This window comes from Paenibacillus sp. 2TAB23 (assembly GCF_052115165.1).
Taxonomy (GTDB): Bacteria; Bacillota; Bacilli; order Paenibacillales; family Paenibacillaceae; genus Pristimantibacillus.
In genome coordinates this window covers 288,357-333,180 of sequence record NZ_JBFRGD010000005.1, presented here as the reverse complement: position 1 = coordinate 333,180, position 44,824 = coordinate 288,357, and the positions used below count along the sequence as shown (strand labels likewise).

The following is a 44,824-nucleotide window of genomic DNA, read 5'->3' as shown; positions in this document are numbered from 1 at the left end:
CCGCGCGCCAGTCGGCTGCGGCGGCTGCAAGCACGCCCGCGGCCAGCCGCGCGGGCGCAGAGCTGCCGCTCGCGAGCGTGCTGCGCAGCGCTGCGCGGCAAGCCTGCGGTGCGCGAATAACCGCGCACCATTGCAGCGGCGGCAAAGCCGCACCGCTGTCGCTCGCAGCGCGGAACGCGCTCCATGCTCGCCAAGCGCCGACGCGCAGCAGGGCTTGCTCCGTTGCAGGCGCCCATACCTCAGGCGCTGCCGCTCCGCGAAGCTCCAGCGCTTTCAAATAAACGGCGCGCCGCTCGTCATCCTCCGGCAGCTGCTCCCACAGCAGGCGGCCTTCCTCCAATTGGCCTCGCTGCACGCAAAACAAGCCCCGCCAAAAAAAAGCATGACTATCGGTTCCCATATTAGAAGCAGCAAGCACAAGCCCGCTGACAACCGAGTCCGCTCGCTCGTCATCTTTTCCGTCATTCGTCTGCATAAAGCCTGCATCCGCCATCCGCTCAAGGAGCGCCGAGCTTATTCGCTGAAACGATTGTTTTCCTGATTCCTCGGCAATTGCCAACTCGACAGCAGCCCTCAAGAATCGCTGCCTATATCGCCCATCGACTGTACTTAGCAGCAGCATCCGTTCCCACGCCGGCATATAGGTTGGTCGCACTGAAACGGAACACGCATAATATTGCCACGCAGCCTCCCATTCATATATCCGCTCGCTAGCAAGTCCTGAGGTATACAGCGTCCGGTAGCTGCCCGCTCCAGGAGCCGTCGAATAATGGGCTGGCGTTAATCCAAGCTCCAAAGCTTGCTGCAGCACATGCAGCGCAGCGGCGTTTTTATCCTGATCCAGCAGCGCCAACGCCAACGCCTCATACAAATCCGGGAAATCCGCGAATCCCAGCCTCTCAATTCCCCTTCTTGCCCATTCTTCCGCTTCGTCAATTCTGCCTAATAAGCGCAGCGCATGGCTCAGCTTCAACAAAAGGTCGGATGCATAGCCTTGTTCAGGCTTTAACGACGGGGCAAGCGGCGCAAGCCAAGCAGCCGCGCCACTCCAATTGCTGTAAGTGAAGCATTCTGTACCCATCGCATATTGGAGCATAGCATCTTCCGGATTTCGCTCAATCGCTTGCATGAGAATCCTGCCGTTTCGCTCCCGCTTGCCCTTTGCCTCCACTACCTCAGGCCGATAGCCCTCATGCCATACAGTAATCGGGGCATAACCAAGCCTTTGCCCCTCAAGCTCGGACACGCTCGTCGCCACCTCTTCATGCAGTGCGCCTGTAAAACGGATGCGTGGATCATTGCGAAACAAGCGGCATACCGCATCGCTTATATAGGTTTCGGCTGGCTCAAGCTGCTGCTCACTCGTTATCGCTGCCCCAATCCAGCTGCACAACCTCACGTAGTAACCCGCAATCGCTTGATTCGCAAGCAAGTCTTCCCATAAATGAAGCGGGGATTCATCCAAACGCTCATCGGCATCGAGGACCAACACCCAAGGCTGCGCAGCCAGCATCAATCCTTCGTTGCGGGCAGCCGCGAAGTCATCTCTCCACTCTGTACGAACAACGATCGCTCCGAAGCGCTCAGCAATTTGTATCGTGTCGTCGCTTGAGCCCGTATCCACCACAATGATTTCCGATACATAGTTTTTGGCCGAAGCCAGACAAGCCCGCAAAAACGACTCCTCATTCCTCACGATCATACACAGCGATACAGGCAGTTGATTCCTTCCAGGAACGCTAAGCTTTGAGCTTCCTTCCTGATTCTCTCCAGACTTCATCCGCGACTCCCCCAACCTTCCTCGCAAGGCAGAAGCAAGCGGATCATTGCGATCGCTTTAACAGGGATGGATCCCGCGCGAGGTGCTGCAAGAGATGCATCGTTTTGCAGCATGCCTGTGCCAGGGTTTCGAATGTGCTGCAGCTGCTCCAAATGCCGGTCCACTCGCCCACACAAGCTCGCATATCGTTCGCCGGCATCTTCCTGTTGGTCTTCATCACCTTTCAACACCCTGTGCTCCGCCTGTTCGACTTCGACCCATTGTGCAAGAACCTCTGCAGCATCGCGGCCAAACTGAGCGGCATGCCAACCAACCCAAGCGTTAGCTGCTTGAGAGGAGCCGCTTTCCAACATAATCTCAGCCACCTTAATGACCGCCTCTTCGCTGCGGCAGACAAGCTGCGCCGCAAGAATTGACGCGATGCGGGACTCCTCGCCGGCTATGCGCAAATATCTGCACAGCCTGTATAAAGGAGGCGTAAGGGTAGGATGGAAACGGAGCGCGGCAATATAAGCCTGTACGACGCCCTGCGTATCCAGCTGTACTTCTTTAAAACGGCCTAACATATAGGACGTGCGGTATGTGCCAATACCATCCTCCGTATGATATTGAGGAGGCGCCGCTCCGATTTCGAGCGCAGCTGACGCGGAGCAAACGGCTGATTGCAGCTGTCCGCATTGAGCCAACGCCAAGGCATGATAGTGATGAAGATCTGGATAGTCAGCGAATTGTCCAGCGCCCAACCTCGCAATCTCTGCCGCTTCCCCCCACTGGTTTAAAGACAACAGGCTCCGAACCTCATACTTTACGACCAAATGCGCATAGCTAAGCTGTTCAAACCCTTGCTGCTGCCGTGCGGTGCGGAAGGCTTCCAGCGCCTTGCTCGGCATGCCCGCCCGCAAATATTCAACGCCGATATTGTATTGGTGGAAGCTGTTATCCGGTTCCTTCTGCACCGCACGCTCAAGCAGCTCCATATTGCGCTGAAGCTTGTTCTTCTGGGCTACGATATCCTGCCTATAGCCGTAATGGATAATTTTTGTATCTGTTAATTGAAACACAGCCTTTGGCCATCTCCGCAATAACGAAGCCGCGATTTGCTCATGGATGCTCCCCTCGAAACGAACCGCTGGGTCATTTCGAAACATGCGAAGCACGGGATGAACCGTCCCCCCGCGCTCATCGTCACTTGCTCCGGTTACGTTCCATATTTGCAAAAAAAGCCCTTGGACAGGCTGATGCGCCTCTGCCAACAGCTGTTTGCCGGTATGGGCATCAAGCTCCTCGTCAGCATCAAGAAATAAGATCCAGTCTCCCTGCGCCAAGGCGAGACCCGTATTTCGCGCTTTCGCAAAATCATGCTCCCACTCCGCAAGCACAACACGCGCACCGTAACGCTCCGCAATGGCAACCGTCTGATCCGCAGAGCCTGTATCAACCACAATCATTTCATCAACGATGCCTTGCACGCTTGCGAGGCATCGCGGAAGGTGAAGCTCTTCGTCTTTAACGATCATGCATAAGGAAATTAGCTTCCGCGGCTTGACCATTTGCCCGCCTCCTTTGCACGCCATTCCATTTCGTACGCCAGCCCAAGCCGTCAATGCGCTGCAGTGCAGCAAGCAGCTTGACAGCATCAGTTTCAGCCCAGCTTCCATCCCACGTCCGGCTGTCTTGTGGTCCGGCCAAACTCAGTGCCTCCAGAGCAAGACGCAAGCTTGCAGCAGCCGCTCCAAGCCGCAGCCGCCTTGTGGTTTGGAGCGGCTCTTTCTCTGCGAGCTCCGACACAGCTATGCCTTGCTCAAACATTCCGAGCGCTTCACTATATAGCCCTTTTATATAGAGCAGCTCTCCGAGCCGCAGCCATTGTCCGCCCGCCAATTCACCGGTCGCAGCATAACTGCGCAGCATCCTCTCTGCCGCTGCATCCTTGTAGCCCTCATCATAAAGCGTTTGCTCAAAAATCAAGTCCAACCGCTCATCCGCTTGAACCATTTGATCGGCCAAATGAAGCATGCCCAGCGCCACAGCCCGCTCCAGTAATTTTCTGCCCCATGCCGCCTTGCTCTCTTGCCATGGAGCTTGCGGCTTTTCCTGAGCAGAAAGCTTCAGCACCGCAGCCTCGATGCTTACTAAGACAAGATGATCATCATCCTTTAACTTCAGGAAAAGGATTCCCTCATCCTTTAGATTGAGCTTAAGCCCTTCATTCCAGCTGCACAAAACAATATCCATTATCGCGGTCTCCATCAACCGCGATTCATTTTCATTTGCGGGCCATATTTGCAAGTCATTCATTTTCGCTGCCGCCTCTGCCAAATACCCCTCGCCAATTAATACCCTTGCATAAAGACATACATTCTCGGACAGCCATTCGCCAGCGTTCAATGACGAATCCAACTTTCTCCACAATGGCAGCGCTGTACCGAAAGCACCGACTCTCGTCATGGATCGGGCTATTAGAAGTTCTCCTTTTGGCTGCTTGCCCGCTGCCGATAATAGCGTTTCGTAAATTTCCGAATCGGATTTGCCCGCTGCATGATGGCATGCCGCTAAGCCATTGTAGCCACGCTCCATGAACGGTTTCTCCAGCAGCACTCGTTCGAACAAAAGCTGTGCTTTATCCAGCTGTTCAAGCTCAAGCCAAATTTCCGCCAGCGCGATATGCGCAAGCACGTTTCCCGCACCAGCTTCCGCTAAATATCTGCTGCCGCGTCCAATCGACTCCGCATTGATCGCTGCCTCATATGCATGAATCGCCTCAAGCAGTCTGCCTCCTGCGCGCAAAGCGTCGCCTTGCAGTAGGAACAAATCCGGATAATCGCTATATTGTAGGGTCTCCTCTTCCAGAAGAGCCTCCGCCTGCCCGATTCGCCGAAGCACCAAAAGCACCTTCGCATAGTCCCTTATGATCGCAGGGCGGAAGGGTGCCTCCAGCCGCACCTCGACAAGCGAGCGTCCAAAAGCTTGGCAGGCCTCATCCAGCTTTCCAAGCTGACATAACGCTACTCCGTAATTGTACAGGCAAAAAGGATCATTGGGACGCTTGGACAGCTGCCTCGCAATGATCCTTTCATTTCTAATCGCCTTTTCCTTGCGCGCCATCGCGGCTGGCAAATAACCATCATGCCGAATGACGATGCCGCTTTGGGAAAGCGGTCCGTCCACATCCACCTTACGGCTTGCCTCAGTCCCGCGTCCAGCAATGCGGACGAGCTGCTCATGTATTTCTCCTACATATACAAAGCCCCGATCAGCCCGAAATATCCTGATCGCTTCATTCAGGATCTTGCCTCCTGCGTCATCCGTATCCAACATATGCTCCATCTTTATCCGCAAAGCCGCTTCCGGCGTGCGCTTCAGCTCTTCTCTCAACTGAATGCCGATCTGGGCAGGGCAGTCCACCCACTCATCGGCGTCAAGAACTAGCACCCACAGGGTTCGAGCATTCAGGAGTGCTTTATTTCGAGCTTCGGCGAAATCTTCTTCCCACTCAATCTCGAGAACCCGGGCACCAAAACGCAGCGCAATCTGTTTCGTTTCATCCGATGATCCTGTATCCGCCACTATGATTTCGTCCGCGAATGCCTTCACGCTTTTTAAACAGCGCTCCAGCACATCAGCCTCGTTACGTACAATTAAATGTACCCCGAGCAGCATGCGATACCCTCCCACATTTTAAAGCATTGATTAAGTCAGCGGCTTAAGTCCCTTGTCCATTGAAATAAGCATCAATCGTTGTCGGCAATCCCGTTGCGCTCGAACGGTACGCAAGCCTTGTATATTTCAAAAACCGCTGCGGAACAAGTACATCCACAGAACCGACAGCTACCCCTGTCACCGTATCCACATCGGCATACCAGTTCGTTCCATTCGCACTGATTTCCACTCGTGCATCGGCAGCGTTCGCACCCGGACCTCTGTTGTAAACGAAGAATGAATACGTACCGAAAACACTCGTTGTTACAGTCGGCAAAGCCGTAAAAGCGTCTGTCGTAACGATGTCCAAGCTGCTCGTTTCCTGGAAGCTCTTCTGCGATATTGACGTGACACTGCTAAGCGTTCCTGCAGTGATTGTTGCTCCGAGCACGCTGTTGATCGTTCCCGCTGTAATCGTTGTGCCCAGCACGCTCGTAATCGTACCGGCTGTAATTGTCGCTCCAAGCACACTATTAACCGCATCCAGCGTTCCTGCCGTAATCGTTGCACCGAGCACGCTGTTGATCGTTCCCGCTGTAATCGTTGTGCCTAGCACGCTCGTGATCGTACCGGCTGTAATTGTCGCTCCAAGCACACTATTGACCGCATCCAGCGTTCCTGCCGTAATCGTTGCACCGAGTACACTGTTGATCGTTCCTGCTGTGATCGTCGTGCCTAATACACTTGTGATCGTACCGGCTGTAATTGTTGCTCCAAGCACACTATTAACCGCATCCAGCGTTCCTGCCGTGATCGTTGCACCGAGTACACTGTTGATCGTTCCCGCTGTGATCGTCGTGCCTAATACACTTGTGATCGTACCGGCTGTAATTGTCGCACCAAGTACACTATTAACCGCATCCAGCGTTCCTGCCGTAATCGTTGCACCGAGCACACTGTTGATCGTTCCCGCTGTTATCGTCGTGCCTAGCACGCTCGTGATCGTACCGGCTGTGATTGTCGCTCCAAGCACACTATTGACCGCATCCAGCGTTCCTGCCGTAATCGTTGCACCGAGTACACTGTTGATCGTTCCTGCTGTAATCGTTGCACCGAGCAAGCTGTTAATCGTCCCTGCTGTGATCGTCGCTCCCAGCAAGCTCGTTATCGTTCCTGCCGTGATCGTTGCGCCCATTACGCTATTGATGGTGCTGAGGGTTCCCGCCGTAATCGTAACGCCCATAAGATTGCTGATCGTTCCGTCTAACATAATATTCACGATGCGGCCAGCGGTGTCCGTCGCTAAGGCCTGTGTGGTATCCGTACTGTCCTTCCCGAATATGAGCGTGCGCAGATTATCCGGATTGGGGTTAAACGATGAGAAGTTTGGCATTTTTCTTCACCTTTTTCTTATTGGAATAGGAACGGTCACGAGGGAGAACAGGTCACCTAGCCAACTGTGCTTGAAAATAAACTTGCAGCTTTGTCGGCTGCCCCTTCTGCTTTGATTTCAATGCAAGTCTGGAGTAGCGCATAAATTTTGAAGGGACGACGATCTCCGTTACCCCCTTTTCAACTACCCCCTCCATATCAATCGCATAATCAGAGCCGTTGGGACCCACTTCAAGCCTAAGTACAGCCGGATTTTCTCCACGGTTTACAATGGCATACGAATACATCGTCTTGTTGGAGGTATCTTGCATGGGGAGCGGCTTGAATTGATCACTTGTCTGCAAATCCTTATAAACCGTTTCACAAAAACCGCTGGGTACACATTTCTCCCCATGCTTACGATGACTGCATCTTGATTTGCATTTTGCTTTGCACTTCGGTTTTCCCGGCTTCGCTGAGGTTTCCTTGTTACGTCCCTTGCTGCGGGCCCTTTTCCTACCAGTCCTTTCACACCGATTCGCCGATTTTGGCATCTGCATTTCTTCCCCTCGTGTCCATGCTTCGATAATCTATGTCGACTCTACGAAATTCGAAACGGCGATTGTTCCGCCACCCATACACCCAAATCAAGTTTCCTCCGTATTCCCCCATACAATCAAGCAAGAAACACCATATACTACTAGAAATACAGGCATGTCAGTAGATAACGAGGTGATTCATGGTGACAAACAATTCCGTATTCAACACCGAAAATAAACCGCTTTATACGTTCATTAATAACCCTTACAGCTCCTCTGCCTCTATAGCCCCGCCAGAAGCAGACGCATCAAGCAATGGTCGGCTGTTTATGGTTACTACCGCAAACGCCGCTATAGCTGGAGGCTCCAATCAGTTGGTCCAAATTACAAATCCCAACTTAAGCGGCCGCTCCCTCTACGTTTCAAGAATTTCCGGCGGGACCACCGCTGCGGCTACTCTTATTTTGTATGCCGGGGGAACCGTTACCGGGGGAACAACCCCTGCTCCCTTCAACTGTCAATTCGGCAACACGACAACGAGTATCGCTACGGCCAGAACCTCTGCAGGCACGGTTACGGGTACCCCTACTCAGTTCATGTCACTACCAATGGCTGCCGGCATGTTCAACCTAGATTTCACAGGCGGTATTATAGTCCCTCCCAACCGCTCCATTACGTTGTCGCTCGGACCCGGCGCTATAACCGCTGCGACAAACATCGCTTGGTGGGAGGTCTAATATGCCGAACTACAATCCCTTGGACAATCCCGGCAACGAGCTGTACGGTCAAGTCGTGAATGGCTATCAGGAGCCCGGAGCTGCCGCACCTCCCTCAACGGGCGCCGCACGCGCAGCACGGTATTTCTCAACGGATGCCTCTACCAGCGCAAGCTTGGGGATATTAGGCGGTACCGTGAATACGACTATAAGGCTCAATAATCCCGCGGGCAGCGGAACAAATATTCACATGGCAAGCATAGGAGGCACAATCGATGTATCACTTAGCCTGTTATCGGGCTTTAGCGGACAGGTCACTATGTTAAGCGGTGGAAGTCTAACAAGCCCTTCTTCGATTACGGCCTCGAATCTTTATTTAACCAGCCCCGTAGCGAGCATCGCGGCAGCAACCTCGTCTACAAGCGCGCCAACTGGCGGGAACACTTTTATGATTTATCCGGCTTACCCTACTCCCTTTCGATTTGCTTACACGGGCGGGATTGTCATTCCTCCAGGGCAATGGCTTATCGTCAACGTAAGAGGTTCCTTAACCTTGCTTGGTGTGCTTGGAACGAGGGCGAATTTAACCTGGTGGGAAGCATAACACCACTTAAAATAAACCTAAATAAAATAACTTTTTTCACACATGAAAAATTCTCAAAAACCACTTTAAATTCAGACATAGGTAAATCATATTTCGATTTTCTTTTTTATCTATTTACAACTAAATTAATTTTACAAACACGAGTAAATCCCCTAATTACAAAAAAGATTATGTGGATATACTTCTCATTTAAATTGCATATTTACAACGTTAATTTATTAGATGTCACCTTAATTCCATTCCCTCCATTTTGCACGGAAGGCCGGAACTATAATTTCGATTTTTCTGTTAAAATACAACCTCTCTGCCTACCGTCTTATCAGATTGATATGAATTGAAAATGAGGGAGCACAGCTAGTAAACAATAGTCACAAGAGAGACATTGGAAGCGCGGTTCAGTAAGATAGTCTTACGATGGATATAAAGGAAGCATGGCTTATTACCATTAGCCTTATGATGGATATAGAGGAAGTGCGATTCGACAATGATAGCTATACGAGGGAACAAAAGGAGCACAGTACATTAGGTTAAACTTACGGTGAATATAGAGGAAGTATGGCTCGTTACCATTAACCTTATGATGAATACAGAGGAAGAACGGTTCATTAATGAATAGCTCTGCGGTGGTTAAAGAGAATGTACGTGTTCATGAACGATTGTCATACGGTGACACCGAGAATGTACGGCGTCGCGAACGATTATCTTATGGTAGATAAAGAGGAAATGCGGTTCATTAACGTTATTCTTGCAAGGTACATAGAGAGCACATGATTCGCTTATGATAATCGTGCGAGGTGTACAGCGGGAACTTCATTCCAATTGTTACGAAGATTCTGAGGTATGACAGATGAAATAGTAAACCAAAAGGCGATTGTCCGAAGACAATCGCCTCTTTGGCATGCTCACAAAACCGAATTCGTTCGTATATTCCGCACCGCTGGCATCGTTGGAACGAGCTTTTGTCGAAATGACAGGCATGCCGTTCAGAGAATTTGGCCCGAAACGTCATTTCTCTGCTCAAAACGACCTAAAAAGCCATTATATGGGCTTTTTTTCGCCGGGAAGCCGCATGTATTTCATTTTTAACTGAGGGAGCATTAAAGCAAGGCTTCGATTTCGGCCTTCATCGCGAGTGGTTCATCGGTCGATTCGAACCGTTTAATGACGTTTCCTTCACGGTCTATTAGAAATTTAGTGAAATTCCATTTTACAGAATTTCCCTCTAGGTAATGAGGCAGCTTCTCCTCAAGAAAGGCATTCAGCATTTTCCCGCTCGGCTCGTTCGTATTGAATCCTGCGAAAGGAGCCTCCTCGGTTAAATAGCTGAACAATGGATGAGCCGTTTCGTCCCGAACATCCGTCTTATCGAAGAGCGGGAATGTGACGCCGTAATTCAGCTGGCAGAAGCTTTGCACATCGGAGTTCGTTCCTGGCTCCTGCTCAGCAAACTGGTTGCTTGGAAAACCGAGTATTTCAAGACCTTGATCTTTATATTCTTCATATAGCTTTTGCAAATCCGAATATTGCGGGGTGAAGCCGCATTTGCTTGCCGTATTGACGACTATCAGCACCTTGCCTTTATATTGCTCCATACTTTGTTGTTCGCCTTTTATTGTTTCTACGTCATACGAATAAATGCTCATTATTTGTTGCCTCCTCTAGCGAATTAAATTTAAATAAATTAAATTGTATACAACTGATTATAGAAATAGAATACCATGTCTGAATAGACAAGTCAAATGTTAGTCCAATAGAAAGGACCGCGTAACTAGCGAGTGTCTTGTAACTATAAAGTTTAAGACTGAGAGGCTCGATTTAAGCGCACACCCGATCTTGTACGTATCCGTAATCGGTTGGGGTATCTTACTCCGTAACTTTAATATTCTTCTGCCCCCATGCAACAACAGATTCAATTAATGGTACTAGCTCTTTCCCAGTAGTAGTGAGTGAATATTCAACACGGGGAGGGACTTCATTGTATTGCTCCCTATGAATGATCCCGTAGTCGCTGAGATCTTTCAGACAGTTGGTTAACGTCGTTCCGGTGATACCGTGAAGACGTCTTTTTAATTCGTTGTATCTGATATTGTTATTTTCACTCAAAATCGCTACTATCGGTAAATTCCATTTTCCTCCTATCACTGAAAAGGCGAAGGTCGCTGGGCACAATTCATTAAGTTTAAAGTCGTATTTCATGATGATTCTCCTAATAGTATATTTTTTGATACTTAGTAAGAAAAATGATCGTACTTGTTCAAATTTATCTAAGTATTATAATCATACCATGCACAGTGCATTAATTAATGTTACTTACAAAATTTTTAGAAATGTGAGAAAATCGTTAAAATCGAAATGGTTACAGGAAGTACAAGGCAAGAGAGAGTAACTATTGGGTGAAAAAAACCCTGAAAGGTGATGTAAATAATGAACAACCAAAATATGATGTGTGACCTTGAAACGGGCGTCTGCGGTGTTGCCGACGAAGATCCAATTCAACGATTCGACTTGAATCAGCAAATTAAAAAAATAACGTTATATTACGTGACGGATCCGATCTGTTCTCATTGTTGGGCGCTCGAACCTGTACTAAATCGATTCCTTCAGCAGTATGGCCAGTACTTCAACGTAAATATTATAATGGGGGGATTATTGGCTAGCTGGCATGGGTTCGGGGATTCTGCAAACGGGATTCAGAAACCTTCTGACGTTGAAGAACATTGGAAGGAAGTGGGCAAACATTCACGCATGCCAATTGACGGAACATTGTGGCGTGAAAATCCAGTACGCTCTTCTTACCCGCCTTCCAGAGTTTATAAAGTGATTCAAAATAAGTATAAGGGAAAAGAAAATGAATTTTTGCGGAGAGCTAGAGAGGCTGTTTTTGCTTTCAATCAAAATATTGGCGAAGAGCAGGTGCTCATTGAAATCGTCAACCAAATCGGACTTAATGGAAGCCAAGTTTTTGAAGAATCCGAACTCGAAGAGGCACAAAATCGGTTAGAACAAGATTTTGATTTAGTAGCTAGACTCGGCGTTACGGGATTTCCAACCGTCATCATGGTGGATGAAGAAGGTAAAGGCGTTAAGATTGTTGGAGCGCGGACTTTGGAAACCTACGTCGACGCTCTTGTGCAAATCTTGAATGATCCAGTTAAACCTAAACAGGTAAAGCCACTCGCGAAATGGATAAAGGAAAGCCCACTTTTGTTTTCGAAGGAAATTGAAGTGATGTACGGAGTAGAGTCCAGCAAAGTTGAACCATTTATTGCTTCAGAGCTTAGTGAGGGTTCCTATCATATCAAGCACATTTTAGGCGAATTATACGTTGAAGCTTAAAAGAACAGGGATGCAAATGACCTAACCAGGTAATTCTATATGGAAAATGGAGCAGAGCGCCGCATGCTCCAATTTCCATTGAAGTATATCTCTCTATTGATGTGCGGATGATAGGATAACACAACAATATGCTCAACAAATGAAAAGAAGAAGCCAGATTTCCTATGAACTGTGACCCCTAAGAAGGACACTTTGAAAAAAGTGACCCTCTTAGGGGTCACAGTTCACCTACGCTAATCTGCGGTCCTTTTCAATAACTTATTTATGATTGCAACGGTTTCTTTCTTCCGCTTAGCCACTCTGTAAACAAAGCATAATCCTGCTCCACTTGATCGGCATACGATACAGCCCAATTGGCAATCGAGGTACAGAATGCATCCTCGTCATTGCCCATCGCTTTGACAATCTCAACCTCACTGTGATACGCCAATATGCCTTGCGCGACATCGGTATCCGCTCTCGCATGCATTTTGGCCGTTAATTTCCCCATCGTATCCGTTACTGATAACATATCTCCTGCTGTCTCTAGGGATTCCAGCTTTAATCTTTTTTTGTACGGCGAACGCTCACGGACATAGAAATGCCGTTCTCCGATTGACAGCCAGCCAAGATAAGGGTCCGCCTCGTGATGCATCGCTTTCTGCGTCATCGTTACCCGTTTACCTTGGTGCTCGAACATCGACCAGAACGATTCGCTATAAGGCATGAAGTAAGCCGGTACCGGTACACGCACCTCTTTCACCTCAAGCACGATATCATCTTCACCATCTGAGCCCTCGCCGGCCTCGATTAATACATAATAGCGGTCAAGTCCAATCGAGGCTGTTCCCGAACCGTGTTTGACTGCAATATCCTTCACTTTGAAGTGGCGCAATTCCTCTGCGTCATCTGCGGCGACAGTTGCCAAATAATCAGGCCATGCTTCAAGCAAAGCCGCCCGCTCCTCCTCGGTAGGAGACACAATTTCATCCGTTACAGCAAACTGGCGATGCTCCTGCACAAGCGCGGTCACTTTTTCGAGGAAATGCTGATCCTTGCGCTTTTGCAGCTTTTTGAGCAGCTTCTTAACAGGACCTTCCGCCCGCTCCAAATCAACGGCAAAGATGCCTGGGTCATCCTTTCCTTTCGTGAAGCGCCGCATCTGTTTGGAATACGCCTGCAGATACGCCTCAATTCCGCTTATCTGATTGCTATAAGTCTGCCCTTTAAGCCGGCCAACAAGCGCAATGCTGACCGACATACGCATCAGGTCATAGAGATACGAACCCAAGTAACCCTCGTCGAAATCATTCACATCATAGACAAGCGCGCCGCGCTCATTGCGGAACGCCCCGAAATTCTCGAAATGCAGGTCCCCTTGAATCCAAGTAGGCCGACTTACCGGTGTGTGATAAGGAAACCATTCCCGTGATACGTCGAAATAAAACAAATAGGCGCTGCCTCTAAAAAAAGAAAAAGCCGTTTCCGACATTTTCGCATATTTCTCCTCACGCTTAACGCGCGTCAGCTTCATCAGCTTCTGGTCAAATTCTTGAAAAATCGTGGATAATGTCCGCCTTCGTAATTTGTTCTGGGTTAACTTTACTTGCTCGGTCAACTTCTGATCCATACGGTTTCCCCCTTATTGCGGTTACAAGTCCAATTGCGGTTTACGATTCTAACTTTTGCAGCCTTAAATAGTCGCTAAGCATGGCAAGGCGCCAAGGCACAATCATACCAAACGCAAGCAAGTAGAAGATTGCCCCCGTTTGCGGAATCGACATATACTCTTCCACAACCCCATGCAAAGACAGCCTTATGACGAATAATGTCATCATAATAAATACAAAAGCCTTTGAACGCCTGACATAAATGTCAGATTCCACGCGTTCTAGACGTGTGGTTACGATTAATGGGAATGCGAATATGAGCAGGCCAGTAAGAAAAGCAGCAATCCCCCATATCCAAGGAATATGAGTGGCTGAGAATACGAACATCATAAATCCCGTTGCCATGCCAAGCGGAGGTATTGCGATTTTTCGCAGCGAAACAGGCTGTTTTCCTGCACGGATACGAAGTATGATTAATGCGAGGCCAGCGAGCGCCGATACAATGATCGAGCCGATTTGGATCAAGTGCGTAGACAACAACACTGCGTCCTCCCCCTGTTGAACTTGGAAACTTGTTCAATTATTCCTTTCATCGTACTGCAAAATCAGGAGCACTGCAAATAGAGAACAGATTACCCTTTTGTCGATTTCCATTGCCTTATTTACATCGACTGGCTGGCTCGATAGGCCTTGGGTGAGACACCCTCTTGCTTCTTAAATACTTTGCTGAAATATTTCTCGTCATGGAAACCGACCATCTCGGCTATTTTGGCTACCCGCAGATTAGGATTAACCATCAACAGCTTTGCTTTATCGATACGAATGCCAGTTATGTAATCAGTGATGTTAATGCCGTACTCCTGTTTGAACCTTCGCGATACATATTCACGGCTGACAAAAAATCGCTTCGCAATGTCCTGTAGGGACAGCTCGGTTTGGTAGTGCTGCTCGATAAAAGCAGCAATGTCGCTCATCTTCGCTTTCTCCTGTGCTTGCCGCTGTACGATTGCTTGCGACAAGCGCTGCAGAACCTCATAAGACCAATCTCGCCATGCTTGAATCGAGAGCGCGCTCGCATGTGCATAAGGTGAGTGTTCCAACAGCTCTTCCGTACTGAGAAGTCCGTTCTCCTCTACAGCTTGTCGTCCCGGGGCATCGCGCAGAAGCCGTACGCAGAACTGCAGCACGTCTCCCTTATATTCCTCCAGCATTTGTGGTGACAAATAACCGGATAATCGTGCAGCCTCCAACCATCTTCCCGATGCTGCAGTCAGCTGCCCCTCGATTCCGCTTAGTGCTGCTACCTTCCACTCCTCCTCGCAATCCGTGAACGTCATGCGCTTCACGGCTGCTGTCTCCGTGCTGCTGTGCGTAAAATCATTGGCATCCAGCGCGTTGCGCCTATGCAAAGCAGATAGCGCCTCCTCGTATTGCATCGGCATCGCATCAGGGAAATGATCTGGACTGCTCATTCCCATATGCATGCGCCGCTGCAGCGTCACAAACAAGCCATCATTGATTTCCTGAAGAATGCCGAGCAGCTTCTCGCCATTTCCCCATACCACGATCACGATTTCAGTCGCTGCTCCCCAATGACGGAACGCAACGCCATTCTGTCTGACCACTAGAAACTCATTGCAAATGTTAATAATCGCATAATGCAGCAGGTCACTATCCCAAGCAAACCGCTCATGAAGCTGCTTGTCGCTTGCATCAACCTGAAGTAAAGCCAATCGTGCCGTTCGCGTCCCTTCAGGGACTAGTCCCTCCTCATGCAGCCGGCGCAAAACGATTGATGCCGTGCTCGGCTCATTGATGAGCCCCGTCAGCAGCTTCTCACCGTAAACGGGCTTAAACTCATTAAGGCGCATGCTCTGCTTCTGCCGGTCATTGCGCTCCTGCTCCTCCAGCAGCCACTGCTGCGCAGCCTTTGCAACAGCCGCATTAATGGCCTCCGGCTCGATTGGCTTCAACAAATAATCGATTCCCCCATGGCGCACAGCTTCCCTGACAAAATCAAAATCGCCGCGTCCGCTTACGACAATGAACTTGACACTACCGGCAAATTCGTTAACCGCCGCCATGAGATCAACGCCGCTGCCTTCCGGCATCATCATGTCCATAATCACGATTGCCGGTCTTCCCTGGCGCATCAGCTGAATAGCTTCGAAACCTCCGCCAGCTTCCTCAATCTCGTCGATACCGTGCAGTTCCCAATCTACGAGCAGCCTAACCGCTTTGCGAACACGCGCTTCATCATCAACGATCAATGCTTTCATTTGTATTCCCTCCCTTCTCATGCAGTCTCTTAAGAATCAGCGTAATCTTTACACCCTTCCCCGTCTTATTCTCAACATGCAGCTGCGCGGCTTCGCCATATATCATCCGCATACGGGCGAGTACGTTGTTAAGCCCTATCTTAGGCTCCGCGCCTGCCTGTGCCAGCTTGACGGAATAGTCGGCGCTTTCAGAAGGCTGGCCAGATGATTCAGTTGAAGGATTCGTTTCCATATCGGCATGCGGCATATCGCCAAGGATATCATCCTTGAACGGAGCTGAAGCCAGCTCGCGCTGCAGCTCCGCCAGCCGTACCGGTGGAATAGAGGCGCCATTATTTTCGATCACGATCTCCAATAGCTGACCCTCGCGCAGACGGGCGTGAAGCAGGAGCAATCCGTCCTCCGCGGTTTTATCCATACCGTGCTTGAAATAATTTTCAATAACGGGCTGGAGCAGCATTTTGGGCATTTCTGCATCCAGCAGGGAGTCATCTACTTCAACTTGGAAGGAGAATCGGTTCTCATACCGCTCCTTCTGCAGCTCAACGTATGCCTTCAAATGAGCAAGTTCGTCCCTCAGCGTAATTGTTTTTGCCTCGTTATCCATGCTGTAGCGCATCATCCGGGCTAGCGCGGACAGCAGTGCATATATGCGTGGCACGCCCAGCTCAAGCGCCAGCGTGCCGATAATCTGAATCGTGTTATTTAAGAAATGCGGATTGATTTGCGCCTGCAGCGCCCGCAGCTGATTCGTTTTATTCGCCAGCTCCAGCTTGTATTCACGCAATATCAAGTTGTTAATCGTGTCCATCATACTGCGGAAGCGTACGAGAACCAGTCCAATCTCATCTTTGCCGGCATTCTGGATCGGCACCTGCAGGTTACCGGCCTGTACCTGATTCATATACCGGACCAACTGCTTCACAGGAGCTGTTATACGAAGAGAAACAATAACGGTTGCGGTTACGATTACAATTAGCGATAAAGCGAGCACAAGCAAATTGATAGCCACTGCTCGATTGGCTTCGCGAATCAAATAGGAAGTAGGAATGCGCTTCACGATTACCCAATCCGCAATTGCTGTTTGAACGCGGTCATACACAAACAGCGCTCCGTTCTTCTCGAAATGTCCGCTATTATATTCTCCACTTGCAAGCGCACCCATGTACCAAGAGGCTGCCACAGGCTTTCCTAGGAGCGCGTCATCATCCGCAAATATAAAGTATCCGTTCTCATCTACGACGTATAGCTCTTCTTCGCTGCGGTCGTAGAGCTGGCCGACGATATCAGTGAGCAGGGACAGCTTCACGTCCATGGCGACGAAGCCCAGCTCCTCATTAGAAGGAACGCGTTCAATCCGCCGATGCAGCGTGAACACCTTCTCGCTTGGCTGCTGCGGCTGCAGGGAGGTGAAGCCATAGGTATGGCTCATATGCGTCGGCTGCATAGCTGCACTCTTCCCGCTGCCAACATAGGAGACAAGCTCCGGGAATGGCTCAACCTCATTCGCACGCTTTGCGCCTGCCACATTCGTAACAATCGTGGCCCTTTGTCCCAAGCTTGCGTACAAATAAACCTGATGCACATCGGGTACCGACGATTTCATATAGGACATGGCAGCAAAAACGCTGCTATCCGTCTGGAAATCGGCCAGCCCCGTTTGCAGCTGCCGATACAGCTCGGGGTCGGAATATACATTCAATGAGCCCAAGTTAAGCTCCTCAAGAACAGCAGTTACGTTGCGCTGCCCTTGGTAGAGCAGGTTTTCCGTATCCTCAAGCGCCCTTTCCTTCATGGAATGCGATGTATAGCTGTAGGTAACGATCATCGTCGTCACGATGGGTACAATCGTTGCCAACAGCATGAAAACAATTAATTTCGTGCGTATACTATTGAACCTCAAGTGAACCTTCCTCCGCTCCCGATCAATATATTGCACCTGACCGGTCACATCCGTCGGTGTTTATCGCGCTCTCTGGCTTGCATAATTAAACATACAATAGTTTTCTGGTGAAAAGAAAGGGGAGTTCCTAAGATGGGCAGCAAGAGAATGTCCGGATGGTGGCCTCAGCTCGTATTCGTAGGCCCGGTAACCATCTTTTTTCTACTTATTATGATTATCCCGTTTCTGCTTGGCATGTACTACTCGTTTACCGATTGGAACGGCGTTGCAGGAACCGTAAATTGGGTTGGCTTCGATAACTTCAAACAAATCTTTACGAATGATTCCGATTTCTGGTCATCCTTCTGGTTCACCATTCGCTTCACGATCGTTGGCGTGCTGCTAACCAATTTGGTCGGCTTTTTCCTAGCGTATCTGTTGACGAAGAAGCTGAAAGCAAGGAACGTCCTGCGTACGATCTTCTTTATGCCGAACGTTATCGGCGGGCTTCTGCTCGGGTTTATCTGGCAGTTCATATTCGTAAAAGGCTTCTCCACCGTTGGCGACATGACCGGCTGGTCCTTCTTCAACCTTCCTTGGCTCGGCGACGAAACGACCGGCTTCTGGGGTATTACGATGGTATTCGTATGGCAGTCTGCCGGGTATCTGATGGTTGTCTACATTGCCTCGCTGACTAACGTTTCGAAAGAAGTGCTTGAAGCTGCCGAGATCGACGGAGCTACAAGATTCCAAGTGCTTCGCGGCATTATTTTACCGCTTATCATGCCTGCAATTACCGTTTGTTTGTTCCTCGCGATCTCATGGTCGTTCAAAATGTTCGATCTAAACTTGTCGCTTACCAAAGGCGGACCGTTCAAATCGACAGAATCGGTCGCACTCAACATTTATGCTGAAGCGTTCCAGAACAACCGTTATGGGCTAGGCACAGCGAAATCGCTTATCTTCTTTATCGTCGTCGCTATTATTACGCTTATACAGGTTCGCGTTACCAAGAGCAAGGAGGTTGAAGCTTAATGGGTACCAAAAAATATACCGGAAAGCTGTTCATAACCGAAGCGGTTATGATCATTGTCGGCCTTCTGTTTCTTGCACCGTTCTATTTCCTGCTTGTGAACTCGGTCAAGCCCTTCGGCGAGATCATGTCGAACTCGGCGAGCTGGCCGCAAATTTTCAAATGGGAAAATTATTCCCGCGCTTGGGAGCTGACTCGCTTCCCGCAGGCTTTCCGCAATTCTATGATCATTACTGTCGTCACAGTTATTCTGACAGCTCTGATCAGCGCCATGGGCGCCTACCGGATGGTTCGCGCCAATACGCGTTTTAACCGCATTTTATTCATGCTTTTCGTAGCGGCTATGGTTATTCCGTTCCAATCGATCATGATTCCGCTTCTTAAAGTCGTGAACGTAATGGGCGTCAACAATAGTATGGTCGGTCTGATCATGTGTTATCTCGGACTGGGTGCTCCGCTTTCTTTGTTCCTGTTCCACGGCTTCATCAAAGCAATTCCGCTCGAGATTGAAGAAGCGGCAACGGTGGATGGCTGCAATCCGATCACGGTATTCTTCCGTATCGTGCTTCCGCTGCTTAAACCGATGCTTATGACCGTCATTATTTTGAACTGCCTATGGGTGTGGAACGACTATTTGCTCCCATCGCTTATTTTGCAAAAACCCGATATGCGGACGATTCCGCTCGCGACCTTCGCGTTCTTCGGGCAATATACGAAGCAATGGGATCTTGCGCTTCCGGCGCTCGTGCTCGGCATTGCTCCAATCGTAGCTTTCTTCCTTCTTTTGCAGCGTTACATCGTTGAGGGAGTAGCGGCCGGTTCGGTTAAAGGCTAACGCTTGTAATCGGACGGTCGATTCCATATAATAAACCATTAATCAAGGGGGATTTGCATCATGAATAAAAAGCTGACTATGCTGTCACTTAGCCTCGTACTTGCAATGAGCATCGTGCTGTCTGCATGCGGCGGCAGCAACAACAACGAAGGCGGAAACAGTGTAAAAGACGAAGTGAAAACAGTAACCATTTTCCAATTCAAGACCGAAATCGTTGAGGGCCTGAATGAATTGGCGGTGGAATTCAATAAAGAATACCCGAACATTAAGCTTGATATCCAAACGGTAGGCGGCGGTGCTGACTACGGCGCTTCCTTGAAAACGAAGTTCGCCGCTGGCGATGCTCCTGATATCTTCTCCAACGGCGGCTACGCTGAGATGGAAATGTGGCTGGACAAGCTCGAGGATCTCTCTGACCAAGCTTGGGTGAAGGACCTTGTGCCTCTAGCTGCTGAACCAATGACTAAAGACGGCAAAGTATACGGTATGGCCATGAACCTTGAAGGCTTTGGTTATATTTACAACAAGGACATCTTTGCAAAAGCAGGCATTACCGAGCTTCCAAAAACGTACTCCCAGCTGGAAGCAGCAGCAAAAACACTCAAAGCAGCGGGCATTACGCCATTCGCTAACGCATACCAAGAGTGGTGGCTGATGGGGAACCAAGGGATCAACCCTGCATTCGCGCAACAGCCCGACGTAAATGCTTTTATCGCAGGCTTGAACGACGGATCGGTTAAAATCCCAGGCAACGAGAAATTCGCCGATTGGGCGAAGCTTATGAAGCTTACCGTGGACTACGGCAACAAAAACCCGCTTACAACCGACTACAACACGCAGGTATCGCTGTTCGCAAGCGGCGAAGCGGCTATGATGCAAGAAGGAAACTGGGCGCAAGTACAAATCGACAGCATCAATCCAGACTTGAACATCGGCGTTCTTCCTATGCCGCTTGGCGAAGATGCAGAAGCGAACGACAAGCTGAATGTCGGCATTCCGGCTAACCTTGTTATCAACAAAGAATCCGATGTGAAAGAAGAAGCAAAAACGTTCCTGAATTGGCTCGTTACTTCCGATATCGGTAAAGAATACATCGTCAAAAAATTCAAGTTCATCCCGGCTCTAACGACGATTACAGCAACACCTGAGGATATGGGCGACATCGGTACAGAGGTTTATAACTACGTGCAAGCAGAAAAAGTACTGGGCTTGCAATCGTCGAAATACCCAGATGGCGTAACTCAGGAATTCGCTAGTGTGATCCAACAATACATCGCAGGCAGAATCGATGAGGCTGCTTGGGAAACAGGCATGCAGGCCGCTTGGGATAAACTGAAGAAATAAACAAGAACAGCCGCTTAACCTTCCATCTGGAGGTTAAGCGGCTGTTTTTCTGCCGTCTAAGCAGCATTTTCCTTTGCCATCAGGTATGAATATTAGATTCTTCCATTAACCTTGCTGCATATACTTGCGAATATCCACGCCTAAATTTTCTGACAGCTTCATGCCGAGTGCACGATCTGCCCGGAAAAAGTTGCAGATGGCGCGAAGCCGGATATCATCATTCGTTTGCTCCAGCTCTCCCGTCAAATTGGCGATGAGATTCGCCTGCTGACTCTCAGATAAAGAGCGGAAACGCTCTCCTGCTTGCGTGAAATCGTCGGTTTTATCGATTTGTTGACGGCCCGCTGCTCCTTGAAGAGGGGCGTAGGAGTCATTATAAGACGGCGCTTCCTTCGGACTTTCCGACAAGCTGTTCGGCTCATAGTTGACGGTAGAAGGATCAGCCTTCATTGTCATCGCCCCATCCCGCTGGTGGTTGCGGACAGGCGCATACGGACAGTTAACGGGAATATGCAAATAGTTGGCGCCTAGCCGATAGCGCTGCGTATCTGGATAAGAGAACAATCGTCCCTGCAGCAGCTTGTCCTCCGACGGCTCAATGCCTGGCACAAGCGCGCTTGGCGAGAACGCCGATTGCTCCACCTCGGCAAAGTAGTTGACCGGGTTCCGGTTCAGCGTCATCGTCCCTACCTTATGGAGCGGATACATATCTTCCGGCCATACCTTCGTTGGATCCAGCGGATCATAGGCATATCGATCCACATGCTCAATCGGCATGAGCTGCACATGTAGCTCCCACTCCGGATAGTCGCCTCGCTCGATGGAAGCATGCAAGTCCCGCGTCGCATGATTAAAATCTTTTCCCTGCATCAAGCCTGCTTCCGCTGCCGTAAAGTTGCGCACGCCCTGCTGCGATTTCCAATAGTATTTGACATAGGTAGGCTTGCCGGCATCGTTGATCCATTTGAAGGCATGTACGCCGAACCCGTCCATTTCGCGGTAAGTTGCCGGCGTGCCGTCATCCGAAAACAGCCAGGTCAGCATATGCGTCGATTCAGGCGACAGCGTCATGAAATCCCAGTAACGCGCTGGATCCTGCAGGTTTGTGTGCGGCGCGGGTTTAAGGGAATGAACCATGTCAGGAAACTTCATGGCATCCCGAATGAAAAACAYCGGCAGATGATTGCCGACTATATCATAGTTGCCCTCCTGCGTATAAAACTTCACTGCGAAGCCACGCGGATCCCGTGCCGTTTCTGGTGAGCCTGTTCCATTAATAACGGTAGAGAATCTAACGAATACCGGGGTTTCGATATCCGCTTCCTGCAAGAAATGAGCTCTCGTATGCTCCTTCATGCCGGCTTCCGTGCGGAACACGCCATGCGCGCCAGCTCCCCTTGCATGCACGACTCGCTCCGGGATTCGCTCCCTATCGAAATGGGCAAGCTTCTCAAGCAAATGGTAATCTTCAAGCAAAGCAGGTCCCCGCTGCCCCGCCGTCCTTGTGTTTTGATTATCGCCAACTGGCGTTCCCAAGTTCGTTGTTAAAAAACTTTCCATAATAGCACCTCTTCATTCGGTTTCCGGATTTAGACTTGATCTAAATCTTTAGACCAATCTTACCGAAATGAAGAGATGCTGTCATGAAAACAATATGAACGAAAAATGAAAATCTCATGAACGTAATCTTTACGTAAAGATGGGATGGCATTGTAACGCTTTCTACCCACCCATCAATCGCGAATTTCGGCGATCCGGTAACCTGCGCCTCTTACGGTAACGATATATTTCGGAGATACGGCGCTATCCTTTAATTTTTTGCGCAAGCTTTTAATATGGGCGTCCACCAGATTGCTGCCACCGTAGAAGTGAAGCCCCCATACCGTATCGAGCAATGATTCCCGAGACAGCACGGACCCATCGGATGACATAAAATGCAGCAGCAGATCATATTCGGTTTTCGTGAGCTCCACGCGCTGCCCGCCTCGGTCAACCGTCATTTTCTTCAAATCAACGGTGATGTCCTTAAAACTGCGTATATCTTGGTCTACCGCCTTGGCTGCAGCTGCAGGACGATTAGACAGCATGCGGTTAATTTGCTTGACAGCCTGCTCTGGCTTGGCTGGCCACACAAGCAGCTCAGCAGCACCGAGAGCGAACGTATCCCGGCTGTCGTATGACTTCTGGTCAAGTAGAATCAATACAGGAACCGCATGCATATCGGCCGACTCCAGCAGCTCAGCGCCTGCTTGAAGCGTATGCCCCGTTGCGGCATTCACGAGCGGAATAGCATCGAATACAAGCAGCTCGGGCTGCAGGCTTTGAAGCATGCTCTTCTGGAAGTCATGAAGGGAGAACACGTCGAAGCATTCAGAAGACAAGGCAACAAGCAGGCCTTTGACTCGCTCGGGCATCGGGCTAATAATCATAACCCGCTGCGTGATCGAACAGATCATGCCATTCTGCAGCAGCTCTTCCTCCGTATATCCAGCTTGTTCGTTCTCGCCAGTCGTATGATTGTTTATCATGGTTGTTTCGTTGAGCATGACTCGCAAACCCCCTCTAATACAATCTGGACATGATCAACTTTATAGGAAGTCTCCGCAGCCACTTTCTTCAACCAATCGCTCGGCAGCTCCGTTAATACTTCGTCAACGCGCCCGCAAACCGTGCACACGATATGCTGGTGCTCGTCCGTCCGGGCATCATAGCGGCTGACAGCCTCACCCAGCTTCAGCTCGCGAATAAGGCCGGCATCTGTCAAATACCTTAGGGAATTGTATACGGTGCCGTAAGCAAAATTAAAGCCTTTACCCTTCAGCCGATCTATAACGTCCGCCGCTGTGGGGTGATCGGGTGCATGCTGCACCACCTCGAGAATTTCTCTGCGCTGTATGGTCAAGTTGATTTTGTTCATAGCTTTATCATTCCTTTAGTTTAAATGACTTTAGACTAAGTATAAATCTCTCCGTCAAAACGGTCAACCACGCGGTTTATCTTGCATCCTAGCGATCTATGAAAAATTATTTTATTTTTTTGTCGAAATAAATAATCTGAATATTTACAAAATTCTAATAATGTTATATACTAAGCCTATCTTAAACGAGAGGGGATAGTCCATTGAAGTAAGTGAGCGAAGCATGTCTCATTAACTTGGAAAGGAGTATCAATCGGATTTAAGGACATGCGGGGACCCAAACGAATGGAAAGATGACGATAGTCGGACAGTCAGTACTTAATGAAGGAAAGGATTTGAAACAAATCGAAAGGAAGTTGATCGAGGTCATTCAAGCAAGGATCGAAGTCGATAAGGTTTGTAACAAATTCGAAAGGACGAAGCAGAAACAAGGCAAGCCGCGGATTGGAGCGTTTGAATAAATTGAATAGTTCTCTACCAAGCAGGTGAAGGGCTTCTGGTTATCATGGATAAGCAGAAGCCCTTCTTATGTGCGTCTATAGGATCGGACTGAGTAAGCGGGATATTGATTCCTTGAACCTATTCATAAGCGGTCGCTCGGAATAAATCGCAAGTGTCAGCTCCATGCTGACCTTCATGTCATCCTCAAATATGCGTTGCAGCTTCGCCGCCGTCTGCGTATCATAGATAAACGCATTCATCTCGAAATTCAGCTTAAAGCTGCGAATATCCAGATTGGCAGTTCCGACGGAAGCGACCTTGCCGTCAATAACAAGCGTTTTGGCATGAAGGAAGCCTTTCTCGAACATATAGCATTTGACCCCATTGACCAGAAGCTCTCCCAAGTAGGAATGCGTCGCCCAATAAACAAAAAAGTGATCCGGCATGCTAGGCAGCATAATACGAACGTCTACCCCCGACAAAGAAGCGATCTTCAGCGCTGTCATTAAGCTTTCATCCGGTACAAAATATGGCGTCTGCAGACAAATTGTTTTTTTCGCCGCGTAAATCATCTTGATATACGCATCCTTAATTTGCTGATATTCCGTATCCGGACCGCTTGCAACCAGCTGCATCCCAATCGAACCCAGTTCTTCGCCCATAATCGGGAAATAAAGCTCGTTCAATACGACATTGCCTGAAGCAGCCAAATTCCAGTCCATGAGGAACTGCGCCTGCATTTGGAGCACCGCATTGCCTTGTACCCTCAGATGCGTATCTCTCCATTCGCCAAAATGCTTGTTCAGCCCCAAATATTCATCGCCAATATTAAATCCGCCGATATATCCGGTCTGCCCATCAATGATAACAAGCTTGCGATGATTGCGGTAATTGATCTTCAGATTCAAATAAGGAATCCGTGACGGGAAAAATGCCGCTTCCTGGCCGCCTGCTGCCAGCAGCTCATGGAAATAACGCCTTGGCAAGCCGGAGCTTCCAATGTGGTCATACAGGAACTTAACCTCAACGCCTTCAGCAGCCTTTGCCGCCAGCGCCTTCACTAGTCTTCTTCCCAGCTCATCGTCACGCACGATGTAGTACACGAGATGAATATGATGCCGCGCAGCTTCGATATCCTTCAGCAGAGCGTCAAACTTTTGATTGCCCTCCGTATAGATTTCAACCGCGTTATTGCTCGTATACAGCGCATAGCTTGTTTTCAAGTTCATATAGATCATGTCTTGATAGCTCTGCATCGCAGGATCGGTATAAGCGATCTCGCCGTCGCGCAGCTGCCGCATTTGACGTTCAATCGTATGCTCGATAATCCGCTGGCTATCGCCCAGCAGCTTATAAAGCTTTCTTTTGCGAACCTTCTGCCCCAGAATTAGATACATGACGAACCCAATCACGGGTATAAAAAAGAGAACCATGAGCCAAGCCCAGGTTGTACTAGCGTTGCGCCTTTCCAGAAATATGACGGTAATCGCCAAAAAAATGTTAAGAAGCATAACAATTCCGTATGCGTTCTGCATAATAGCTGATTGAATAATAAACACCTCGTCTGATGTAAAAGCTAATGCGATCATACTTCATGCACGTTGTATGTTCAAGCCTGATTATATGCTACAATTTAAGCAGATCTCTTTATTTCTTCATTAATAACCACTTTTAAATCATGTTTAACACCCGATAAGCCAGCCTAAAATCCGGGAACGAGAATACCCCGGTGCTTCAATGAGACGCGCAGCTTTGCTAATGGAGGAACAACGATGGACATACGCAAATTTAGATTGGACGAGAAGGCGCTGGGCACCTTTAGCGAGGAACGGGACGAATATGAACGGGATTACGCACGGCTCATTCAGTCTCCCGCATTCCGCCGGCTGCAAGGCAAGTCGCAGGTATTCGGCGCAGGCACAGGAGATTACTATCGAACAAGATTGACCCATTCGCTTGAGGTATCTCAAATCGCGCGCGAGGTTGCTCGCAGACTCAATAAGCAATATGACTTTCTTTCCCGCAAAGAGCACCCTGGGCTCATTCTAGATCCCGCTGTCGTAGAGATTGCTGCGCTCGCCCATGATCTTGGGCATCCTCCGTTTGGACATAAAGGCGAAGAGGTGCTCAATCATCTGCTAATGGAGGAGTATGGCATTCCTTACGAGGGTAATGCACAGAACTTTCGGATCTTAATGTTTCTGGAGAAACGCGCGGGAAGCGGAAGCGGTCTTGATTTAACCGCAGCTGTCCTACTCGCTGTCAATAAATATCCGTTCAGCCTTGGTGAGCCCGGCCGGCTCAAAGGCTTGTACAGCACGGAATGGGGCGAAATCGAGCAGTTGCGCCGCGCTTGGAAAATTCCGATCGGCTGCTCCACTTTGGAAGCGCAGCTAATGGATTTATGCGATGACATCGCTTATTCGACTCACGATATCGAAGACGGCATACGCGCCGGCAAAATCCAAATGAACCGCAGCTTTTTTGAGGACAGCAGGCTAATCGACCATGTCGTACAAGAGATTGTCGAAGACAAAGGAAATACGGGCATCGGCTGGGGAGAGGTAGATATTCCTGCTATGGTCAAACGCGTGCTCGTATCCTATTTCGAGCAGTGGCAGGAGCTTTATGCAGGCTGTGAGCGAGAGCCTTCCCGCACACGCCGCGAGATGAAGGCAAGGTGGGTAAGCTTATTCGCCGCCAAGGTCGGCATCATCGACGATCCCGTGACCGGTTGGAAGAAGGTTACCTTCGTCAATAGCGGACAGCAGGATATCGAATTGCTTCGGACGATGGAAATTTTGAAGAAGCTGGCTTGGGTAACGCTGATTAAGGATTTCCGCGTGCAGCGCCTGCAGATGCGCAGTGAAATTATGATCCGGCGACTGTGGGACAGCTTTAAGGTGCCCGAATACGGACGCCTCATCATTCCGCCGGACTGGATCGAGAATTACGAGCTGCACAAAAACAAATGGAGCTGGCCTCGGTTTGTGGCGGATTATATCTCCGGCATGACGGATGCTTACGCAGAGAAGGTATACGCCGAGCTGTATGCAAGCAAGTCTGGGTCCATCTACGAGATGGATTAAAAACAAGAAAGCGCGACGAGCTGGGAGTCACTCCCTGCTCGTCGCGCTTTTTAAGATGCAGTCATGTTTGAGCCTATCCGATAGGAGCGCTAACTGCGCTTGCAGACAACTCGGTAATGTAATCAAAGAAGCGGACTGGATCAACGTCATATACCAGACTAACCGGTCGGCCGTCTGCACGCTCCACCGTACGGCCTTGGCTGGGACCATCCTTAATTACCGCACTGTTCAACGTTTTGATCGCAACAAGCTCAGGATTGCCTACAACCGCTGTCGTGAGCACATCCCATAAGTAATAAGTCGAATTCGTCTCCATATAGACAAGCGGAGGACAAGCCGCATAACATTGACCTACAAAATCAAGTCCTTCATGCTTGCGCAGCGATGCCCATCGGTTGCGAACCTCCATCGTAAGCGGAACCTTATTCGTGCTCTCAAGCGCGACTAGCAGAATGGAAAGGCTGCTTGCCCATACGCGGTGCACCGCCTCTGGATCCCAGAAAGCATTCCACTCAGCAGTGCCGTCATGCTCGGGCTCTTGTACGTTGCCTTTCTCGTTAAACGTTCCGCCCATCCAGACCAGCTTCTCAATCTTTTCCTCGATGTCCGGAGCCTCGTCCAAAGCCCGCGCCAGATCGGTTAGCGGACCCGTGAATAGAAGCGTCACCTTCTCCTCCGATTGGCGAAGCTGCTCAATCATATGCTGATGTGCAGGCTTCGCGGCAGCGCTCGTACGGATCGTACCCGCCTCATTCAAGATGGGGAGCGCATCTACAAAAAACGTATGCATCCGCCATTCAGCCGGGAATGGATTGACGCCGCGTGAATTGGATCTCGCCACTTCGATTGACTTTGTTTTGTCTAAGGCGCCAAAACGGTCAATGATTTTGCGGCTTGCTTTCATGCCGGGCTCCAAATAACCGTCTGCCGGTATGACCGATACGCCGATGAGATCGACATCATCCATTTGAAGCAATAGGAATAGGGAGACCAGATCATCTACACCCGCATCATGATTGAAATAAAGTTTAGTTGCCATAAGTATTCATCCCCTTCAAGGTGAAACAGCTGTCGCCGTCTTTTGACGGCGCAGCGCGTTTCATTTCGAGAAATATAGAGAAAGGATGGCGAAATCATATCCTTTCCTATATTCCAAGTATAAAACGATATATCGTTTGTCAATCCTATATAGCGAGGAGGTGAATTGTCAATGGCTAAGGATGTATTGTGCGAAGTGAACTCATGCAAGTTCTGGGCAGCAGGAAATCACTGCGCCGCCTCTTCTATTTATGTTGTCAGCAACCGTGGCAAGCAAGCCAGCAACTCCGAGGAAACGGATTGCAAGACGTTTGAACCAAAGATCTAACGTTTATTTTCATGTAAACCCGCGCAAGTCCTCTGGCTGAGTCACCGCAAATGTCTCCGCACAAACAGACGAGGCTTGCGCATTTTTTTATTTGGTTACCGGAACAGCATCATAGTACTCTTCAAGCGTCTCTCCGCTCTCAGACAGCTCCGCTGCAAGCTCCTTGCCTACGAACCGCAAATGCCATGGCTCATATTGATAGCCAGTAATCTCTTCCTTGCCTTCAGGATAGCGCACAATAAAGCCATACTCGTCCGCATGCTCAGCAAGCCACAGCGCTTCCTTCGTATCCGCGAAGCAATCGGCTGCCGCACATTTCCCATCGCTGCCGGAAACGTCAATGGCGAGGCCTGTTTCATGCTCGCTCGTGCCCGGAAACGCGCTGTACGTTCTCGCTTTTTCTAATCCGTCCCGCTTCACATAGCGCTCAAACAGCGTCTTCTGCGTATTGTGTGATCGGTAAGCAGAGACGCCAGCCAATAGGATGCTGTCATCCTCGGCAGCGGAGAACAGCTCCTCGAGCGCCACAGCCGCTTCTTGGCGCAGCTTGCGTTTCTCCAGCTTCTCCGAGAATATAAATGCAACTTCCGGGTATACAAGGTCAGACGGGTTATAATCCTCGGGCAGCTTGCGCTGCTTATTAACGAGGACAGCGATTTCCGAAGGCTTTGCGATGACAGCAAGCCCATCCTCTGTCTGCTCCGTTTGTCCTCCGTCCCCTTCATTGCTGGGTTGGTCGGTTGAAGCACCGTTGCCCGCATCCGGCTCGTTCGTTGCTTCCGGCTTATCGGTCTGTACCGGTGAAGCGTTATCTGCTTCCTGCGTAGGCTCTGCTTCGCTATTGCCCGACAACTCGCCGCCGCCATCCATTGTCCCGCCATCTGCTGCTGCCTGCTTGGGAGGTATTGTATTCGTTTCTTCTTTAATGAATATAGAGTAACCAACCACCATTGCCGCGCATACCATAATGAACAGCAATAGCCTTCCTCTTCTTTTTTTCATCATAGGCCTCCAATTATATTTTTACATATATTACATGTAATTATTCATCTACCAATAGTTTGTCCGCTTCCATCTCATTAATAGACTACTAAAATCAATGAAATGTTTCAATCTGCCCGCATGAAAATCATGAATCTCAAAGGCTTACACGAAAAACCAATGTAAATTCTTAACTTGCTAATATTTTGCTTGGGCATGGAGGAGCCTTTTGCCTTTTGACATTCGACAGTATTTAGGAGCATAATGGATTAAGAATTTACCGAACGCATATATATTACTATAAGCGGGCTGGCTGCCTCTGAGAGACGGCCTGTTTTTGCTGTGAAAGGTAGGCGGTTATATGACATTTCTTACTCCAAAGCGATTACTAAGCACTCGTCCCATTCTTTTCTTTTCATTTATCATGCTGCTCAAAAGCTATCTGGCATGGATGGTCATTTTTGAGGATGGATTCTCATGGACAACAATTCTAAAAGAAATTCCATTTGTCCTCATCGTGTATTGTCTTATAGAATGGTTCGCATCGAAGCGCAAGCTCGTCTATTATTTAATTGCCAATCTATTAATGACCCTTATTCTATTCGCCGTCATTATGTATTACAAGTACTATGGGGTCATCGTTACCTATTTGGCGCTTGAGCAGGTCAATCAGGTCACCGCCGTCAAGAACAGCGTATTCTCGCTTATGGATCCATACTACCTATTGATCTTTATTGATATTATAATCATGGCTGTTCTATTGTTTCGCCCCAAGAGAGCATTGAACTGGAAGAAAGAGAGTTCGCGCAAGGAAAACAAACGCCTTGTCGTCGCACTTTTCACGATTTCGATCGCGCTTTGCTTGTTCAATATTTTGCCTAACCGCGCAAGCATGAACGAAATTGTCAAAGCGGAGCAAATGGGAATCCTCAATTATGAGGCCTATATGATCTTCTCCAATAAAGATATCGATTTCGTCGATCCAAACCATATCACGCAAGAGAAGATCGATACAGTCAAAAAAGTAGAGCAGCCTGCGGCGCCGCAGCTTTGGAAAACGGCATCGGGCAAAAACGTTATCATTCTCCAAATGGAGTCGTTCCAAAACTTTCTCGTCAACCTTAAGATTGACGGGCAGGAAATTACGCCTAACATCAACAAGCTCGTGAATGAAAACTATTACTTCAAGCATTTCTATCAGCAGGTCGGCCAAGGCAATACATCCGATGCTGAATTCGTCGTAAATACGTCCTTCTACATCCCGCCTCGCGGCGCGGCTACGATGATTTATGCTGATAAGGAGCTTCCAAGCTTGCCGAAAATGCTGAAGGAAAACGGTTATGATACGGCTACCTTCCACACCAATGTCGTGGAGTTCTGGAACCGTGGAGAGCTATATAAAGCGCTTGGCTTTGACCGTTATTACGATGCGAAGTTTTTCGGGACAGAAGACACGGTATTCTTCGGCGCATCGGATGAGCAGCTGTACAAGAAAACAGCAGAAGAGCTTGATCGCATGAGCCAAAACGGCAAGCCGTTCTACTCGCATGTCATCTCGATGACGGCGCATCATCCATTTACCATCCCGTCTGACAAATACAAAATGACGCTGCCTGAGCGTTATGAGAATACGTTTGTCGGCGATTATATCCGTGCTCAGAACTATGCTGACTTTGCTCTTGGCGAATTTATCGCAGATCTGAAAGAACGCGGGATTTGGGACGACAGCTTAGTGTTGCTTTACGGAGATCATCTCGGTCTTCCTGTATACTCGCTCGACAAAGACGACAAAGAGCTAATGGCGGAAATTTATGGTCACGAATACGGCTATACCGACATGATCAACATTCCGCTTGTAGTCGCTTCTACAGGAATCACGGAAGGAAAAGTGTTTGATCAGCTTGGCGGTCAGGTTGATATTTTGCCGACCATTGCGAATATGCTGGGCATTTCGCTGGATGATCACATTCATTTCGGCCAAGATTTGCTCAACCAAACGTACAACGTGCTTCCACAGCGTTATTATCTCCCGTCCGGTTCATTCTTAAGCAGCAAGGAGCTGTTTATGTCGGGCAGCGGCTTCGAGGACGGCAAGCACTATTCCTTGGCCGGCAACGGTGATACGGAGCAAGAGGCTACGGAGGATGAGTACCAGCGCGCGCTGGAGCTGCTTAATCTATCCGACAGCTACGTAAGCCAGCTTCCGAGCTGGAAGACCAAATAAAACAAACAAGCGTAAACGGCTGAAGCCGTCCTCTGGCGGCTAAGCTTACGTTTCGCGTAGAAATATAGAGAAAGTTGGCGATATGATATACTTTCCTATATTTCAAGCGTAAACGGCTGAAGCCATCCTCTGGCGGCTAAGCTTACGTTTTGCGTAGAAATATAGAGAAAGTTGGCGATATGATATACTTTCCTATATTTCAAAAAAGACTCACCTTGAAGCGCAGCAAACGGCTTCCGGGTGAGTCTTTTGTTATACATCGCCAGTTAGCTGTTCTTGACAGCCTCAAGCACTTCATTCACATGTCCCTCTACGCTCACGCTTCTCCATTCCTTGATCAGCTTGCCCTGCTCGTCCAGAAGGAAGGTAGAACGCTCAATTCCCATAAACTCCTCGCCGTTCCAGCTCCGCAGCTTCCATACGCCAAACAGCTCTGACACGGTATGCTCGGTATCCGACAGCAACAGAAACGGCAGCTCATGCTTGTCTACGAATTGCTCATGTGAAGCCAAGTCATCCGGACTGATGCCGATAACCTCCGTATGATTAGAGCCGAACTGTCCGTTGAAATCACGGAAATCACACGACTCTGTCGTGCAGCCTGGCGTCATATCGCGCGGGTAGAAATAAATAACCAGCTTCTTGCCGGCATAGTCCGCAAGCTCCACTTCCTTGCCATTCGATGCCTGAAGCTTGAAATTTGGAACTTGGTCGCCAACCTTCACGATTTCTCCCATTGTTTATCATTCTCCTCAAATTATATTTTGGATCATCAAACCATGCTCATTCTCGCTCAAATAAAGTTCTCCCACACCTTGCACGGTCACCCTTACCGGGAAGCATTCTGCGGTCTTGTCCGTGAAATGCCAGCGCCTGCCCGTTTCCACTACCATCATCAAGCCGTTATCGTCTCCGACAGGATTAAAGCTCTCATTGCGAGTTTTGTATGTCATCAGGCCAAGCTCTGCAAGCTGGTCTACCGCAGAAGGAACCTTGCACGTCGGCACTCCGATTTCACTTATACAGAGGATATGCTGCTTTGAATCAAACGGATCATCTGTCGCATTATTCATTGTGTGCCGCGCGATCAGCTCCAGAATGTTGCCTGCAGGATCCTCGAAATATACCGAATGCGAATCCCATGATTCGCTGAAGGATATATCCTGCCCGGCTTCCGTCCCGATCGGCACTAGCTCCTCGATCCATCGCTTGGCTTCCGCCAGCTTATTCTCCGGAATCGTAAATGCAAAATGATAGTATTGTTTTTCGTTAGGCGGCTGCTCCAGCTCAAAAAAAGTCAGCTCGCTCCAGCCCGCCTGCACCGTAAAACGCCCTTGCTCGGAGCTTATAACCGGCAAACCAAGCACCTCAGCGTAAAAAGGCATCAGGCTGTCAGCGTTAACCGTGTGCAATGCTAGTTTCTCAATAATCATTTTACACCTCATTATGCTCATAATACAAAATGCTCTCCGTTGCAAAAGCCTTCGCCTCAGCATGCTGCTCATAAAGACCATATGCCAACATAAGCTTTGTCAAAGCGGCTTCGATCGACAGCTTCTCTATTACAATAGCGCCCGCATCAATTAGTCGAAGGGAAGAGGAGTAGAGGGCATCGGAACGGTCTTTAATCGGACATATGTATACATCAATTCCTTGCTTGCTGCAACCAGCAATAAACTGTGTCAGCGAATATGGACCTTCATCTACGGCACACGCTGTTCCCGAATGATGAAGATCATGCAGCACCGCTTTGGGACGGTTGTTCCCAAACTCATAGAAGGAATAATTAAGGCCCGGATACGGCTTGATATAGACGATGCTCGTATCCAGACGAAGCGAATCCACATCCCAAATCCAAGGCTTCGGGCCCGACTGCTTCAACGTCTCCGGCGTCGGATTTCGCTTATCCGGTTGAAAAATGAAGCTGCCCTGCTCCATCCGGCCATAAGGAATGCCAAAAGGGCTTCCGAATTGATCCGTAAAAGACTCACACTGCGTCAATCGAGTTCCGAGATACACAAGCGCCTCTCCCTTGTCATTCTCATATAGCGCAAAAACGCCAGGCAGCTGTACTCCCGCAACAAAATCAATGGCATTCGCAAAGTTTCGCCGTCCATTGCTTCGTGCATCCTCAAGCGGATAATTGCTTGCGGTCAAAACAAAAGGTATGCTTATACCTGCAAATAGATAACTCATCATCGAAGCGCTGTAAGCCAGCGTGTCTGAGCCATGGGTTACAATAAGACCGCAATACGGAGTCAAATCCACTTTGCGGATTGCTGTGGCAAGCGTTATCCAATCGGCTGCCGTCATATTCTCGCTCAGCAAATTCAACGGCTGAATCGCATCCAGCTTAACGTCTTTGCGCCGCTGCTTGCTATTGCTGTAATCCTCAATGAGCGAATAGGAGCCTGCACCGTCAACGTCGATGCCCGCGCCTTGCTTCTTGCTTCCTATCGTTCCGCCTGTAAATACGACTAATAAAGACTTCAACCTGTTTCCTCCTTGATAACTTGCGCTTGTTCCATCCACCTTTGCATTTCGCATGCTTTTATCGTATATGCGGCGAAGCATTCAGGTCAAGGCGGACGGCAATCCTTTACAGCTTGCCCTGTCGCTGAGCCTTCATACCGCACGGCTTCTTAGCCTCGCTGCATAAGCACAAGGGGCTGCGGATGATGAACGCAGCTTTCTTCGCGTTCATCATCCGCAGCCCCTTTCATTCAGTCGCCTTTCAGCTTCCTCTGCTCTTTCCAAAACACGTCAAATTGCTTCAGCAGCGTATCCGTTGAAATCGATTCTTGCAAATATTTACGTCCCTCTGTCAATGCCAACTGCAAATACTCGCTGTAATTGGCGTAATGGCTCGGCTGCTTAACGCCTTGATAGCGTATTGGATCATTAGACATGAGCATATAAGGAGCGTAAGGTCCCGTTGCATACTTTTCTTGCTCAAGTGCATTATTATAGATGGTGATAACGCCCGCCGCATCAGCAAAGCTGCGATTGTTTTCTAGCGAAGACAAGTAGGAGATAAATAGCCAGGCTGCGTCTCGGTGCTTGGATTGCAGCGCAATTCCCCAGCCCGCCGCTCCTACATTGTAATGGGATACACCTTCAGGGCCGACTGGGAGCGGCGCCGTTGCCCACTCGCTGTCCTCCAGCTTATCCTCGATGAACGGAATCACATCCGAATCCTGGATAAGCATAGCAGCTTTCCCTTCAGTGAACGCCTTTATCTGCTCGTTAAAGCCCCAATCGATAGACGTGGGATGCGAGGTCTCAAGATAGAGCTTACGGTAGAGCTCCAGCCCCTCAGCTGCCCCGGAGCTTTCGAATATCGTCGTTCCATCGACGTTAAACATGGATTCGCTGGCGCTGACGTTGCTTCCGTTATAATCCTGAATGATGGAGGAGAAGGTGTTGGCAGAAGCCCTCCCACCGCGGAATGCGAAGCCATATTGCCCAATCTCAGGCTTCGTAAGCTGCTTGCCGACAAAAAACAGCTGCTCCCACGTTTCCGGCACTTGAAGCGCTCTTGCATCAAACCAGTCCTTGCGGTAGTAGAGCTGCACTTGATAGAGACTGCTCGGAATATAGTAGGTAATATCAGCTACATCCCTTGCCATCAATCTAGCGTTGTCGCTTAGCAGCGTATAATTATCCCAAGCACCGATGTATTTCTCTAAGCTCACCAGCAAGCCCCTTGAAGCATACACATGCGCCGTAATATCACGAACCTCAACAATATCGACCGCTTCCCGCTTGTCGAGCATCGATAGGATCGTGTCGTCCGCTGTTTCATAATCAGGCGAGATCAGCTCAATGCCGATATTCGGATGCTCCTTCTCGAATTGCGCGATCAGCTTCTCCAGCTGCCGCGTCCGCTGAGGCGTCGTCAGACTTTGTACCATTTTCAACGTTACTTTGTCGGCCGCCCCCGTCTGTTCAGGCAGCTCCGACTCATTGCTGGTCGTCGTGCAGCCGCTTATGAGTGAAATCATAAGGATGATTGAGAACGGATACAGCCCTTTGCTCAGCAAATGGAGCATCATCAAATCCCCCGATTCAAATAAAGGTGATAGCCATTACTTTGTATATCGGTTTCAAGCTCCCCAAACGATACAGTTACGTCCTTGTTTTTTTGCGGAATAAAGCATCGTATCTGCCTCATTTACAATATCGTCCGTCCACTCCGGCGTCCGCGTCACCGCTCCGAAGCTCATTGTAACGTGGAAGACCTGCTCGCCAGCCTCGAATGTCAGCATGCTAAGCTCCAGGCGGACTCGCTCGAGTATCCTCGTCACCTCTGCTTCTGTATGCGCATACAGCAATATGGCAAATTCCTCTCCCCCGTACCTGAATACCGCTCCTTGTCTTCTGCTCACTGCGCCCTCGAGCAGCTGTGCGATTCGTTTAAGCACAACATCACCGGTCACATGACCATAACGATCGTTCACGCCTTTGAAATAATCGATATCCGCCATAACGAGCGTAAAGGAGCGCTTGAATCCGATCTGTTCCGCAAGCTGCTCTTGAAACGAGCGATGGTTGTACAAGCCGGTCAAATAATCACGCTTGGATTGATTCTCAAAATAGCTCTTTTCCGTTAAATGCCTGCGTTCACGAGCAACGATAACCCCGCCAAGTATGCCTGCCATGGCAAGAAATGAAATGTTCATGATATGAAATGGAAGCAGCCCAGCAGTATGGGCTTGCGGCTGAAGCAGCATGACTAAAACATACCCCGCGATCAAAGCCACTGATGAAAGCAGCCCGCCTGCAAAGCGCCAGTACACGGCTGCGTGCAATATAATTAAATAGGCGATGGGAAGAAGCGGACTGCTTGTCCCTCCTGTTAATGAAATAAGTGCAGTAAATGCCGCGATATCGATGATTACGGCAGCCTGAGAGACTAATAGGTAGGCGCGGGATTGGGGAATCGAGCGGTGAATGACGATGTCGGCCGTCGCCATATAGACGACGCCCAGGCAAAATAGAACAGAGAAATAAGTTAGATTCTCCGCGCCTTTATAATAATAAAGCCCGTAAATAAGACCCGATGCGATCAAGAATAACCATCTAAGCATGGAAAAGATAATCTCTAGCGTGTGATCACTCTTCTGATTCATCGTATATGCACATCCCTGCGCTGCAATATAAACTTAATGTAAATTCATTCTACTATGAGCCCCCTGTTCTGTCTAAGAATAAATCATCTGAGCCATTCCTCCAACTAGGATTTAACGACTCTTATTGTACGCTCCCCTTCGAAACAATTTATTTTTAAAAATGTAAATAATAATAATAATCATTGTCAATGCTGTAAGAGTAGCCATCGATTACTACCCATCTAGAAAGGGATGGACTCCGTTCCTGATTAGGCAGTCGTAATGCAAAAGCCAGCCCTTTCCGAATCATATCCATTAGAGGTGAGCCCAACTTGATGAAATCGAATTCTGAAATAACGCTTATGCCGCTTAACCACGGTGATAAAGAAGCCCTCCCAGCCGAGAAACGTATGGTCAGCAAGCGATATTTTGGACGCGGCGGCGTAAAGTTCGCCCTGCTGAAACTGCTTAATAGCGAACCGATGCACGGCTACCAGATGATGAAGTCGCTCGGGGAGCAATCCGGCGGGCTGTACCAGCCGAGCGCTGGGTCCATCTACCCTACACTTCAAATGCTTGAGGAACGCGGTTTCATTGCCATTAAGGTCGAGGATAACGGGAAAAAGGTATATAACATTACTGACCAAGGCCGCTCAGCCCTGGTCTTGCTTCCCGACAAAACGAGACGTACAGCGATAAGCGACGGACATCTCTCGCCTGTGGCTGAATCATTCCGTAATGAGAAAATACGCAAAAAGCTCGGGCTCTCGCCTGAATCATTCGACCTGTTCCGGTTAGTGACACGAGCGGAGCAGGAAGCCTCCGCCAGCAAAGAAAGAACGGTGCTTCTTCAGCAACTGCTAAGCGAGCAGCAGCTGCAGCTCAGTGCCTTTCTTGCGGACGATGAGCAGAGAACCAGAGTCTAGCCTGCATGCGGCAGCATCGCAAACAAAAAAGATTACCACACAGCCTCCGTAACGGAGGACCGTTGGTAATCTTTCTTCAACTGTTAGTGCGTCGAATCATGGGAGACATGCTGACCGCTCAGCTTAAGACTGCCTTGGCTGTCGCTCGCAGGCTCTGCGTCATGGCTTCTTCCCATAAACGGCCACCAGTTTGCTGCGCCGAACGTGCGCACCATCACTGGAATAAACAACGGAAGCATCAGCAGCGCATACATGAACAATCCGCACAGCACGATCGTGGCGATTTGCAGGAGCGACATGACGCCCGAAGGCAGCATCGCCGCGAATGTACCGCCTAGTATAACCGCTGCCGACATAATGACCGTACCCATATTTTTCATCGCCTCTAGAATGGCTTGCTGAGGCGACAAGTGACGATATTCTTTGAAGCGGTCCATAAGGAAGATGCTGTAGTCTATGCCGAGCGCGACCAGCATAACGAATCCGAAGAACGGAACCGCCCAGCTAATGCCCGACTGTCCAAGCAGCCTCACGAATATAACCTCCGCGATCGCCAGCGATGAATAGAAGGTCACAAGCAGCGATGCAACCATATACAGCGGCATAACGATGGAGCGGAACAAAATGATCAAGATAATCGAAATGCCTATCAGCATGAGAATAACCGTACGTGAATAATCCGCATTCGAGATATTTCTCAAATCATTGTTCATGCTTGTAACGCCGCCGACTGCTACCTCGGCACCACTGTACTCGGTACCTTGGAGACCGCGGCTAACGGCTGCTTCAAGCCCGTCTATCTCATCCATCGTTTCCTGCGCATAAGGATTGCCGCTGAATACGACGTCGAATTTCGCGGTTTGGCGATCCTCGGACATGTACACGTTAAGCGCCGTCTGGAACTCCTCATTCGCGATGGCTTCCGCTGGGATGTACCAGCCTGATATTTGCTTATTCGGCGCTTCGGACAACCCGTTCAGATAGCCGCCGGCTGAAGCCAGCCCATCGGTAACCTGTGTTAGGCCATCCACGCTTTGATTAAGACCGCTTGTAAGCTCGCCAAGCTGATCGTTTAACGACGCAAAACCTGCCTGGAGCTCCTTCTGTCCGTCTGTGAGTGCATTGAAGCCTTGCGTAACGCTAGGAAGCTTCGAAACAATTTGGCCTTGACCTGCAGCAGCCTGCGAAATTCCTTTTTGCAGCTCTGCCAAGCCTGCCGCCAAATTGCCAAGGCCAGCTGCCAATGCAGACTGTCCTTCGGTTGCCTGAAGGAGTCCCGCATTCGCTTGCGTCATGCCCCCTGAGATGCCCGACAGCTGCGTATTAAGCTCAGTCAATTGACCGCTAATGCCCGCGGCTCCCAATTGAAGCTGCCCAAGCGAGTTGAGCGTCTCTTGGAACTTCTCATCGTTTTGCAGCTCTGGATAGCTTCCTTGCAAATCCGCCAAACCTTGCTCGACGCCAGACAAACCGTCAGCTAGCTTCGCTTGCTCAGCTGCAATCGTGTTATATGCGCCGCTAAGCTTGCCCAGACCCCCGCCGAGCTGTTCATAGCTCGCAAGCAATTGGCGGCTAGCGCCAGCCAGCTGCTTCGCGCTCGCCTCCGCTTGCTTCAACCCGTCGCTAAGCTCGCCTGCTCCGGCAGAGCCGTCCTCCAGCCCCTGTTGAATCTGCTTAAGGCCCGCGCCAAGCTGAACGATGCCAGCTTTCAGCTCATTCGTACCGTCTACGAGCTGACCTGCGCCGTCAACCGCCTCATTCAGCTTAGGCGCGTTCTCGCTTAGCGCAGTGCTTGCCTCGGATAGGCCATCACCAATCTTGCCAAGGCCTTCCCCGCTTTGTCCGAGACCATCCTCAAGCGTTGTCACCTGATCGGATACGAGGAATTGCTCCATAACGTCGCCAGTTGGACGCGTTGCGCTGCGAACAGCCTTTACGCCTTCCGTATTAGCAAGCTCGCGGCTAATCTGCTCCAGCGCGGCAAGCCCCTCCGGTGAATCCATCGGCTTATCCGACTTCACGACGACAGTCGTAGGCAAGGAGTCTCCAGGCCCAAAGCTGTCCGAAATAATGTTGAATGCTTTGACAGAATCGTATTTGTCACCGATCTCATCCAGCGAATTGAACGATATCGTGCCTTTATAGGCCGTTAAGAAAGGAACGATGATGACAGCTAAAATGAGGAGTGCCCATACTGGACGCTTCAAGGAAAACTTGCCGACCGTTCCCCACAGCTTGCTTGGCTTGTGCTCAAGCGACCCCTTCGCGGGCCAGAACAGCTTCGTTCCGAGCACAGCCATAAAAAACGGCACGATCGTAAACAAAGCGAGCAGCAGCACCGCTACCCCTACTGCCACCGCAACCGCGGAGCGGTAAAGAATAAAGGTTGAGAAGCCAATGGCTGCAAAACCGACCAAAACCGCCAAACCGGAGAACAACACGGTTCTTCCTGCTGTGCGATACGTTTGAATAATCGCCTGCGTTTTGTCGCCGCCGCTATGCGTCAGCTCCTCTTTAAAGCGGCTGATGAGCAGGATGCAATAATCGGTACCGATACCGAATAAGACGGCAACAAGAAAGATCTGCGTAAAGTTGGAGAGCGGAAAGTCGAAAGAATCGACTAGGAACGCTACCACCGACTGCGTAATTAAATAGGTGAAGCCCACTGCAACAAGCGGCACGATCGGCGCAATTGCGGAGCGGAAGACAACGAATAAGATGACTAGAATGAAACCGAGCGTAATAAACTCCGTTTTCTTAAGCCCTTCCTGCGAGCTTTGCACAACATCCTCGGAGATTATCCAGTTTCCTGTAAAGTAATGTTCAACCTTTACATCGGAAATCGTATCATAAAGGCCGTCGCTAAGCTCAGAGAGGGTGCGGTCTCCCGCTTCAACATTAACAAGCGCCAGAATGGTGCTTCCATCCTTGGATACCATCTGCTCTGCCAGCTCTTTGGTGTCGAAATGGGTGGTTACAGCAAGGACGCCAATCTGATCCGCGCTGCTCTTCAGCTTGTCGATGCCGGTCTTCACTTCAGCTAGATCCGCATCAGACAAGCCTCCGTCTTTATGGAATACTAGGACGGTAGCCATTCCACTACTGGATCCAGCCCCGTCATTTCCCCCGATTGCTTCTTCCAAATCACTAGCAATTGTTGAAGAATACCCGTCCGGCACGTTAACCTGCCCCTTCGTACGAACGAGCTCTTCCATATTCGGCGCCGTGAGCATCAAGCCGATGGCTGCAGCCAGCCACAACGCCAATACCAGCCATCTAAATTTCAGTACGGTTCTCATCACTGTTCTCCCTCCATATGAATGATAGCTATGAATGCATCATTTCCTTCGCAAGTTTCTCGAAGGTTTCAATAAAACCAAGTGCCTCTTGCTCCTCGAACCGTTCAATGTATTTGGCGAGCAGCACATCGATCTTTTCCGCCATGCGATCGCATACCTGATTGCCTTCCTCGGTAAGCGTCAAATAAATAACGCGACGGTCCTTCTCATCCGGCAGCCTCTGGATCAGATTCTTATCAAAAAGCCGGTTAATGATCGCTGTTATCGAGCTCTTGCCTACGCAGAAAATATCCGCGAGCTCAGAAGATGTGCTTCTATCATGCGACCGTAAGTATCGGAGCGTAGAAAATTGATCAACCGTAAGATCCTCAGGCATAAGCTCGCGGATCATCGCATTCAGCCTGCGGTTGACTAGAAAATTGGCCGCCTCGTAGCGATCGATAATATTTTTAAGCAATGCTTGATCCACCGTGATGTCCTCCCTTATGTCATGCCGTGTGTATTGCTTTTTAACTAATTCTATTATAAAACAGTTTGACAATAGAACTATATCAAATCCATTTAAGCGATGCAATCCCATATTTCTGAACATATCGTGAACAAGAAATGGCTTATTTATAAAAAGACTGTAGAAAAATGGAAGCTATTATAGAGAATATAGGAGGATTTTAGTGAATATTGTCGAATTATAGGGGAAATACATAAGCAATCAGGAGGCCGCAGGTGGGTAACATATGGTTTAAGCAGCATCATAAGCATGTGATGATGGTTTGCGCATTTTCATTTTGCACAATTCTTGCGCTCGCGGCCGAGACGTACCATTTTCAGTTTTTATACGGCATTACCTTTTCGTTTACCAGCTTGTTCATCCTGCTGATCTTGCGTTTATTCGGACTACTGCCCGGACTCTTGACTTCAGTTGTCGCTGTTTCAACTGGTCTATTGTTATTCGACCAGCCCGTCTATCACTCCATTCTCATCATAGAAGTGTTAGCGGCCGGCTTGCTGATTCAAAAACTAAAAAAATCATTGTTCGGAGCGGATGCTTTGTTCTGGCTGCTCGCCGGCATACCGCTCATTTATATCTTCTACTCGATGGATTCCCCATTGAACGCGAAGGACCTGCTGCTTATTGCTTGCATGATCGCGATGAACGGCATGTTTAATTCCTTGTTTGCCGAAGTAATCGACCATTACTTGCCTCTGCGCAGATGGAGCGGCCTATCCTTGGAAGAAAGAAAGCTGCTCTCCTTCAGCAAGGTGCTGTTCCATTTCTCCATCGGTATCGTTTTTATTTCATTCTTGCTTAACATTTTCATGAACAGCCTTAGCTCCTTCAAAGAAGTAAGCCTTTATGCACAGCGGTTATCCGCCAGTGAAGCGAATCGCATTGTGGACTCCTGGAATAGATGGCAGACCTCCAAGCTGTCCTACTCGCTCACCGAAGCGGAGCAGATCCAGGAGGAAGTCCGTTTCTTTCAATTGCTTCTTGAGAATCACGCTAGTACCTTTATGCTCCATATAACAGGCAACGACCATTTCGTCGTAGCTGCAAGCGATCCTGCGGCTGAGGGGCAAAGGTATGACTGGGGAGACAACCGTCAAGTAACGGAGATTAACAGCCATCTGTTTTTAACTATGCCTAACGAGCCTAGGCAAGCACTGCAATTCCATACTTGGCATGATGGCATATTCGTTTATTCGGAAAATATAGGCTCCACCGATTGGCATATTTCCATTGAGGTTCCGATCAAAAGCTACCAAAACTATTTGTTCTCAAAGTACTTTACGCACTTCATTTATCTGATCTTGCTGGCCTTATTCACTGTCGTTCTAGCCTTCTTCATTAACCGCTCGCTTTCGAGAGGCCTAACGCAGCTGGCAGCGGCGACTACGAATCTTCCGCTGAAGCTTAAACAAGTCAATAATGTAGACTGGCCTAGCAGCAGCCTCGTAGAGGTCCAATCACTAATTGTCAATTTCAAGCATATGTCGAAAAACCTGATTCATATGTTCCAAGAAGCACAGCGAAGCAATGAACGGCTTGAGTCGCAAGCCTTTATGCTCCAGCAATCCGAGGAGCGGCTGCATCAACTCGCTTATTACGATATGTTGACCGGCTTGCCTAACAGACTACAGTTTACTTTGCATTTTCAAGATTTGATTGCCTTGCACGAAAGCAGCAAGCAGCCAATCGCCGTCATGTTCGTTGATGTGAACCGTTTCAAGCAAATTAACGACACCTTGGGCCATGCCGTTGGCGACGAGCTGCTGCGGAAAGCAGCGGAACGCTTTGGGAATGCCGTATTTAAAGACTGTACCGTATTCCGTCTTGGCGGTGATGAGTTTGTCTTTATCGGGTGCTATGAGAATGAGGAGACGGTTGCCGCTGGCGCGCAGGCTGTCGTAGACTCGTTCAACGAGCCCTTCATCATCGATGATAAGCTGCTCTTCCTGACCGTTAGCGTGGGGGTGAGCCTGTATCCGCAGGATGGCGAACAAATGGATACGATTATCCGTAACGCGGACATCGCCATGTACAGCGCCAAGGAGCAGGGCGACGGATGCTACCGTTTTTATAAGCCAAATCTTGTGTCTGCTATGACGGAGAAAATGCAAGTAGAGAACGGGCTATACAATGCCTTGCTGCAGCAGCAATTCTCTCTGCATTATCAGCCGAAAATGAGTGCAGCAACCGGTAAGCTCTGCGGCATCGAAGCACTGATTCGTTGGCATCATCCGGAGCTCGGCATGGTTCCTCCTGATAAATTTATTCCGCTAGCGGAGCAATCCGGGTTCATACTGGACATCGACAGTTGGGTTTTCCGAGAGGCCTGCCGCCAGAACAAAGCCTGGCAGGACGCGGGCTTGCAGCGGATATGCGTATCCGTAAACATATCCGCGAGACATTTCTATCAAGGGAATCTAACCGAAATGATTATTGATGCATTAAAGGATACCGGACTAGAGCCGCAATACGTGAGTTTGGAGATAACCGAGGGCGTATTCATGCGCAATATGGACCAAGTGATCGAGACCATTCTATTTCTCAAAAATCTTGGCATCCAAATTTCGATTGATGATTTCGGCACCGGCTACTCTTCACTCAACCAGCTGCAGCGTCTTCCGATATCGGATGTAAAGCTTGATCGCTCTTTTATACAAGGCATTACGAGCGACTCCAAAAAATCTTCAATCGTAAAAGCCATAATCGAGCTCGTTCACAGCATGAACATGAGGGTCGTTGCGGAGGGTGTCGAGACAGCGGAGGAATCACAATTTTGTACGGATCTGCAATGCGATGAGCTGCAGGGCTACTTATTCAGCAGGCCGCTGCCGCCGCATGAGCTTGAACTGCTGCTCGGCAAAGCCGTTTAAATGCTCGTATCGCTGCACACAGCAAGGAGCTGTCTCCGGAATCAATGATTCCATGAGACAGCTCCTTATTCATAAGCTACGCATTAAAGCTAGTCATGCGTACGGACTAGACTTCTGAGCCAGCGTCGGTTGCTGTTGCTTGCTC

The 44,824-nt window shown here is 49.2% G+C and carries 37 protein-coding genes (1 of these 37 running past the window's edge); 12 read left to right on the top strand and 25 right to left on the bottom strand.

The features are described from left to right. The 5 genes from AB4Z29_RS10930 to AB4Z29_RS10910 all read right to left on the bottom strand — a co-directional run. A partial coding sequence (locus AB4Z29_RS10930; RefSeq protein ID WP_441943078.1) for a glycosyltransferase family 2 protein occupies positions 1–1,780 on the bottom strand: 1,780 nt, incomplete at its 3' end. Next, entirely contained in the window at positions 1,777–3,330 is a 1,554-nt protein-coding gene (locus AB4Z29_RS10925) for a glycosyltransferase (protein ID WP_441943077.1), read from the bottom strand. The genes AB4Z29_RS10925 and AB4Z29_RS10930, both read right to left, overlap by 4 nt. Further along, positions 3,287–5,440, bottom strand: coding sequence for a glycosyltransferase (locus AB4Z29_RS10920; protein ID WP_441943076.1), 2,154 nt, complete (start codon positions 5,438–5,440; stop codon positions 3,287–3,289). Before AB4Z29_RS10920 ends, AB4Z29_RS10925 begins: the two co-directional genes overlap by 44 nt. Positions 5,441–5,483: 43 nt before the next feature. After that, positions 5,484–6,812, bottom strand: a complete 1,329-nt coding sequence (locus AB4Z29_RS10915; RefSeq protein ID WP_441943075.1) for a DUF6385 domain-containing protein — start codon at positions 6,810–6,812, stop codon at positions 5,484–5,486. Between the two features lie 52 nt (positions 6,813–6,864). Beyond that, the gene (locus AB4Z29_RS10910; RefSeq protein WP_441943074.1) at positions 6,865–7,155 is read right to left on the bottom strand and encodes a DUF6385 domain-containing protein; all 291 of its coding nucleotides are present in this window, start codon (positions 7,153–7,155) and stop codon (positions 6,865–6,867) included. A gap of 374 nt (positions 7,156–7,529) precedes the next feature. Between AB4Z29_RS10910 and AB4Z29_RS10905 the strand changes: the two genes are divergently transcribed. Together AB4Z29_RS10905 and AB4Z29_RS10900 are read left to right on the top strand one after the other, a co-directional pair. Then, positions 7,530–8,066 carry a hypothetical protein gene (locus tag AB4Z29_RS10905; protein ID WP_441943073.1) on the top strand — a complete coding sequence of 179 codons (537 nt, stop codon included), beginning with the start codon at positions 7,530–7,532 and terminating at the stop codon, positions 8,064–8,066. Between the two features lies 1 nt (position 8,067). Then, a complete protein-coding gene (locus AB4Z29_RS10900) occupies positions 8,068–8,649 on the top strand; it encodes a hypothetical protein (protein WP_441943072.1) in 582 nt (193 codons plus the stop codon). A 1,097-nt stretch (positions 8,650–9,746) separates the two neighbouring features. Here the strand turns inward: AB4Z29_RS10900 and AB4Z29_RS10895 are convergent. Together AB4Z29_RS10895 and AB4Z29_RS10890 are read right to left on the bottom strand one after the other, a co-directional pair. Next, entirely contained in the window at positions 9,747–10,292 is a 546-nt protein-coding gene (locus tag AB4Z29_RS10895) for a glutathione peroxidase (protein WP_441943071.1), read from the bottom strand. 220 nt (positions 10,293–10,512) lie between these two features. Further along, positions 10,513–10,845, bottom strand: coding sequence for a winged helix-turn-helix transcriptional regulator (locus AB4Z29_RS10890; RefSeq protein WP_441943070.1), 333 nt, complete (start codon positions 10,843–10,845; stop codon positions 10,513–10,515). A 228-nt stretch (positions 10,846–11,073) separates the two neighbouring features. Between AB4Z29_RS10890 and AB4Z29_RS10885 the strand changes: the two genes are divergently transcribed. Continuing rightward, on the top strand, positions 11,074–11,985 hold the full coding sequence (locus AB4Z29_RS10885; RefSeq protein WP_441943069.1) for a DsbA family oxidoreductase: 912 nt from the start codon (positions 11,074–11,076) through the stop codon (positions 11,983–11,985). Between the two features lie 262 nt (positions 11,986–12,247). On the opposite strand, the gene AB4Z29_RS10880 is transcribed toward AB4Z29_RS10885, so the two are convergent. From AB4Z29_RS10880 to AB4Z29_RS10865, 4 genes are all read right to left on the bottom strand, one after another. Continuing rightward, complete coding sequence (locus tag AB4Z29_RS10880) at positions 12,248–13,594, bottom strand: DUF2252 domain-containing protein (protein WP_441943068.1); 1,347 nt, start codon at positions 13,592–13,594, stop codon at positions 12,248–12,250. 40 nt (positions 13,595–13,634) lie between these two features. Next, a complete protein-coding gene (locus tag AB4Z29_RS10875) occupies positions 13,635–14,117 on the bottom strand; it encodes a CcdC family protein (RefSeq protein WP_312890885.1) in 483 nt (160 codons plus the stop codon). Positions 14,118–14,236: 119 nt separating this feature from the next. Next, the gene (locus AB4Z29_RS10870; RefSeq protein ID WP_441943067.1) at positions 14,237–15,853 is read right to left on the bottom strand and encodes a response regulator transcription factor; all 1,617 of its coding nucleotides are present in this window, start codon (positions 15,851–15,853) and stop codon (positions 14,237–14,239) included. Further along, entirely contained in the window at positions 15,834–17,756 is a 1,923-nt protein-coding gene (locus tag AB4Z29_RS10865) for a cache domain-containing sensor histidine kinase (protein ID WP_441943066.1), read from the bottom strand. Before AB4Z29_RS10865 ends, AB4Z29_RS10870 begins: the two co-directional genes overlap by 20 nt. A 132-nt stretch (positions 17,757–17,888) precedes the next feature. Between AB4Z29_RS10865 and AB4Z29_RS10860 the strand changes: the two genes are divergently transcribed. From AB4Z29_RS10860 to AB4Z29_RS10850, 3 genes are read left to right on the top strand one after another with little or no spacing between them, the layout of a single operon-like run. Further along, positions 17,889–18,770 (top strand): carbohydrate ABC transporter permease, encoded by an 882-nt coding sequence (locus AB4Z29_RS10860; RefSeq protein WP_441943065.1) that lies wholly within the window; start codon positions 17,889–17,891, stop codon positions 18,768–18,770. Further along, on the top strand, positions 18,770–19,603 hold the full coding sequence (locus tag AB4Z29_RS10855) for a carbohydrate ABC transporter permease (protein WP_183562804.1): 834 nt from the start codon (positions 18,770–18,772) through the stop codon (positions 19,601–19,603). The genes AB4Z29_RS10860 and AB4Z29_RS10855 overlap by 1 nt, the downstream gene beginning before the upstream one ends. 60 nt (positions 19,604–19,663) lie before the next feature. Then, on the top strand, positions 19,664–20,947 hold the full coding sequence (locus AB4Z29_RS10850) for an ABC transporter substrate-binding protein (RefSeq protein ID WP_441943064.1): 1,284 nt from the start codon (positions 19,664–19,666) through the stop codon (positions 20,945–20,947). 105 nt (positions 20,948–21,052) lie between these two features. Here the strand turns inward: AB4Z29_RS10850 and AB4Z29_RS10845 are convergent, their stop codons facing one another. The 3 genes from AB4Z29_RS10845 to AB4Z29_RS10835 all read right to left on the bottom strand — a co-directional run bounded on the left by AB4Z29_RS10845 (position 21,053) and on the right by AB4Z29_RS10835 (position 23,864). Next, positions 21,053–22,507, bottom strand: coding sequence for a catalase (locus AB4Z29_RS10845; protein WP_441943063.1), 1,455 nt, complete (start codon positions 22,505–22,507; stop codon positions 21,053–21,055). 173 nt (positions 22,508–22,680) lie between these two features. Beyond that, the gene (locus AB4Z29_RS10840) at positions 22,681–23,493 is read right to left on the bottom strand and encodes a winged helix-turn-helix transcriptional regulator (RefSeq protein WP_441943062.1); all 813 of its coding nucleotides are present in this window, start codon (positions 23,491–23,493) and stop codon (positions 22,681–22,683) included. Beyond that, positions 23,472–23,864: a Fur family transcriptional regulator gene (locus tag AB4Z29_RS10835; protein WP_183562812.1), complete on the bottom strand. Its 393-nt coding sequence runs from the start codon at positions 23,862–23,864 to the stop codon at positions 23,472–23,474. The genes AB4Z29_RS10840 and AB4Z29_RS10835 overlap by 22 nt, the downstream gene beginning before the upstream one ends. Positions 23,865–24,199: 335 nt before the next feature. Here AB4Z29_RS10835 and AB4Z29_RS10830 point away from each other — a divergent pair, with 335 nt between their 5' ends. Further along, positions 24,200–24,325, top strand: coding sequence for a hypothetical protein (locus AB4Z29_RS10830; protein ID WP_441943061.1), 126 nt, complete (start codon positions 24,200–24,202; stop codon positions 24,323–24,325). A 75-nt stretch (positions 24,326–24,400) separates the two neighbouring features. On the opposite strand, the gene cls is transcribed toward AB4Z29_RS10830, so the two are convergent. Further along, positions 24,401–25,894, bottom strand: a complete 1,494-nt coding sequence (gene cls / locus AB4Z29_RS10825) for a cardiolipin synthase (RefSeq protein ID WP_441943060.1) — start codon at positions 25,892–25,894, stop codon at positions 24,401–24,403. 183 nt (positions 25,895–26,077) lie between these two features. Between cls and AB4Z29_RS10820 the strand changes: the two genes are divergently transcribed. Then, positions 26,078–27,394, top strand: coding sequence for a deoxyguanosinetriphosphate triphosphohydrolase family protein (locus AB4Z29_RS10820; RefSeq protein ID WP_441943059.1), 1,317 nt, complete (start codon positions 26,078–26,080; stop codon positions 27,392–27,394). Between the two features lie 73 nt (positions 27,395–27,467). Here AB4Z29_RS10820 and AB4Z29_RS10815 read toward each other — a convergent pair whose 3' ends face one another. Beyond that, positions 27,468–28,433: a nucleoside hydrolase gene (locus AB4Z29_RS10815; RefSeq protein ID WP_441943058.1), complete on the bottom strand. Its 966-nt coding sequence runs from the start codon at positions 28,431–28,433 to the stop codon at positions 27,468–27,470. 171 nt (positions 28,434–28,604) lie between these two features. On the opposite strand from AB4Z29_RS10815, the gene AB4Z29_RS10810 reads away from it, so the two are divergent. Beyond that, positions 28,605–28,760, top strand: a complete 156-nt coding sequence (locus AB4Z29_RS10810; RefSeq protein WP_183562818.1) for a DUF1540 domain-containing protein — start codon at positions 28,605–28,607, stop codon at positions 28,758–28,760. An 87-nt stretch (positions 28,761–28,847) separates the two neighbouring features. Here the strand turns inward: AB4Z29_RS10810 and AB4Z29_RS10805 are convergent, their stop codons facing one another. Continuing rightward, entirely contained in the window at positions 28,848–29,762 is a 915-nt protein-coding gene (locus tag AB4Z29_RS10805) for a M15 family metallopeptidase (RefSeq protein ID WP_441943086.1), read from the bottom strand. A 340-nt stretch (positions 29,763–30,102) separates the two neighbouring features. Here AB4Z29_RS10805 and AB4Z29_RS10800 point away from each other — a divergent pair, with 340 nt between their 5' ends. Next, positions 30,103–31,965, top strand: a complete 1,863-nt coding sequence (locus tag AB4Z29_RS10800) for an LTA synthase family protein (protein ID WP_441943057.1) — start codon at positions 30,103–30,105, stop codon at positions 31,963–31,965. Positions 31,966–32,231: 266 nt separating this feature from the next. Here the strand turns inward: AB4Z29_RS10800 and bcp are convergent, their stop codons facing one another. The 5 genes from bcp to AB4Z29_RS10775 form a co-directional block, all read right to left on the bottom strand. Next, positions 32,232–32,702: a thioredoxin-dependent thiol peroxidase gene (gene bcp, locus AB4Z29_RS10795; protein WP_183562824.1), complete on the bottom strand. Its 471-nt coding sequence runs from the start codon at positions 32,700–32,702 to the stop codon at positions 32,232–32,234. A 15-nt stretch (positions 32,703–32,717) separates the two neighbouring features. After that, complete coding sequence (locus AB4Z29_RS10790; RefSeq protein ID WP_441943056.1) at positions 32,718–33,398, bottom strand: VOC family protein; 681 nt, start codon at positions 33,396–33,398, stop codon at positions 32,718–32,720. A gap of 1 nt (position 33,399) precedes the next feature. After that, positions 33,400–34,458, bottom strand: a complete 1,059-nt coding sequence (locus AB4Z29_RS10785; protein WP_441943055.1) for an asparaginase — start codon at positions 34,456–34,458, stop codon at positions 33,400–33,402. A 230-nt stretch (positions 34,459–34,688) separates the two neighbouring features. Further along, complete coding sequence (locus AB4Z29_RS10780; protein WP_441943054.1) at positions 34,689–36,020, bottom strand: extracellular solute-binding protein; 1,332 nt, start codon at positions 36,018–36,020, stop codon at positions 34,689–34,691. Positions 36,021–36,071: 51 nt separating this feature from the next. Beyond that, positions 36,072–37,097, bottom strand: coding sequence for a GGDEF domain-containing protein (locus AB4Z29_RS10775; RefSeq protein WP_441943053.1), 1,026 nt, complete (start codon positions 37,095–37,097; stop codon positions 36,072–36,074). A 314-nt stretch (positions 37,098–37,411) separates the two neighbouring features. Between AB4Z29_RS10775 and AB4Z29_RS10770 the strand changes: the two genes are divergently transcribed. Continuing rightward, a complete protein-coding gene (locus tag AB4Z29_RS10770; protein WP_441943085.1) occupies positions 37,412–38,002 on the top strand; it encodes a PadR family transcriptional regulator in 591 nt (196 codons plus the stop codon). An 83-nt stretch (positions 38,003–38,085) separates the two neighbouring features. On the opposite strand, the gene AB4Z29_RS10765 is transcribed toward AB4Z29_RS10770, so the two are convergent. Both AB4Z29_RS10765 and AB4Z29_RS10760 read right to left on the bottom strand, forming a co-directional pair. Beyond that, entirely contained in the window at positions 38,086–41,301 is a 3,216-nt protein-coding gene (locus AB4Z29_RS10765) for an efflux RND transporter permease subunit (protein WP_441943084.1), read from the bottom strand. Positions 41,302–41,329: 28 nt separating this feature from the next. After that, complete coding sequence (locus AB4Z29_RS10760; RefSeq protein WP_441943052.1) at positions 41,330–41,770, bottom strand: MarR family transcriptional regulator; 441 nt, start codon at positions 41,768–41,770, stop codon at positions 41,330–41,332. Between the two features lie 254 nt (positions 41,771–42,024). On the opposite strand from AB4Z29_RS10760, the gene AB4Z29_RS10755 reads away from it, so the two are divergent. Next, positions 42,025–44,679, top strand: coding sequence for an EAL domain-containing protein (locus tag AB4Z29_RS10755; protein ID WP_441943051.1), 2,655 nt, complete (start codon positions 42,025–42,027; stop codon positions 44,677–44,679). A gap of 106 nt (positions 44,680–44,785) precedes the next feature. Here AB4Z29_RS10755 and AB4Z29_RS10750 read toward each other — a convergent pair whose 3' ends face one another. Next, positions 44,786–44,824 carry the end of a hypothetical protein gene (locus AB4Z29_RS10750; protein ID WP_441943050.1) on the bottom strand. The gene runs 1,137 nt beyond the window's last position, so only the last 39 of its 1,176 coding nucleotides appear in the window; its start codon lies off the right edge, out of view; the stop codon is at positions 44,786–44,788.

What these genes read in the sequence shown, in the direction of transcription:
- AB4Z29_RS10805 (WP_441943086.1), bottom strand. Translation starts at nt 29,762, where the DNA reads ATGAAAAAAAGAAGAGGAAGGCTATTGCTGTTCATTATGGTATGCGCG.
- AB4Z29_RS10905 (WP_441943073.1), top strand. Translation starts at nt 7,530, where the DNA reads ATGGTGACAAACAATTCCGTATTCAACACCGAAAATAAACCGCTTTAT.
- AB4Z29_RS10800 (WP_441943057.1), top strand. Translation starts at nt 30,103, where the DNA reads ATGACATTTCTTACTCCAAAGCGATTACTAAGCACTCGTCCCATTCTT.
- AB4Z29_RS10820 (WP_441943059.1), top strand. Translation starts at nt 26,078, where the DNA reads ATGGACATACGCAAATTTAGATTGGACGAGAAGGCGCTGGGCACCTTT.
- AB4Z29_RS10890 (WP_441943070.1), bottom strand. Translation starts at nt 10,845, where the DNA reads ATGAAATACGACTTTAAACTTAATGAATTGTGCCCAGCGACCTTCGCC.
- AB4Z29_RS10840 (WP_441943062.1), bottom strand. Translation starts at nt 23,493, where the DNA reads ATGCTCAACGAAACAACCATGATAAACAATCATACGACTGGCGAGAAC.
- AB4Z29_RS10815 (WP_441943058.1), bottom strand. Translation starts at nt 28,433, where the DNA reads ATGGCAACTAAACTTTATTTCAATCATGATGCGGGTGTAGATGATCTG.
- AB4Z29_RS10855 (WP_183562804.1), top strand. Translation starts at nt 18,770, where the DNA reads ATGGGTACCAAAAAATATACCGGAAAGCTGTTCATAACCGAAGCGGTT.
- AB4Z29_RS10870 (WP_441943067.1), bottom strand. Translation starts at nt 15,853, where the DNA reads ATGAAAGCATTGATCGTTGATGATGAAGCGCGTGTTCGCAAAGCGGTT.
- AB4Z29_RS10810 (WP_183562818.1), top strand. Translation starts at nt 28,605, where the DNA reads ATGGCTAAGGATGTATTGTGCGAAGTGAACTCATGCAAGTTCTGGGCA.
- cls (WP_441943060.1), bottom strand. Translation starts at nt 25,894, where the DNA reads ATGATCGCATTAGCTTTTACATCAGACGAGGTGTTTATTATTCAATCA.
- AB4Z29_RS10850 (WP_441943064.1), top strand. Translation starts at nt 19,664, where the DNA reads ATGAATAAAAAGCTGACTATGCTGTCACTTAGCCTCGTACTTGCAATG.
- AB4Z29_RS10860 (WP_441943065.1), top strand. Translation starts at nt 17,889, where the DNA reads ATGGGCAGCAAGAGAATGTCCGGATGGTGGCCTCAGCTCGTATTCGTA.
- AB4Z29_RS10885 (WP_441943069.1), top strand. Translation starts at nt 11,074, where the DNA reads ATGAACAACCAAAATATGATGTGTGACCTTGAAACGGGCGTCTGCGGT.
- AB4Z29_RS10895 (WP_441943071.1), bottom strand. Translation starts at nt 10,292, where the DNA reads ATGAGCATTTATTCGTATGACGTAGAAACAATAAAAGGCGAACAACAA.
- AB4Z29_RS10790 (WP_441943056.1), bottom strand. Translation starts at nt 33,398, where the DNA reads ATGATTATTGAGAAACTAGCATTGCACACGGTTAACGCTGACAGCCTG.
- AB4Z29_RS10925 (WP_441943077.1), bottom strand. Translation starts at nt 3,330, where the DNA reads ATGGTCAAGCCGCGGAAGCTAATTTCCTTATGCATGATCGTTAAAGAC.
- bcp (WP_183562824.1), bottom strand. Translation starts at nt 32,702, where the DNA reads ATGGGAGAAATCGTGAAGGTTGGCGACCAAGTTCCAAATTTCAAGCTT.
- AB4Z29_RS10915 (WP_441943075.1), bottom strand. Translation starts at nt 6,812, where the DNA reads ATGCCAAACTTCTCATCGTTTAACCCCAATCCGGATAATCTGCGCACG.
- AB4Z29_RS10770 (WP_441943085.1), top strand. Translation starts at nt 37,412, where the DNA reads ATGAAATCGAATTCTGAAATAACGCTTATGCCGCTTAACCACGGTGAT.
- AB4Z29_RS10880 (WP_441943068.1), bottom strand. Translation starts at nt 13,594, where the DNA reads ATGGATCAGAAGTTGACCGAGCAAGTAAAGTTAACCCAGAACAAATTA.
- AB4Z29_RS10765 (WP_441943084.1), bottom strand. Translation starts at nt 41,301, where the DNA reads ATGAGAACCGTACTGAAATTTAGATGGCTGGTATTGGCGTTGTGGCTG.
- AB4Z29_RS10920 (WP_441943076.1), bottom strand. Translation starts at nt 5,440, where the DNA reads ATGCTGCTCGGGGTACATTTAATTGTACGTAACGAGGCTGATGTGCTG.
- AB4Z29_RS10900 (WP_441943072.1), top strand. Translation starts at nt 8,068, where the DNA reads ATGCCGAACTACAATCCCTTGGACAATCCCGGCAACGAGCTGTACGGT.
- AB4Z29_RS10775 (WP_441943053.1), bottom strand. Translation starts at nt 37,097, where the DNA reads ATGAATCAGAAGAGTGATCACACGCTAGAGATTATCTTTTCCATGCTT.
- AB4Z29_RS10780 (WP_441943054.1), bottom strand. Translation starts at nt 36,020, where the DNA reads ATGATGCTCCATTTGCTGAGCAAAGGGCTGTATCCGTTCTCAATCATC.
- AB4Z29_RS10835 (WP_183562812.1), bottom strand. Translation starts at nt 23,864, where the DNA reads ATGAACAAAATCAACTTGACCATACAGCGCAGAGAAATTCTCGAGGTG.